Source organism: Geobacillus sp. CAMR5420 (assembly GCF_000691465.1).
Lineage (GTDB): Bacteria > Bacillota > Bacilli > Bacillales > Anoxybacillaceae > Geobacillus > Geobacillus thermoleovorans.
In genome coordinates this window covers 1-57671 of the sequence record NZ_JHUS01000064.1, presented here as the reverse complement: position 1 = coordinate 57671, position 57671 = coordinate 1, and the positions used below count along the sequence as shown (strand labels likewise).

Sequence of the window (57671 nt, the reverse complement as noted above, 5' to 3'; positions counted from 1 at the left end):
AAAAGATTTGGTCGTCGTGGGTGGGGGCGACTCGGCGGTCGAAGAGGGCGTTTATTTGACGCGGTTTGCCAATAAAGTGACGATCGTTCACCGCCGCGACAAGCTGCGGGCGCAAAAAATTTTGCAAGACCGGGCGTTCGCCAATGAAAAAATTGATTTCATCTGGAACCATACGGTGAAACAAATCAACGAAAAGGACGGAAAAGTCGGCAGCGTGACGCTTGTGCATACGCAAACAGGCGAGGAACGCGAATTTCCGTGCGACGGCGTTTTCATTTACATCGGGATGGTGCCGCTCTCGAAGCCGTTTGCCAATCTTGGCATCACGAATGAAAACGGCTATATCGTCACGAACGAAAAGATGGAGACGAAAGTGCCGGGCATTTTCGCCGCCGGTGATGTGCGGGAAAAAACGCTCCGGCAAATCGTGACGGCTACCGGCGACGGCAGCATCGCCGCGCAAAGCGCCCAGCATTACGTTGAGGAACTGAAAGAAAAGCTCAATAAGCAAGGGGTCAGCTGATCCGGTAACCAAATCGCAATCAAATCGTAATGGTTATTTAACCCAGATGTAACACGGGCGCAACACATTTGTCGTATGCTATAAGTAAGTAATTGACCCCCTTTTATATAGATCCTTTTTGGCGCGGGCGTTTGTCCGCGTCTCTTTTTTCTTTGCCTGCGCGCTTGCATCCTGCCGCCCCGCTCGAAACGGCGGGGGATGGCGTCTTTCGGCTGGAAGCGGAATGTTGGGCCCCCGAGGTTTTTGCAGACGGGAAGCGGACGGTTTCCAGCGGTTTGAAGGTGGAGCGGCCTAACTATTTATGGTAAAATAAAGATGATTATGTGCGTGTTTGCGGATGGTTGGGGTGAACGAATTGCAACGGGTGACAAACTGCGTATTATATAAAGACGGCCAAGTGCTGCTTTTGCAAAAGCCGAGGCGCGGCTGGTGGGTCGCTCCGGGCGGGAAAATGGAGCCCGGCGAGACGGTGCGTGAAGCATGCATTCGTGAATACCGGGAAGAGACGGGCATTTATTTGAAAAATCCAGAGCTGAAAGGCGTCTTTACGATCGTGATGAAAAATGGGAATGAAACGGTGTCGGAGTGGATGATGTTTACGTTTTTCGCCGACGACTTCATTGGTGAAAACGTGCCGTCTTCCGAAGAAGGGACGCTTGCTTGGCATCAGGTGGAGACGCTTTCGACGCTGCCGATGGCCCCTGGAGACTATCATATTTTGGATTACGCCTTGAAAGGCAAAGGGGTCATGTACGGGGTGTTTGTCTATACAGAGGAATTCGAGCTGCTTTCATATCGGCTCGATCCGAGCTGATGGAGAGGAGGGGCGGAGATGGGACAAAACGGGGCGCTGCAGCCGATTCAGCTCGTCATCATCACCGGTATGTCCGGCGCGGGAAAGACGGTGGCGATTCAAAGCTTCGAAGACCTCGGCTTTTTTTGTATTGACAACTTGCCGCCGACGCTACTGCCGAAATTTTTGGAGCTCGTCAAAGAATCCGGGAATAAAATGAACAAAGTCGCCCTTGTCATGGATTTGCGCAGCCGCGACTTTTTCGATCATTTGTTCGCCGCGCTCGATGAGCTGGCTGAGCAAGCGTGGGTCATCCCACAGGTGTTGTTCTTGGACGCCCAAGATTCGACGTTGGTGGCCCGCTACAAAGAAACGCGGCGGACGCATCCGCTTGCGCCGAACGAGCCCCCGCTTGAAGGAATCCGTTTGGAGCGGAAGCTGCTCGAAGAACTGAAAGGGCGGGCGCAGATCATTTACGATACGACGGGGCTCAAGCCGCGCGAGCTGCGGGAGAAAATCATCCGCCAGTTCTCATCGCACGCTCAATCCGGGTTTACTATCAACGTCATGTCGTTTGGGTTTAAGTACGGCATTCCAATTGATGCAGATTTGGTGTTTGACGTCCGCTTTTTGCCGAACCCGCATTACATTGAACATATGCGTCCGAAAACCGGGTTGGATGACGACGTATCGTCCTACGTGCTCAAGTGGGGGGAAACGCAAAAGTTTTTGGAAAAGCTCATTGACTTGTTGTCGTTTATGCTGCCGTATTACCAGCGCGAAGGAAAAAGCCAGCTGGTGATCGCCATCGGCTGCACGGGCGGGCAGCACCGTTCGGTGGCGCTCGCAGAATATATCGCCCGCCATTTTTCAGATGATTATAAAACGGTTGTCTCGCACCGGGACATGGAGAGGAGAAAGGACATACACCGATGAGAAACGAACGAGCAGCGAAACTGGTCGTCATCGGCGGCGGCACCGGGCTTCCCGTCCTGCTGAGGGGGCTGAAGCAGCATGAATTGGATTTGACCGCCATTGTCACCGTCGCCGATGATGGAGGGAGTTCCGGGCGGCTGCGCGATGAGCTGCACATTCCGCCGCCCGGGGATGTCCGCAACGTATTGGCCGCGCTGTCTGACGTCGAACCGCTCATTGTCGAGCTGTTCCAGCACCGTTTTCAAAACGGCAACGGCTTATCCGGCCATTCGCTCGGCAATTTGATTTTGGCGGCGCTCACATCGATCACCGGCGACTTTGTGAAAGCGATCCGTGAGATGAGCAAAGTGTTGAACGTGCGCGGCCAGGTGCTGCCGGCGGCGAACAAAAGCGTCGTTTTGCACGCGGAGATGGAAGACGGTTCCATCATCTCTGGCGAGTCAAAAATCCCGAGTGCGGGAAAAAAAATTAAGAGGGTGTTTTTAACGCCGGAAGACATTGAGCCGCTGCCGGAGACGGTTGATGCCATCCGCCGCGCCGATTTGATTGTCATCGGGCCGGGCAGCCTATACACAAGCATCTTGCCGAATTTGCTCGTGCCGAAAATCGGGCAGGAAGTATGCAAGGCGAAGGCGAAAAAAGTATATATATGCAACATTATGACTCAGGCCGGCGAGACGCCGCACTATACGGTGAGCGACCATGTGGAGGCGCTTCATGCTCATCTTGGCGGCCCGTTTTTGGACGCGGTGATCATCAACAGCGGAGCGATCCCGGAAGCGATCCGCCGCCGCTACGAGGCGGAGCGGGCCGAGCCGGTGCGTGACGACAGCAGCGGGCTTTCGTTGCAAGTCATCCGCGACGATATTGTCACGTACGAGGATGGGGTCATTCGCCATAATACGGCGAAAGTCGCCGCCCTTCTTCTCGGGCTTCTCCCTCACCGTTAAAGGCGGGACCCGAGTAGGCCGCAAAGCGCCATTATGGGCGGTGATGCTCCCGATGGCCGCGCCGAAAGTCAGGCACCTCCAACCGGCCGGATGCGGGGAACGAATGGAGGTGGAGCGATCGTGTCTTTTGCATCGGAAACGAAAAAGGAATTGACCCATTTAGAGGTGAAGCCTTGCTGCTTGCGCGCGGAGCTGTCGGCGCTTTTGCGCATGAACGGTTCACTGTCGTTTTCCGGCGGGCGAATGGCCATCGATGTCCAGACGGAAAATGCGGCGATCGCTCGGCGCATTTATACGTTATTGAAAAAGGGCTACGATGTCGCCGTCGAGCTGTTTGTCCGCAAGAAAATGCGCTTGAAAAAAAACAACGTCTACATCGTCCGCGTGACCGACGGTGCGGCTTCTTTGCTTCGTGAACTTCACATTGTCAACGGCGATTTTTCGCTCATCCATGACATTTCCCCGGAGCTCGTCAAGAAAAAATGCTGCAAGCGCTCGTATTTGCGCGGCGCGTTTTTGGCCGGCGGTTCGGTCAACAACCCGGAGACGTCGTCCTACCATTTGGAGATTTTTTCGCTGTATGAGGAGCATAACCGGGCGTTATGCGAATTGATGAACAGCCACTTTTTTTTAAATGCGAAAACGTTGGAACGGAAAAAGGGGTTTATTACGTATTTAAAAGAGGCGGAAAAAATCGCCGAGTTTTTGAACATCATCGGCGCCCATCAAGCGCTGCTCCGCTTTGAGGACATTCGCATCGTCCGCGATATGCGCAACTCGGTCAACCGGCTTGTCAATTGCGAAACCGCCAATTTGAACAAAACGATCGGCGCTGCGCTTCGCCAGGTGGAGAACATCCGCTACATCGACGAGACGATCGGCCTTGATTCACTGCCGGCCAAGCTGCGGGAAATCGCGAAACTTCGCATCGAGCATCAAGACGTGACGCTGAAAGAGCTCGGCGAGATGGTTGCCGGTGGAAAAATCAGCAAATCCGGCATCAACCACCGGCTGCGCAAAATTGATGAGATCGCGGAGCGGCTGCGGGCTGGAAAGCCGGTCGATTTCCATAAATCGCTGTAAAGGGGAGATGGAGAATGGTGGAAAAACAAGTGGAAGTGAAATTAAAAACCGGGCTGCAGGCGCGCCCGGCGGCGTTGTTCGTCCAAGAAGCGAACCGTTTTTCCGCTGATGTGTTTTTGGAAAAAGACGGAAAACGGGTCAACGCGAAAAGCATTATGGGCTTGATGAGCCTCGCCATCGGCCATGGAGCGGTGATCACGCTCATTGCCGACGGTCCGGATGAGCAAGAAGCGATCGAAAAGCTCGCCGCCTATGTGCAAAAGGAAAAGTAAAGCAGCGTGTGGGGCTGGCGGGGAAAGGAATGGAAAAGGCTGCTCCGTTTTTGTCGGAAGCAGCCTTTTTTCGTCAATGTCGGTGCAGGCGCAGCTCTATAGCGGTTCTACCAACGTGTGCATGCCTTATTTTTCATCAGCGCGCGTCAGCACGCGGTCAATGATGCCGTATTCCATCGCTTTTTGCGCGGTCATAAAGTTGTCGCGGTCCGTATCGCGCTCGATCACTTCGATCGGCTGGCCGGTGTTTTCCGATAAAATGCGGTTCAATTTGTCGCGCAAGAACAAAATGCGCTTCGCTGCGATTTCGATTTCCGTCGCTTGCCCTTGGGCGCCGCCGAGCGGTTGGTGGATCATGATTTCACTGTTTGGCAAGGCGAACCGTTTCCCTTTCGCACCGGCGGCAAGCAAAAACGCCCCCATGGAAGCGGCCATGCCGATGCAAATTGTCGATACGTCCGGTTTGATGAACTGCATCGTGTCGTAAATCGCCAGGCCAGCTGTGATCGAGCCGCCCGGGCTGTTGATGTACAAGGAAATATCTTTGTCCGGGTCTTCCGCCGCCAAAAACAACAGCTGCGACACGATCGAGTTGGCCACTTGGTCGTCGATCGGGCTGCCAAGGAACACGATTCGGTCTTTCAATAAGCGCGAATAAATGTCGTACGCCCGCTCCCCGCGGTTCGTCTGTTCGATGACAGTCGGAATCAAATACATCAAAAACGCCTCCTTTTCCATCCTAATGGATCAATATGTACGCCTTAATCATACACGAATGGTCAATGAAGGTCAAACAAAACGACCTTCCCCATTCTTTATAACATATTCGCGGCTGGCGGCAAACATCCCTTTTTTCATCATAACCGCTTTTTCGTTTTTTTAACCTGTTGCCCCGTTGATGGGGGAAGGAACAAAGGTGCAATTTTTCCTGCTTTTGATGGCATTTTTCCTCTTGCATTTTTGCGCGATCCTGCTATAATAGAACATGCGACGGAACGAAATAGAGAAATCATGAACTTCCATGCCCTCGTAGTGTAGTGGATAGCACGAGAGATTCCGGTTCTCTTAGCGTGGGTTCGAATCCTGCCGAGGGCGCTACTTGTATCCGACCTGTTCGGATCGGAATTCCTAAACTCCTTGATACGACCGCGTTTGCGGTCGTTTTTCATTTTTTGGGAATCCCGAAAAAAACGATAGAATCCGAAAAAATTTTGCACGAATTTTGCACGGCTATTTGGTACGATCCAGTTCCGCCATCGCGAGATCGACCTGCCGGGATTCTTTTTGTTCCATTTCATCTAAAACGTGCGAATAAGTCTGCAAAGTGGTTACAATATCTTTATGACCCAGTCGTCGTGAAACGTATTTGATATTCACTCCTTTATACAAGAGCATGGATGCGTGAGTATGCCGGAGCCCGTGACAAGTGATCGTTTTAATCCCGATTTTTTTGCATAATGCTCGCAACGTTTTATTGACCGCGTTATTTGTCACAATTTCCATTTTTGAATTGATAAACACTAAATTTTTCGTGTTTCTCAATCCAGTTTTCATAGCTAATTCGTTTTGATGTTTTCGGAGTTCTTTGAGCATATTCAACGTCTCATCGTCAATTGTAATCGTTCGTTTAGAATCGAACGTCTTCGTATCGCTAAAATCGTTTTTATCCTTGAAGTCCCACGTTTTATTGATAGTGACCGTTTTGTTTTTAAAATCAACGCAATCCCATGTCAGACCCATAATTTCGGAGAATCGTGCGCCGGTGGCAATCGCAAATAAAATGATGTATCGAGAAATATATCTTGGTTTCATGTCTTTCTTGATTTCAGCCACCAATTTCTTAACCTCATCAAAGTTTAGGTATTTTAATTCCTCCGATTTTGTCTCCACTTCCCCTTTGATAATCACTTTATACGTCGGATCCCGAGTAATGATCCCGTCCTCGATCGCGTCCCGGAGACATGACTTGATATAAGTATGCCTTTTCTGAACCGTAGCTGTTGAGTGGTTTTTGCTGATTTCATTAATAAATTTTTGATACATATCGCGCGTTAAGTCTTTCAATTTCACTCCTGCGAAGTGTTCTTCGACCAGCCGGACGGATAATTCAATGTTTCTTTCGTGCGCCAAGCTGTATTTCCCTTTTTTATATCTCACATTTCGCACCCTTCCGACGAAAATCGGGAGGATTTTTTGTTCCGATGTCGAATGAATCCTTGACACACAAGGAATGTAAAGGAGTTTTTCTCTCATGAATGTGAAAGTCAAAGGGGTCTATCGTAATGATTATTTGAATATAATAAGTGTTCTAGTCAAAAAGCTGGACATCCCCCGCTTGATTGACCATCTTGTACCCGTCGATCCACAGTGCCAAACACGAGTCAGCGATGCCGTTCAGGCCATCCTTTACAATCTATTTGACGGCCGGCAAGCCCTGGTTCACTTAGAACGATGGGCTCAGGAGATCGATTTAGAGAAACTCATCCGTCCTGGTCTCCAACCTTCCTGGTTGAACGACGATGCCTTGGCTCGTCATCTCGACCGCTTGTATGAGGCCGATATTCACAAGGTCATCAGCACTGCTTGATTCATATTTATCGCAAAGAAGGCCTTTCCCTCCGAGTCTTTCATGCCGATACGACGGACAAGACGGTTTACGGAGCCTATGAATCGGCCTCGTTGGAGGCTCTGCAGATCACACATGGCTACAACCGCCATCATCGTTGGCAAAAACAGATCGGCTTTGGACTGGTCGGCAACGAGGATGGCATCCCGTTTTACGGCGATGTGCACGACGGCAATCGATCGGATAAGGCGTAGAATCCTGAGGTGCTGTCGCGGATCCACGAACAGTTCAAACAAGCCAAGATCGACGATGAATGGATTTACGTGGCCGATTCCGCCGCGATGACAAAAGACACCTTGGCGCAGACCAAAGCCGCCCGTGCCTTTTTGATCACCAGAGGCCCTTCATCGCTCCGGATCGTGAAACAGGCGCTCGCGGAGGCCGATTCGCCTCACATCCCGTGGAGCAAACCCTTTACCCTAGCGGAGAGAAACGGCGCCACGTATCGGGTATGGGAAACGGCCTCGACCTATGAAGGCCACTCGGTTCGGCTGATCGTCGTCGAATCGAGCGCCCTCGACCAGCGCAAAGGAAAGACGCTCGAAAAAGAGCGGGTCAAAGAAGCGGAGCTTCTTCACGAGGAACAAGTCCGTTGGGAGCGCCACCCCTTCTCCTGCCGCGAAGACGCCGAACAAGCCTTGACGTCCCTCAAGGCGTCCCTTCGCCCTCGGTTTCATCGAGTGGAGGCCGCGGTCGAAGAGATCGTGCGTCCGAAAAAACGGCGCGGACGGCCGAAAAAAGGGGCGGAGCCCGAGACGGAGACGCTGTACACCCTTCGCCTAAACGTCGAATTCGACCAACCGGCATGGGAACAGGCAAGATGGAAAGCGTCCCGGTTTGTCCTCGTCACGACCGTTCCGAAGGAATGGAAGGGCCAACAAATGGATGCCCAAGAGATCTTGAAGCTATATAAAGGGCAGATCTCGGTGGAAATGAACTTCGCTTTTTTGAAAGACCCTTTTTTCACGGATGAGATCTATGTCAAAAAGCCAGAACGGGTCGCCGTATTGGGCTATTTGTTTCTGTTGGCCCTAGCGATTTACCGCGTTTTTCAGCGCCGGGTGCGCCAGTTCATCACACCCGAACACCCGTTAAAGGGCGCGGGAGGCCGCAAGTTGACACGGCCAACGGGACAGGCGATTTTTCAGCTGTTTCAATATGTGAACGTCATCCTGCTGGAGCTGCCGGATGGGCGCATCCAACGCTCACTGGATCGCTCCCTTACCCCTGATCAGCGAAGGATTCTGCAGGGATTGGGCATGGATGAGAGCATCTACGTGTAACGTGATACGGAACGACCAGCGATGGTAAAAAAAGGGATTGCCATCGCTCGTTGTGTTGGTCAAAAAGTTATTCTGAAAAATGAAATAAAAAATCCTTCGTTTTGACCTTGTTAGGGTGCGAAATGTGAGTAAAATGAAGGCATTGGGTTTAATTTCAACGAGGGCGTTATACATGGGAAACGGCTGCGATGGCAGCCGTTTTTCGTGCTTGTCTCGAAATACCCGATCATCTCGATCGAAGACGGGCTCGATGAAAACGACTGGGAAGGGCATAAACTGCTGACCGAGCGGCTCGGCAAAAAAAGTGCAGCTCGTAAGCGACGACTTGTTCGTGACGAACACGAAAAAACTGGCCGAAGGCATTGAAAAAGGCGTCGGCAACTCGATTTTGATCAAAGTGAACCAAATCGGCACGCTGACGGAAACGTTCGATGCCATTGAGATGGCGAAGCGCGCCGGCTACACCGTCGTCTCGCACCGCTCCGGCGAAACGGAAGACAGCACGATCGCCGACATCGCCGTCGCCACCAACGCTGGCCAAATCAAAACGGGCGCACCGTCTCGCACCGACCGCGTCGCGAAATACAACCAATTGCTCCGCATTGAGGATGAACTCGGCCATACGGCGATTTACCAAGGTATCCGCTCGTTTTACAATTTGAAAAAATAACGGAGACAGGCGTCCCTAACGGAGGGGACGCCTGTCGTTTTGATAGAGGGACGAAAAAAAGAATTCACTGGCTCGCGGCGATCCAGACGTCTTGATGCATTCACGAAAGCTGCGCCTCTCCATAAAAATGAGATCGTCAAAGATAAAGTCAAGTGTCATCATTTGTAGAAAATGGTCGGATTTTTGCGAATAATTTTTGTTGTTCTTTTTATTTTTTTTTTAGAATGGAGTTGCAAAAAAGAATTCGAAAGTTGGTGAAAAACAATAGAGCCATCGGATTTGCACGAAGTTACTAAGGAAAAAAATCGTAGTTTTGCAAAATTTTTTATCTACACATCAGTGGTAGAGGAGGGATTTGCTTGAAAGGTAAATTTCAGAAATTTTTGGTGGCCTCATCGTTTGTAGCACTACTATCTGGATTTAATTTGGTAAACTACGCTTTTGCAGACTCAGAGGTTGTAAACAATGAAAGCAGAGAAGTTAAAGAAGTGTTAGAACAAAAAGAAAAACTTAAACAAAGTGTGAATATTGATAAGTATGATTTAGTAAGAAAATCAGAATTGGGAGTTAAAAAGGGTTATGACAAGGATGACCCTAAACCGGACTGGGCGCCTGGTGATTCTTTCGGTTCACCCAAAGGTACGAATAACATATCTTTCGCGGCGTTTGCACCTGGTGATATTATTGTAGTACATGATGGTTCAGTAGTATGGGGGTACTATCGTCATGCCGCTGTATGGGACGGTACTTATTATACTGGTAGTTTAGATTCATATGCATTCATTGAAGCGAATGTAGAAAACCAACCTGGTGATGGACAAAGTAATGTCCACTATTCCACGGCAAGGAAATTTAGAAACTACGACCAAGCGGTCGGTTTATATGTCTATACTTTAGAACAGCAATTTAGAACCCTTGCCCGTAATTACATTAGAAACCAATTAGGAGAACCATATAAATTTGTAGGTTCTTACAAGTCGGATGATAGCACGTGGTATTGTAGTAAATTAGCTTGGAAAGCGTATTATGAGATGGGGAATCGTGACTTGGATTACGATGGCGGGCTATACGTTTATCCGGACGATATTTATCAAGACGGAGATACTAAAATATTTGCAACTGGTTCATGACTCTGCTGATTAATACGCCATACTTGATGGTAAAATAATCTTTAGAAGGTTAGTGAAAAACTAGTTTTTTGCTCAAATCGGGGGTATTTGATTAGAATTTTGCACTAAATAACCGGGTGACCTTCATAGGCGGAGGAGGGGTCTCGAGCCCGGTGCGTGGCACTGTTTCTCTCCGTCAACGTAAAGGGGACGCTCCACGGGATGTTGACCGAATCGGCCTCAGCTCATGCTCGTACGGCGGTTGTTACCGTGTGTGGACCTTCAGAGCTTCTAGCGAGGCCGATTCATACGCGCTGTAAAGGGCCTTGTTCGTCGCATCGGCGTGAAGACTCGGGGAGAAAGGCCTCTTTTGGGGAAATATGAATCAAGCAAGCGCTAATGATGTGGTGAATGCTGTCCTTATACAGGCGGTCGAGACGATGAGCCAACGCATCGTCATTCAACAGGAAAGGATGGAGCCTTAGGATGGATGAGTTTATCCAAGTCAATCGTGTGATCCCATTGTTCCAAGTGAACGAGGTTTTCTCAATTTTTAAGTAGTCCTATTTTGATGAACACTTATTTACGAGGGGCTGTATAATGAAGAAAATCATGATTTTCATTTATTGCATCTGTTTGTTTTTAATGGTGGGGTGTGAGAAATGGGAAGAAATAGTCTCCCGAAACGATACAAAACTGAAGGTTCCCCCAGCCTTTGTTGCACTTACTGATGGAGATAGCAAATTAATTTTTCTTGATAAAAAGCTGAATATAGTCAAAGAAATTGAAAATAAAAATAAATTTCAAAGCTTTTCTATAGAAGGAAATCGAGTTTATGCAATAGATGATGGTACATATACAGGAACTCAACCATCGATGCTTATCATCAATCTTTCGAGTGGTCATGTGGAAAAGAAATTAAAGTTGCCGCATGTTCCGTCGTCTTATGCGGTACTAAACCAAAAAGTTTACATGGCTTCATCTGAAATATTTAGAGAAGGCATGCCTTTTTTTGTTGTGAATATGTCTAGTGGGAAAGTAGAAAACTTGACATTTACCACTGGAATGGTCAGTACAATGAAACATTACAAAAATGAAATTTTCATTACTATAAATTCTGGTGGTAAATCCAGTGAGCATAGCAACGTATATAGGGTACAAATGCATGATGCATCCCTTTCCTTTCATCCTGTCATTAAAGATAATATTGAATTACCACCAAGTGATTTTGTGATCGAAGATAACAAAATGTACTGTGTTTTTACAGGCTTTTCTTACGGGCCAAGGCCGGGATGGGTGAAAAATCCTGAAAGATATACAAATAAGCTTATGGTTGTAGACTTGAATAATGGCAAAATTATTTCTGAGAAACAATTGTCTAAACCTTTTCCTCAAAAAATAATTAATATTGGTAATAAATTATACATTAATAATTATACGGATTTAGATATGCAAGGGGAGTTTTTTACAATAATTGATAAAAATAACTTGAGTGAATCTTTTTTTGCAATAGAAAATCCAGCGTATTTTGACTACAACAAGCGATTTGACGAATTCATAGTTTCGAATCCTCGAAATGGAACTCTGCGATTAGTTAAAAACGGTAAAGTAATCAAAAAAATGAAAGTTGGAGATAATTGTAGTATAGTTAAAGCGGTTCAAAAAAAATAAACTTTACGTAGATGAGCATGGTTTCTCAGCCAAACGTTGCACTTGGCTATTTTCAAACATGTCTTAGTTTCTTCGTCAAGGAGAAATCCATCTTGGTTTGGAAAGTTCAGGAATCCTTAGAAGGTCGGTGAAAAACCATGATTTTTCGCTCCATCGGTATTTTCTGTTGTAAGAGAAGAACGGATTTTCAAAGGTTTCTCAACTTGAGAAAAGTGCGTTTCGGGCTGATTTTTCATGAAGTCGCCGGTCTTTTAGGTGCTGTTCTCTTTCCTCTTCAAATGAGCGGACATTGTCCTGTTTAGGATAAAGCGATGGGCGGAGGTGGTTTGGTCGCTTATAATATTATTTGAATAATCAGGATATTAAAGGGTAGCGTCAAAAAATCTATGAAAAGTCATCACGAGCTGCCTTTTGCTAATAAATAAATCGGGTTTCCATCGACGACAAGAGAGAGCGCCTCTGGAATCGAAGGCAACTTCTTTAGGACGTCATCCATGGCACGAATCGCAGACAGCGTATCTCGATTGGGCGAAACGCGATAAGACCATACGATTTTTTTACGGCATCCAACATAAAGAACAAGTAATGCCAACGTCCTTTGACGCGAATATACGTCTCGTCTCCACAAAAGGAGCCAGACAGTTCGTAAGGAAAATGATCGATGAAAGGCTTGACGATCAGCGTGACACGGTTGGCATAGTTAATGATGGTCTGATGGGAAATCGACACCCCATGCACGTCCTTCATGACGCCCGCTGTTTTTCGAGAAGACATCCCGTAGTTGACGTGATACGTCAAAATCAGCCCAAGGATGTGAGAAGACACCGATAACGGGACAAATCCACCTTTGGCTTTTTCGGAGAGGACGGTACCAATGGACGAAAGTCAAACAGAAATTCTCGGTAAAGGTACCGAACTTTAAAGGCATGGGGTTTCTGTTTAAATCGTTTCCGTTCGTGGGTGTTCATGCGCCGAAGGCTCGTTTGGTAAAACGAACAATCATCGTTTTTGCACTTGTAGATGTGGTAATCTTTACGCTCTTTGATCTTCTCCAGTGTCTTGAAGCAGTGCGGACAACGCATGATGGCTTGAAGTGGCTGAAAGATGAAGTCATCGCCAATGTCTTGCATAAAGATCAAAACGATATTGACCAGTCAATCACTCGTTTTGAACAATACGTCTTACAGCACCCAGATGAGGTATTACGCCGCATCGGGTGTGCTGCGTGAACCAGAGGTTAAAATTTTAATTTGGATGTATATATACCTTTGATTATAAAGAGCCGTTGTTAAAAATTATTTCTAAGCAAGTTCAGTTGGAAGAAGTATAGCGCTACTCGTCATGGATTTTAACAAAGAGATGAGGAAGATTAACAACGAAAAGGGGATGACTCAAAAGCTCCTTTTTGATGAAATTTCACTGAAGTATGTGAAAGAGGCCACCTCTGAAACCCTTGGTTTTACTGGTGATCTCTTTTGCCATGTTGCCCCAGAAAGGAGCATTACCGCTCTTTTGGGTCGGCACCTTTTTGCATGAATTGACGCACTCGAGATAATTTTGCACAAATTTTACACGATATAAAATAACAAGTCACTCAAGCCTTGAAATATCAATACTTGAGATATATGGTTATAATCCTGCCGAGGAAAAACAGCCGCCTAGGCGGCTGTTTTTCTTTTAGATCAGCAGCGGACGCGCCGCTTTCCTCGAGAGGGTTCCCAAATCAAGGGCTCGGGCGGGGCATTGGGTTTTTTCGTCTGAACAGGCGCCGGTTCGGGCGGTCGCCAAGGCCGCTTTCCGCCGTCAAAAATTTCTCCTACCCCCTCCCGCTCCCGTTGTGTACAATAAAAGAAAGGGAGGCGTGACGATGAGGGCGGAGTTATGGCAAGAGCAGCGGCTGCAGTTGTCGCTGACAAAGGAACTGGTGCAGGCGATTGAACTGTTGCAATATTCCGCAGTGGATTTGGAAGCGTTTTTATATGAACAGTCGCTGGAAAACCCGTTTTTGGAAATTCGCCGCACCCGGGTGCGGCAACGGCCAAGCCGGACAGAAAGAGACCAAAAGCAATGGCTCGAGAACATTGGCGCCCGCGCAGAGACACTTGTTGGCCATTTGCTTTCTCAGCTGCCTGCGTTGAAGCTGGCCGATCGGGAAGAGCGCATCGTCCGTTATCTCATTGCCTCGCTCGATGAGGATGGCTATTTGCGCGTGCCGCTTGCCGAGCTGGCGGCGCGGTTTTCCGCATCGGAACAAGAGATGGAACGGGGGCTGCGCCTTGTGCAGTCGCTCGACCCGCCGGGAGTCGGCGCCCGCGATTTGGCGGAATGCCTCTTGCTGCAGCTTGAACGTCTTCCTGAGCGCGACGAGCTGGCGGAAACGATCGTCCGTTATCATTTTGTTCCTTTTGCGGAAAAGTCGTGGAAAACGCTGGCCAAGCAGCTTGGCGTCAGCCTTGGCGAACTGCAGCGCGTCTTCGAGCTCATTCGCACACTCGAGCCGCGGCCGGGCATTCACTATTCGAGCGAAACGCCGCCTTTGGTCGTGCCGGATGTCATCGTCACCCGCGGGGCGGATGGAGACTGGATGGCCGCCTATAATGATGACATCCATCCGGAGCTCGGATGGAATCGGGATTACGAGCGGCGCATCGCCGCATCCGGCGACCGGCATGCCGAACAGTTTATCAAAGAAAAATATCGGCAGTTTACATGGCTCGCGAAAAGTTTGGAGCAACGGAAACAGACGCTGCTCCATTTGACGGCCGTCATCATCGACCGCCAGCGCTCGTGTTTGGAGTTTGGGCTTTCGGCGCTCAAGCCGATGACGATGCGCGAGGTGGCCGAGGAGCTCGGCGTTCATGAATCGACGGTGAGCCGCGCGGTCCGGCATAAATATGTGCAAACGCCGTTTGGCACCGTGGAGCTGCGCCGCTTCTTTTCGAACGCCGCGACGGCCGCAGGAGATGAAGCGGCATCGTCCGCCCGCGTGAAAGCGATCATGGAGGCCCTTATTTCCGAGGAAGATCGGCGGGCGCCGCTGTCTGACCAACAGCTTGCTGATTTGCTTCGCGATCGATACGGCATCGCCATTTCGCGCCGCACGGTCGCCAAATACCGCGAGCAGCTGCGCATCCCGTCTTCGGCAAAGCGGAGGCAATATATCGGCCTGCCGTAACGGGCGGCCAATCGAAACGGCAACTGCTGTAGAAAGAGAGGAAGAAATGAATGCATATCCGATTGTATACGAAAACCAATTGCCCGCTCTGCGACAAAGCGAAAGCCGTTTTGACGGAACTGCTGGCGGACTATTCGTTTACGCTGGAAGAAATTGATATTTACAAAGATGATGAACTGCTGGAAAAATATCAGCTGATGATCCCGGTTGTGGAATTGGATGGCGAAGAAATCGGCTACGGAGCGATTGAAAAAGAAGCGGTGAGAAAACGGTTGCGGCGGGCGCAAAACAGTTGAACGGCTATCGTCCTCCTGCTATAATGAAAATGGCGCGGGAGGAATTTTTTATGGCACTGCGGGACATAATATGTCATACCGGGACATAAAATGTCCCTATATTCAATCGAGGAGAAAGGATCCATGCAGCCGTTATTGGAGGCACAAAAAAAATTATTGCCTGACTTGCTTGACGTTATGCAAAAACGATATCAAATTTTGCACTCTATTTCGCTTATGGCGCCGATCGGGCGGCGGGCGCTGGCGGCGAGCCTCGGCATGAGCGAGCGGGTTCTCCGGTCGGAAACAGAATTTTTGAAAGGACAAAACTTGCTTTCCGCCGATGTGTCGGGCATGCGGTTGACGGAGGAAGGCCAGGCGCTCCTTCATACGCTCAATGATTTGATGCGGGAAGCGCTCGGACTCAAAGAGCTGGAAGCCGCGCTGCAGGAACAGCTCGGCATTCCGCGGGTGATTGTCGTTGCCGGGGATAGCGACCGTTCCCCTTGGGTAAAAAAAGAAATGGGTAGAGCGTGTGTCGCCTGCATGAAGGAGCTGCTTGAGCCCGGGGACATCGTCGCCGTGGCCGGCGGAACGACGATGGCGGCGGTCGCGGAGATGATGACGCCGGATTCGAAGCTTCGCGATGTGTTGTTCGTGCCGGCGCGCGGCGGCCTTGGCGAAGATGTCGAGAATCAGGCGAACACGATTTGTGCGAAAATGGCGGAAAAAGCGATGGGCCGCTATCGGTTGCTGCACGTGCCTGACCAGCTGAGCGATGAAGCGTACGCGTCGCTTGTCGAAGAGCCGGCGGTGAAAGAAGTGCTTGAGCTCATCCAATCATGCCGCATGGTCGTCCATGGCATCGGTGAAGCGGTGACGATGGCCAAGCGGCGGAAGACGCCGCCTGTAGAGATGGAGAACATCATCGCCCGCCATGCGGTCGCCGAGGCGTTCGGCTACTATTTCAACGAGTACGGCGACGTCGTCCATAAAGTGAAAACAGTCGGCATTCAACTTGAACACCTCCCGCATGTCGAGCATGTCATCGCCGTCGCCGGAGGGGCGTCGAAGGCGAAAGCCATTCGCGCGTACATGAAACGGGCGCCGCACTCGCTATTGGTGACGGACGAAGGAGCCGCAAAAGCGTTCGTAGGGGAGTAATCTCCCTTGCTGATACAATCCAATCGCAAGGAGGAAAATAAGATGGCAGTCAAAGTGGGAATCAACGGATTTGGCCGCATCGGACGCAACGTCTTCCGCGCGGCATTGAAAAACCCGGACATTGAAGTGGTGGCGGTGAACGATTTAACCGATGCGAATACGCTTGCTCATTTGTTGAAGTACGACTCCGTCCATGGCCGTCTGGATGCCGAAGTGTCGGTGAACGGCAACAACTTGGTCGTCAACGGCAAAGAAATCATCGTCAAGGCGGAACGCGATCCGGCGAACTTGGCGTGGGGCGAGATCGGCGTTGACATCGTCGTTGAGTCGACCGGCCGCTTCACGAAACGCGAAGACGCCGCCAAACATTTGGAAGCGGGTGCGAAAAAAGTGATCATTTCCGCACCGGCGAAAGACGAGGATATTACGATCGTCATGGGCGTCAACCAAGACAAATACGATCCGAAAGCCCATCATGTCATCTCGAACGCTTCGTGCACGACGAACTGCTTGGCGCCGTTTGCCAAAGTGCTGCATGAAAAATTCGGCATCGTCCGCGGCATGATGACGACCGTTCACTCGTACACAAACGACCAACAAATTTTGGACTTGCCGCATAAAGATTTGCGCCGGGCTCGCGCGGCCGCGGAATCGATCATTCCGACGACGACCGGGGCGGCGAAAGCTGTTGCGCTTGTCTTGCCGGAACTGAAAGGCAAATTGAACGGCATGGCAATGCGTGTGCCGACGCCGAACGTATCCGTTGTTGACTTGGTGGCGGAATTGGAAAAAGAAGTGACGGTCGAAGAAGTGAATGCCGCGTTGAAAGCAGCAGCGGAAGGCGAGCTGAAAGGCATTTTGGCCTACAGCGAAGAACCGCTCGTGTCGCGCGACTACAACGGCAGCACCGCTTCGTCGACGATCGACGCGTTGTCGACAATGGTCATTGAAGGCAAAATGGTGAAAGTCGTTTCGTGGTATGACAACGAAACGGGCTATTCGCACCGCGTCGTCGACTTGGCCGCCTACATCGCCTCGAAAGGGCTGTAAAACCAGCTTGGCGTTGAGTTTTCCATCCGTTCAAGTCTATAATAGGGAAATGGAGGGGAGCGGGGAAATGATCCCCACTCCTTTTCCTTTGTCCAAACTGCAGCCAAAAGGGGGCACGAACGATGAACAAGAAGACGATCCGCGACGTTGAGGTGAGGGGAAAGCGCGTCTTTTGCCGCGTCGATTTCAACGTTCCGATGGAGCAAGGCGCCATCACCGATGACACGCGCATTCGCGCCGCACTCCCGACGATCCGCTATTTGATCGAGCACGGGGCGAAAGTCATTTTGGCGAGCCACCTCGGCCGCCCGAAAGGAAAAGTGGTCGAAGAATTGCGTTTGGATGCCGTTGCGAAGCGGCTCGGCGAGCTGCTTGAACGGCCGGTCGCCAAAACGAATGAAGCGGTCGGCGATGAGGTGAAAGCGGCGGTCGACCGTTTGAACGAAGGCGACGTGCTCTTGCTTGAGAACGTCCGTTTTTACCCTGGCGAAGAGAAAAACGATCCAGAGCTGGCCAAAGCGTTTGCGGAGCTCGCGGATCTGTATGTCAACGATGCGTTCGGCGCCGCCCACCGCGCTCATGCGTCGACGGAAGGCATCGCCCATTACTTGCCTGCGGTGGCCGGGTTTTTGATGGAAAAAGAACTCGAAGTGCTCGGCAAAGCGCTCTCGAATCCGGACCGCCCGTTTACGGCGATCATCGGCGGCGCGAAAGTGAAAGACAAAATCGGCGTCATCGACAATTTGCTTGAAAAAGTTGACAACTTGATCATCGGCGGCGGACTGGCGTATACGTTCGTCAAAGCGCTCGGCCATGACGTCGGCAAGTCGCTGCTTGAGGAGGACAAAATCGAACTCGCCAAATCGTTTATGGAAAAGGCGAAAGAAAAAGGCGTCCGTTTTTATATGCCGGTGGACGTGGTCGTGGCCGACCGGTTTGCGAACGACGCCAACACGAAAGTCGTCGCCATCGACGCCATTCCGAGCGATTGGGAGGCGCTTGACATCGGCCCGAAAACGCGCGAATTGTACCGCGATGTCATTCGTCAATCGAAGCTCGTTGTCTGGAACGGCCCGATGGGCGTCTTTGAAATGGAAGCGTTCGCCCACGGGACAAAAGCGATCGCCGAAGCACTGGCGGAAGCGCTCGACACCTATTCGGTCATCGGCGGCGGGGATTCGGCGGCGGCGGTTGAGAAATTCGGCTTGGCCGACAAAATGGATCATATCTCCACCGGCGGCGGCGCTTCGCTCGAGTTTATGGAAGGAAAACAGCTGCCGGGTGTCGTCGCGCTCGAAGACAAATGACCCACGGCGCCGGATTTGGCGCATGGCGGCTGACGCCGCCCATTGAAAGGAAGGGTGAACGATGAGAAAACGCATCATTGCAGGCAACTGGAAAATGCATAAAACATTGGCGGAAGCTGTTCAATTTGTCGAGGACGTAAAAGGGCACGTGCCGCCGGCCGACGAAGTCGATTCCGTCGTTTGCGCGCCGTTTCTCTTTTTGGATCGGTTGGTGCAAGCGGCAGACGGCACGGATTTAAAAATCGGGGCGCAAACGATGCACTTTGCCGATCAAGGGGCGTACACAGGCGAAGTGAGCCCGGTCATGCTGAAAGACCTCGGCGTCACGTACGTCATCCTCGGCCATTCGGAGCGCCGGCAAATGTTCGCCGAAACAGATGAGACCGTGAACAAAAAAGTGTTGGCCGCCTTCACCCGCGGGCTTATACCGATTATTTGCTGCGGCGAATCGCTTGAGGAGCGGGAAGCGGGGCAGACGAACGCCGTTGTCGCCTCGCAAGTGGAAAAAGCGCTCGCCGGCTTGACGCCGGAACAAGTGAAGCAAGCGGTCATCGCTTACGAGCCGATTTGGGCGATCGGGACGGGCAAATCATCAACACCGGAAGACGCCAACAGCGTCTGCGGCCATATCCGTTCGGTTGTTTCGCGCCTGTTTGGCCCGGAGGCGGCGGAAGCGATCCGCATTCAATACGGCGGCAGCGTCAAACCAGACAACATCCGCGACTTCTTGGCGCAAGAACAGATCGACGGCGCCTTAGTCGGCGGGGCGAGCCTCGAGCCGGCTTCATTCTTGCAATTGGTGGAGGCGGGGCGCCATGAGTAAAAAACCGGTTGCGCTCATCATTTTAGACGGATTTGCGCTGCGCGACGAAACGTACGGCAATGCGGTCGCTCAGGCGAACAAACCGAACTTTGACCGCTATTGGAACGAATACCCGCACACAACGCTCAAGGCGTGCGGCGAGGCGGTCGGGCTTCCGGAAGGGCAGATGGGCAACTCGGAAGTCGGCCATCTCAACATCGGCGCCGGGCGCATTGTGTACCAAAGCTTAACGCGAGTCAACATTGCCATTCGCGAAGGCGAGTTTGACCGAAATGAAACGTTTTTGGCGGCGATGAACCATGTGAAACAACATGGGACAAGCTTGCATTTGTTCGGCTTGCTTTCCGACGGCGGGGTGCACAGCCATATTCACCATTTGTACGCCCTCTTGCGCTTGGCGGCGAAAGAAGGCGTAAAACGCGTGTACATCCACGGCTTTTTGGACGGCCGCGACGTCGGCCCACAAACAGCGCCGCAATACATCAAAGAACTGCAGGAAAAAATCAAGGAATATGGCGTCGGCGAAATCGCGACGTTATCGGGCCGCTACTACTCGATGGACCGCGACAAGCGGTGGGACCGCGTCGAAAAGGCGTATCGGGCGATGGTGTACGGGGAAGGGCCGACGTACCGCGATCCGCTCGAATGCATCGAGGACTCGTACAAACACGGCATTTACGACGAATTCGTCCTGCCGTCGGTCATCGTCCGCGAAGACGGCCGGCCGGTGGCGACGATTCAAGACAATGACGCGATTATCTTCTATAATTTCCGCCCTGACCGGGCGATCCAAATTTCAAACACGTTTACGAACGAAGATTTCCGCGAGTTTGACCGCGGCCCGAAACATCCGAAGCATTTGTTCTTTGTCTGCTTGACCCATTTCAGCGAAACGGTGAAAGGGTACGTGGCGTTCAAGCCGACGAACCTTGACAACACGCTTGGGGAAGTGCTGTCGCAGCACGGACTGCGCCAACTGCGCATCGCCGAGACCGAAAAATATCCGCACGTGACGTTTTTTATGAGCGGCGGCCGCGAAGAGAAATTTCCAGGCGAAGACCGGATTTTGATCAACTCGCCGAAAGTGCCGACGTATGACTTGAAGCCGGAAATGAGCGCCTATGAAGTGACCGATGCGCTGCTCAAGGAAATTGAAGCCGATAAGTACGATGCGATCATTTTGAACTACGCCAACCCGGATATGGTCGGCCATTCGGGCAAGCTCGAACCGACGATCAAGGCGGTGGAGGCAGTGGACGAATGCCTCGGCAAAGTCGTCGATGCCATTTTGGCCAAAGGCGGCATCGCCATCATCACCGCCGACCACGGCAACGCCGATGAAGTATTGACGCCGGACGGCAAGCCGCAAACGGCTCATACGACGAATCCGGTGCCGGTCATCGTGACGAAAAAAGGCATCAAGCTTAGAGACGGCGGCATCTTAGGCGATTTGGCGCCGACGATGCTCGATTTGCTCGGCTTGCCGCAGCCGAAAGAAATGACGGGGAAATCGTTGATTGTCAAATAATGATGATCTTGAGAAAACGATACGAAAAGGAGTGTGTTCCCATGTCTGCCATTATCGATGTCTACGCTCGCGAAGTGCTCGATTCGCGCGGCAACCCGACGGTGGAAGTGGAAGTGTACACAGAAGACGGCGGCTTCGGCCGCGCCTTGGTGCCGAGCGGCGCCTCGACCGGGGAATATGAAGCGGTCGAACTGCGCGACGGCGATAAAAACCGCTACCTCGGCAAAGGGGTGTTAAAAGCGGTCGAAAACGTCAACGAAATCATCGCGCCGGAAATCATCGGCCTGGAGGTCGCCGACCAAGTGGCGATCGACCGGAAGCTGATTGAATTAGACGGCACGGAAAACAAAAGCAAGCTTGGCGCCAACGCCATTTTGGGCGTCTCGCTCGCCGTGGCCCGCGCGGCAGCGGACGAGCTTGGCCTGCCGCTGTACCAATACTTAGGCGGCTTTAACGCCAAAACGCTGCCGGTGCCGATGATGAACATTTTAAACGGCGGCGCGCATGCGGACAACAACGTCGACATTCAAGAATTTATGATCATGCCGGTCGGCGCGGAAAGCTTCCGCGAAGCGCTGCGCATGGGGGCGGAAATTTTCCACAGCTTAAAAGCGGTGCTGAAAGCGAAAGGCTACAACACCGCCGTCGGCGATGAAGGAGGCTTCGCCCCGAACTTGAAATCGAACGAAGAAGCGCTGCAAACGATCATCGAAGCGATCGAAAAAGCCGGCTACAAACCGGGCGAACAAGTGATGCTCGCCATGGACGTTGCCTCGTCCGAGCTGTACAACAAAGAAGACGGCAAATATCATCTTGAAGGCGAAGGCGTTGTGAAAACGTCGGAAGAAATGGTCGCTTGGTATGAAGAGCTTGTATCGAAATATCCGATCATCTCGATCGAAGACGGGCTCGATGAAAACGACTGGGAAGGCCATAAACTGCTGACCGAGCGGCTCGGCAAAAAAGTCCAGCTTGTCGGCGACGACTTGTTTGTCACAAACACGAAAAAACTGGCCGAAGGCATTGAAAAAGGCGTCGGCAACTCGATTTTGATCAAAGTGAACCAAATCGGCACGCTCACCGAAACGTTTGACGCCATCGAAATGGCGAAACGCGCCGGCTACACCGCCGTCGTCTCGCACCGTTCCGGCGAAACGGAAGACAGCACGATCGCGGACATCGCCGTCGCCACCAACGCCGGCCAAATCAAAACGGGCGCGCCGTCGCGCACCGACCGCGTCGCGAAATACAACCAGCTGCTCCGCATTGAAGATGAACTCGGCCACACGGCCATTTACCAAGGCATCCGCTCGTTTTACAATTTGAAAAAATAACGGGAACAGGCGTCCCCAACGGAGGGGGCGCCTGTCGTTTTGACGGAGGCGAAAAGAGAATCGAATGGCTGGCGGTGATCAAGACGTCTTGACGCATTTAGGAAAGCTACGCCTCTTCATCAGATGGGATCGTAAATAGTCGTTTTATGATGACGCGCTTGATACATCTCGGCAATCTTTTCCGCCGATGCCTTCAAGAGGTTCGTGACCACACGGATGTCATGCTCGTTCGCATCCTGAAAGATCACGACGCGATGGCGCTTTTTGGAACGACATTGTTTTGTTCCGAATTGACAAGTAAAATCCGATCCTCATCAGAAACAATTTTTTGCATCAAATTTGGGAGTGTGGTATGCTTGTGCACAGAGAGCGCCTCCTAGGTTTGTTTGCGTCGTTACTTACATTCTACAGGAAAGGTGCTCTTTTTTCTATGCTTTTTATGGATATTATTGGTTAATCAACACGCCTGTAAAATTATGATTTTCATTTATTGCATCTGTTTGTTTTTAATGGTTGGGTGTGAGAAATGGAAAGAAACTGTCTCCCGAAACGATACAAAACTGAAGGTGAACCCGGCCTTTGTTGCACTTGCTGATGGAGATCGCAAATTAATTTTTCTTGACTGTAGATGAGCAATTTTCATTACAATATTTTCCGTTAACAAAGAGACCAACCTACAGTTTATTAGTGAATTTGCTCAACTATATAGATGCAATTTGAAGCTTTACCATTTGCAGCTTTTCCCGAGTATTTGATCGACTGTCGGGCGACCGAACAACGCCGCTTAAGGTGATCGCGCCTAGAATCATCTTTTTCATGGCGCTGACTGTTTCGGCCGCGTCTATCTTTACTTTTGTGCATGGGCGGGGCACCTCTCTTTTGGACGCGGTATGAGAACCTCGCGTGCGGTCGCAAAACGATGGACGCAGACTGGCTGTTGGTTTATAATATTTTTGAATCGTCCAAATATTCAGAGGAGTGGGAAGAGGATGGAACGAACCGTTGTTGAAACACGGTATGGGCGGCTGCGCGGTGTGGTGAATGGAAGCGTTTTCGTTTGGAAAGGAATTCCGTATGCGAAAGCGCCGGTCGGTGAACGCCGTTTTTTGCCGCCGGAGCCGCCTGAGGCATGGGATGGGGTGCGGGAGGCGACTGCCTTCGGTCCTGTCGTGATGCAGCCGTCGGATCCGATTTTCAGCGGATTGCTCGGGCGGATGAGCGAGCCGCCGAGCGAAGACGGGCTGTACCTGAACGTTTGGTCGCCGGCGGCGGATGGGAAGAAGCGGCCGGTGCTCGTCTGGATTCACGGCGGCGCCTTTTTGTTCGGCTCGGGTTCTTCGCCGTGGTATGACGGGACGGCGTTGGCGAAACACGGCGATGTCGTCGTCGTAACGATCAACTACCGAATGAACGTGTTTGGCTTTTTGCATCTCGGTGATTCGTTCGGCGAAGCGTACGCGCAAGCCGGGAATCTCGGCATTTTGGACCAAGTGGCGGCGCTGCGCTGGGTGAAGGAGAACATTGCGGCGTTTGGCGGTGATCCGGACAATGTGACGATTTTCGGTGAATCGGCGGGAGCGGCGAGCGTCGGCGTGCTGTTGTCGCTTCCGGAGGCCAGCGGGCTGTTTCGGCGCGCCATTTTGCAAAGCGGTTCGGGAGCGCTTCTCCTCCGTTCGCCCAAGACCGCCATGGCGATGACCGAGCGCATTCTCGAGCGCGCCGGCATCCGCCCGGGTGACCGCGGCCGGCTCTTGTCGATTCCCGCCGAGGAGCTGCTGCGGGCGGCGCTGTCGCTCGGTCCGGGAATCATGTACGGTCCGGTGGTGGATGGCCGCGTATTGCGGCGCCATCCGATCGAGGCGCTCCACGACGGGGCGGCCAGCGGCATTCCGATTCTCATCGGCGTGACGAAAGACGAGTACAACCTGTTTACCTTGACGGATCCATCGTGGACAAAGCTTGGCGAAAAAGAACTGCTTGACCGGATCAACCGTGAAGTCGGGCCCGTGCCGGAGGCGGCGATTCGCTATTATGCAGAGACGGCGGAGCCGTCGGCGCCCGACTGGCAAACGTGGCTGCGCATCATGACGTACCGTGTTTTTGTCGAGGGGATGCTGCGGACAGCGGACGCCCAAGCGGCCCACGGAGCGGATGTGTACATGTACCGGTTTGATTATGAGACGCCGGTGTTCGGCGGACAGCTGAAAGCATGCCACGCGCTCGAGCTGCCGTTTGTGTTTCACAATCTCCATCAGCCGGGCGTCGCGAATTTCGTCGGCAACCGGCCGGAGCGCGAGGCGATCGCTGACCAAATGCATTACGCCTGGCTGGCGTTTGCCCGCACCGGCAACCCGAACGGCGATCACTTGCCGGAAGCGTGGCCGGCGTATACGAGCGAGCGCAAGGCGGCCTTTGTCTTTTCAGCCGCCAGCCATGTCGAAGATGATCCGTTTGGCCGCGAGCGAGCGGCATGGCAAGGACGCTAGAAGATTTGATTCGTGAGGGAGCACCGCCATCTGTGAAAAAATGGAGCTTCGGCCTCTCTCCGCTAAACCAACAAAGGAACGGCCAACCGCCGTTCCTTTGTTATTCGTTTGCCCCCTGAGAAGGAAGCCCGAACTGTTCCGCCAGCGCTGGGTCGCGGTCGATGGCCTCGATGAGCTTGCGCATGACGTTGACGTCAAACGTAAAGTTCGCCCCAATCGGCGAGGTGACGAAAATTTTCCCTTTCTTCGCCTCCCGCGCCCGTTTGAATTGATAGCCGTCAATCGCGATGACGACTCGTTCGTCCGGTCTTGCCATTGAAGTCCCTCCAGTCGTTGCCGATTTGCTTTCTATTGTAACGTATTTCGGCGGCGGACGACAATGATCATACCGCACCCGATTCATGGAGCGTCAAGCGGATGGAGGATGAAACGCTCCCCCATCTATGCCAAAGGGGAGGAGCAGGGAATTTTTTGGCCCCATCCCTTCGATTTAGCCCTCTATATAAGTTGAAACTTTGTTTTACATCCAGTAGAACGCCCGCTGCATTCTATCAAAATGACTTGTTATGAAGGAAAACAGAATCGAACAATCGGAAAATCTTTATTGCAACTTATATAGAAAAGACAGGAAATGTAGTCTTTCCTTCAACATCGTTCCATTCTTTCGCTGCCTCCAGGCCGATCAGATCAGGTCAGATACGTTGCGATTTTTGCCAGGCATTCGTCAATGATTTCATCGATTTCCTCCATTTGAGCATCTTCTGGCTTGTATTTTTTTAAAATTTTTAGATGACGGGCTTTCCAATCTAATGTTTCACAAAAAAGAGAATCTGTTCCTTTCGTCGTGTTGAGACAGGCCCGCCAGTTGCCGCCAACGGCGATCTATGGTATAGTGAAATTATTGCAACGTCGGTCGTTGGAGGTGTCAGGCATGCATGCCTTGCTTGTGACGCTGCTTGTCATTGTGTCGATCGCGCTGATCGCAGTTGTCTTGCTGCAGTCGGGCCGCAGCGCCGGGCTGTCGGGGGCGATCACCGGCGGCGCCGAGCAATTGTTCGGGAAGCAGAAAGCCCGTGGGCTCGATGCGGTGTTTCAGCGCGTCACGGTCGTGTTGGCCGTCTTGTTTTTCGTATTGACGATCTTGGTTACGTACGTACAGCCATCATAAGTCAAACATGGGGCGGTCCATAGAATGAAGGGCTGCCCTTTCTATTTCACACCAGAGAGGAAGGAGAACCTATGATGAAAATTGTTCCGCCGAAGCCGTTTTTCTTTGAAGCCGGGGAGCGGGCGGTGCTGCTTTTGCATGGGTTTACCGGCAATTCCGCCGACGTTCGGATGCTTGGGCGATTCTTGGAATCGAAAGGGTATACGTGCCACGCTCCGATTTACAAAGGGCATGGCGTGCCGCCGGAAGAGCTCGTCCACACCGGACCGGATGATTGGTGGCAAGACGTCATGAACGGCTATCAGTTTTTGAAAAACAAAGGCTACGAAAAAATTGCCGTGGCTGGATTGTCGCTTGGAGGCGTATTTTCTCTCAAATTAGGCTACACTGTACCTATAGAAGGCATTGTGACGATGTGCGCGCCGATGTACATCAAAAGCGAAGAAACGATGTACGAAGGTGTGCTCGAGTATGCGCGCGAGTATAAAAAGCGGGAAGGGAAATCAGAGGAACAAATCGAACAGGAAATGGAACGGTTCAAACAAACGCCGATGAAGACGTTGAAAGCCTTGCAAGAACTCATTGCCGATGTGCGCGCCCACCTTGATTTGGTTTATGCGCCGACGTTCGTCGTCCAAGCGCGCCATGATGAGATGATCAATCCAGACAGCGCGAACATCATTTATAACGAAATTGAATCGCCGGTCAAACAAATCAAATGGTATGAGCAATCAGGCCATGTGATTACGCTTGATCAAGAAAAAGATCAGCTGCATGAAGATATTTATGCATTTCTTGAATCGTTAGATTGGTAATGGAGAAAGGAGGGGATGGCCAATGGATCATGTGTTGGCCGAACGAATTTTAACGTTTATGCGCGATGAGGCGTACAAACCGCTGACCGTTGAGGAACTGGAGGAAGCGTTTGGGATTGCGGATGCTGAGGAGTTTAAAACGTTTGTCAAAACGCTTGTCGCCATGGAAGAGGAAGGTCTTGTCGTCCGGACGCGCAGCAACCGCTACGGCGTGCCCGAGCGGATGAATCTCGTGCGCGGCAAGGTGATTGGCCACCCGAAAGGATTCGCGTTTGTCACACCGGAGGAGCCGGGACTGGATGATATTTTTATCCCGCCGTCCGAACTGAAAAACGCCATGCATGGCGACACGGTGCTTGTGCGCGTCCAAGCCGATTCATCCGGGGCGCGCCGCGAAGGAACGATCGTCCGCATTTTGGAGCGCGGGGTGAAAGAAGTCGTCGGCACGTACACGGAAAGCAAATATTTCGGCTTTGTCATCCCCGATGACAAACGGATCGTCAACGACATTTTCATTCCGAAAAACGCGGCGAACGGCGCGGTCGAAGGGCATAAAGTCGTCGCCCGGCTCACCTCGTACCCGGAAGGACGAATGAGCGCTGAAGGGGAAGTCGTCCAAATTCTCGGCCATAAAAACGACCCGGGCGTCGACATTTTGGCGATCATCTATAAATACGGCCTTCCGCTTCAATTTCCAGAAGACGTGATCGAGCACGCCAACCGGGTGCCGGATGTCATTACGGAGAAAGACTTGGAAGGGCGCCGCGATTTGCGCGGCGAGATGATCGTCACGATCGACGGGGAAGATGCGAAGGATTTGGACGATGCCGTCACCGTGACAAAGCTTGAAAACGGCAACTATAAGCTCGGCGTTCATATCGCCGATGTCAGCTACTATGTTGAGGAAGGCTCGCCTATTGACCGCGAGGCGTATGAACGCGGCACGAGCGTTTATTTGGTTGACCGCGTCATCCCGATGATCCCGCATCGGCTGTCGAACGGCATTTGCTCGCTCAACCCGAAAGTCGATCGGCTGACGCTCTCGTGCGAAATGGAAATCACCCCGCAAGGAGAAGTCGTCCGCCATGAAATTTTCCCAAGCGTCATCCGCACGGCGGAACGGATGACGTATTCCGATGTCAATAAAATTCTCGTTGACAAAGACGAAGCCTTGCGGGAAAAATATGCGCCGCTTGTGCCGATGTTTGAGCTGATGGCTGAGCTTGCCGACATTTTGCGGGCAAAGCGGATAAAGCGCGGGGCGATTGATTTCGATTTTAAGGAGGCGAAGGTGCTTGTCGATGAAAACGGCAAGCCGTACGATGTCGTCTTGCGCGAGCGGTCGGTCGCTGAGCGGTTGATTGAAGAGTTTATGCTGGCGGCGAACGAAACGGTGGCTGAGCATTTCCATTGGTTGAACGTGCCATTTATTTACCGTGTTCACGAGGATCCGAAGCCGGAAAAACTGCAGCGCTTTTTAGAGTTCATCACGAACTTCGGCTATGTCGTGAAAGGAACGGGCAACCAAATCCATCCGCGCGCCCTCCAGCAAATTCTCGAAGCGGTGCGCGGCGAGCCGGAAGAAATGGTGATCTCGACCGTCATGCTTCGGTCGATGAAACAGGCGCGCTATGACGCCGAGAGCCTCGGCCATTACGGCCTGTCGACCGAGTTTTACACCCATTTTACGTCACCGATCCGCCGCTACCCGGATTTGATCGTCCATCGGTTGATCTGGACGTATCTCATTAACGGCCAGATGGATCTTGACACCCAGCAAAAATGGGCGGAAAAGCTGCCTGAAATTGCGGAACACGCTTCCGATATGGAGCGGCGCGCCGTTGAGGCGGAGCGGGAGACGGACGATCTGAAGAAAACCGAGTTTATGGAAGACAAAATCGGGATGGAGTTTGACGGCATTATCAGCTCGGTGACGAACTTCGGCTTGTTCGTTGAGCTGCCGAACACGATCGAAGGCTTGGTGCACGTCAGCTACTTAACGGACGACTATTACCGCTACGACGAACGCCACTACGCGTTGATCGGCGAACGGACCGGGAAAATGTACCGCATCGGCGATGAAATCACCGTCCGCGTCATCAACGTGAACAAAGACGAACGGATCGTCGATTTTGAAGTCGTCGGCATGAAGGGACGCCGTCCGCCGAAAGCGAAAGCCGCTCCGGTCGTCATTGAAGGGAAAAAGCAAAAGAAAGGAAAAGCGAAGGCGGAGCCGAAAGCGCAAAGCGGCTCAAACCGCAGCGCGAAGGCGAAAAAGAAGAAAAAGAAAAAACGGTGAGGAAAAGCCGAACGGGCGGCTTTTCCTTCTTTTTCGTTTTTGGTAAAATAAGAAACGCTACAATGAGGAGGGGGAAAACGGATGCCGAAAGGCGAAGGAAAAGTGATCGCCCAAAACAAAAAAGCGCACCACGACTATTTCATCGAAGAAACGTATGAAGCCGGCCTTGTGCTGCAAGGGACGGAAATCAAATCGATCCGCAACGGCCGGGTGAACTTGAAAGATTCGTTCGCCAAAGTGGAAAAAGGGGAAGTGTTTCTTCATAACATGCATATCAGCCCGTATGAACAAGGCAACCGCTACAACCATGATCCGCTGCGGACGAGAAAGCTCCTTTTGCACCGCCGCGAAATCAACAAGCTGATCGGCTATACGAAAGAGCAAGGGTATACGCTCGTGCCGCTGAAATTGTATATTAAAAATGGCTTTGCCAAAGTGGAGCTTGGAGTGGCCAAAGGGAAGAAAAAATACGACAAACGGGAAGACATGAAGCGGAAAGAAGCGCAGCGCGAAATCGAGCGGGCGTTCCGCGAGCGGCAAAAACTATAGAGGGTTGGTGATTCAAAGAAAAAACGGGAGATCCCAATTCTTTTTCTATTTAGAGAAACTTTGTCAGATCGACATGCCTTTCTCGTCCAGCGCCGCCGATCTGGGCGCAAAACCCGTTTTTCACCAGCCTTATAGGGAGTCGGTGGTGTATGGGAAAAACAGTTCTCAATCGAATCTTCTCCAGTGGAGAAGCATTGAAACATCGGCTCTTCTTTCCTGGCGAACTCCATCGCTTTGGCAAAAATGACCGTTTTTCACCGGGGTTGAAAACATTCCCATTGAAAATGCGCATCGCCATGGTATAATAAATAATGCAACAGCCAGTTATCCATCGCTTACGCTATTCCGATCTTTCTTCGCCACCGCGGGGACGATCCGGATTCGACAGGGGTAGGTCGAGCTTAAGCGGCGAGCCGAGGGGGACGTCCTCGTAAAAACGTCACCTAAAGATAACTGGCAAACAAAACTACGCTTTAGCTGCCTAATTGCTGCAGCTAGCTCCTCCCGCCATCGCCCGCGTGGCGTTCGAGGGGCTCATATGAAGCGGGCTACGCCCAAATCCGCCGCCTGAGGATGAGGGAAGAGACGAACCAGGCTAGCCGCCGGGAGGCCTGTCGGTAGGCGGAACGGACGGCGAAGCGAAATATACCGACTACGCTCGTAGATGCTTAAGTGGCGATGCCTCTGGACGTGGGTTCGACTCCCACCGTCTCCATTTCCAACATGTTGCTGTTTCGGATTAAAAATGGTGAACCTCTTGATACGACCGTGTTTGCGGTCGTTTTTCATTTTTGGGGAATCCTAAAGAAATCGATAGAATCCGAAAAAATTTTGCACGGATTTTGCACCGCGTTTTTACCTTGCATTGTATACCGAGTTCGACAGTGACTAAGTAAACAAAATGCCTCTCATCCCTTGATGCCAAAGGGACAAGAGGCATTTGGGCATCCTTCCAGCGTGTATCTAGGCGCGAGGATGGATGCCTAGAATCTTCGGAGGCGGCCTCAGCTCTAGCGCCGCCAAGAGTTGCACTTGTCTATTCTAACCAAGGAATCGAGTCCATGTCGCCTTTTTTTGTTTGGATGTAAATTTATGTTAGTGAATTTGCTCATCTACAGATGATTAAAGGATTCGTTGTTTTTGAAGATGTAACATATTTTGAAACAGATTGCGTTAAAGACTTTGATGCTGATGAAATATTGGAAGTAGTGCTTATTTCCGCCACTCAATCGCTTGAAAAAGTTAAAATAGTAACCGACGGGGTGAACATCATCATGATTGAGGCGGGGAATGTAGAGTGGCACTCACTTTGAGCGCAATGCTTAAGGGTAATTCTTACAATGCGCGCATACCGTTGGCCCGATATTTTTATACAGTTTTGAGAAACAGAAAGAGATTTGTCGGCTGCCCAAAAACGCGGCGATGCATAGCCCCATCACCGAAGTGGTTGTCAGCGGTACAAATACGGGGTGCCGTAGTATTCCGTCCGGTTGAGCTCCGGGTATTCCAAAGTGAAATGAATGAAAATCGGGCACCAATCACAAAACGGGTACGTGTGAAAAAAAGCGCGGTCGCCATAGCGAATGGCTTCGAGCGCCAACGGCAATTCTTTCTTGAATACGTTCGCCCGGCGCGCATTTTCTTGCCGGCCCATTTGCCGGTTGCCAATGAATACATAGAGAAACAATACTAGCTGTTGCCCGGCTTGTTTCCATTCACCGAGCACTTCATCGCGTTGAGAAGTGAGCTGATCAGTGACAAATGCGCGGGAGACGGTGAGGAATAAGGCGCCAGTCGTGTCCGAGTGGGTTAAGGTGTACAGACGGCCGTTCACTGGTGACAGCTGGGTGATTCCAGCGGTCTGGGTGACGTGCAGTCGCTCGGGAGAAAGGTGTTTCATGGCGGTCCCTCCTTCTTTCATCTTGTTCTGCAGCGATGATGGGCCCATAATATGAATATGCGCCTCGTTTGTTCATGATGAATGGATTCGTGATCGGGAAAAAGAGATAAAAAAGAAGGCCGAACGAGCGAATCTTTCGCTTCGTTCGGCCGAGCGATCGGCGCCTGTTAGTCGGTTGCGGCGGATGGCTCTTTGTCTGCCGCTGCTTCACGATGAGCGGCAGGAGTGTCGGCTTCGGCCCATTGCGGGCGCCAGGCGATGCAAAGCGCCCCGCCGATGATGCCGAGAATCGTGCCGACTAAGAAGCCGCCCAAGGCGCCCATGATCGACAGAATGGCACTGAACATACCGATGATGCCGAGCAAGGTGGATAGCCGCGGCATGGCGTAGGAAAGAATCCCCATCAACATGACCATGCCGCCAAGGAAAAAGCCGACGAACACCATGCTTCCGGGAACGAGAGAAATTTCGTATAGCTGCATCGGAACCCATAAAATCACAAGGCTTGATAACAAGAGAAACGTTGCCCCCCAAAACGGGCGGCGTTTCCGCCAGCGACCGAACGCCTGCCAGCTAGAACGAATGATGCCCAATGTTTCTCATCCTTACTGAAATTAGTTGAGTTTTTCAAAGTACACTTTCATGCCCGGCAGCGACACTTTTTGCTGGAATAAGTAGACGGTTTTGATATCGCCGTTTTCGATCGTAATGCTGTCGGCTCCTTGTGTGAATTCTTTGGCCGCTTTCTCGACTGGGTTGCTCGTATCGCCGACATAGCTTTCTTTCATCGTCAAGCTGCCGAAGGAGATGTTGCCGTTGATTTGCGTCGCTTTTTGCACGAGGCCGTCAATGGAGACAGGCTCGCTCGCGACAATGACGACGCGAATGCCCAAGGCCGGGAAGTCTTTCGAAATCCGAAGACCTTGAATCGTCGCTTTATCCATTTCATTGACGAAGACCGGCGTCTGCGGCGCATTGCCTGCTTCCGCCACGCCGCCGTACATTTTAAACCCGCTGCCGTTTAGCTTGTCAAACTGAACAGTGAATTCGCCGACCCCGCTGATTGGTACGGCATAGGCGACGCCTGTCAGCCCGAAGGCGGACAACATAAGAGTGAGGGCAAAAAATCCTCCGAGCAAGGCGAGAAGCAACGGTTTTTTCGCCGTGTGCCCTCCTACAATCAGTGATTGGCTGGCCATATTCATGAACATTCTCCTCCCCTTCACATAAATTGAAAGCGCTTTAAATATAGATTTAATTAAATATTAAAATAATTCAAATAAAATAAAATCCCTACATTTGTAGGGTTTTTTCCCGTCTTCGTCGCAGAGGGGAGAAGGAATCAACGCACGCGTTGCGAAAATACAATAGTGAGGGAACACGGTCGACCAAAAAAGGGGGGCGTTGCCTTGTCAACAGAATTGCACAATCATTTGTTTCGACTGCTGAGAGAGGCTTCGGATATTTTGCGGCAGTATGAAAGGGAAGTGAACCGGGAATGGAAGCGGATCGGCGAAGCGCTTGGCAAGCGGAATGCGCGGGTTCAAGAGGTGTTTTCCACGCTGTGCGCATTCGTTCAGGCAAGATTGCTCCCGTACGGGGGCGAACACCCAGCGAATAGGCATCTCGAACGCATTGCGGCGTTTCATCCGGAGATGGTCATATTTTCCCTAAATTTAATGGAAAATACGGTTCATCAAGTGTTGAAGGCGCATGCGTCAGCGGCTGCTACGCTGCACCCAGCCGTGCGGTATTTGTTTTTCAAATGGAATGAATGGTTGTTGTATGAAATGAATGAGCAATCATTCAAAATCGGCCGCGATTCCTCGTGGAAAAAAGAATCCTTGTGGAAAGACGCCGTCATTTTGTTCAACGAATGGATTTTGCGGGCGCAGACGTTTGAGGAATCGGCGGCGCATATTTGTTTTGGTTTTTCCTATTTTCTTCCTTTCAGCCGCTGCGCTCTGTTTCAATTTGTCAATCAGGAGAGCACAGCCATCGGTCTGCACGGGCATGGCGTGGACAATGGGCAAATTCAGCGCTTGCGCGTGGAATTGGACAGCATTCCGATGTTGAAAGAAAGTGTGGGGAAATTGAAAGCGGAAGTGCATGAATTTCGACATTTTCGTCCGATTTATGTGCCGAGGGCGAGCGAACAGTTTCCGCGCCTGTATGTGGATTTGTTCGGTTTGGCCTCACTGGTGATCGTTCCGGTGTATGTGCCGACGGAAGGGCGGATGATTGGAGGCGTCGTTCTCGACCGCGGACCGGGCCGCTTCTTTGCCGTTGACCGCCGCCTGTTTCCCGCGCTGATGAAATTTGGCCAAAGCGCGGGGGAGTTGCTGTTGAAATGGATCAAGGCGCCAAAAAAAGAATGGGAAGGGATGGCGGAATCCTTGTCGCCAAGAGAAATCGAGATTTTGAAGCTGCTCGCCGACGGAGCCTCGACATTGGAAGCAGCCTGTCAGCTTTATTTGAGCGAATTTACGGTGCGCGACTACATTTCCAGCGCCTTAAGGAAACTCAACGCGAAAAATCGGACGGAAGCGGTGGCAAAAGCGCTGCGTCTTGGGTTGATCGGATGATGAGGCGGACCGGTCTGTCCGGCCGTTTCATTTCACACCATTTTCGCCGATTGCTCACCGTTTGGACACAGTTTTGTTCTATACTGCCTACTGAAAAACATGAAAACATGGCAGGGGGGAAAACTGTGGAACAAACGGTGAAGGCGGCGGACAAACAGCGGCCGATGTATGCGGCGGTCTGGAGGTGGCATTTCTATGCCGGGATCATCTTTGCGCCGTTTCTGATCATTTTGGCGTTGAGCGGGGCCGTCTATTTGTTTAAGCCGCAGATCGAATCGGCTCTGTACGGCCATTTGTACGAGGTGGACAAGGTAGGGGAAAAAAGGCTGTCTCTCGTTGAGCTGACGGAACGGGTCAAGGAGAAATATCCGCATGATTCCGTTGTCTCTGTGACGCTTGAGAAAGAAGCGAATCGGACCGTGAAAATCGGGATGATGGACAAAGGAGAAATGGTGTTTGCTTTTGTCAATCCGTATACCGGGGAGATTCAAGGGGCATTGCGCGCGGATGAGAATTGGACGGAAATCGCGAAAAAAATCCACAGCGAGCTATTGATTGGCGGAACGGCAGCCAACCGTTTTGTAGAGCTGGCGGCTTGTTGGGGCTTTATTTTGTTGGCCACGGGCCTCTATCTTTGGTGGCCGCGGCAATCATTCTCTGTTCTCGGGACGTTTTGGCCGCGCTGGCGGGCGAAAAAACGGTTGGCTTGGCGCGATTGGCATGCAGTGACAGGCATATGGTTGAGCATCGGCATTTTGCTGCTCATTGTGACAGGGATGCCGTGGACAGGGGTCATGGGGGAGGTCATCAACCGCGTGGCGACGGCGACAAACACCGGGTATCCGCCGTTTGCGTTCAGCTTCGGACCGAAGCCGGAATCGAAAGTGGTCACCAAAGACGTGGCGCAAGACGTGCCATGGGCGGCCGAGCAACTGCCGGTGCCTTCTGTTCATACACACAACACGACTTCGTTGTCGCTCGATGACGTGTATGCGATCGCGGAGGCGAAAAAGGTGAAAAAGCCGTTCACCATTTCGCTGCCGCAAGGGCCGAAAGGGGTGTTTACCGTTGCGACATCGAAGACGAAGCCGTGGGATAACGCCACCTTGCATATTGACCAATATTCGGGACGGGTGCTGAGCGATGTCCGCTTTTCCGACTACGGCGCATTGGCCAAAGCGATTACGATTGGCATCGCGTTCCATGAAGGGCGGTTGTTTGGGCTGGCCAATCAGCTCGTCAATCTCGTTTTTTGCCTCGGGCTTGTGTTTTTGTGCGTCAGCGGCTTTGTCATGTGGCGCAAGCGCAAGCCGAAAGACGGTTTCGGCGCTCCGGCGCGGGTGAAAGACCCTCAAGCGGCGAAAACGGTGTGGGGCGGCATGATCGCTGCAGGAATTGTGATGCCGTTATTTGCTTTGTCGCTCGCCGCAATTTGGCTGTTTGATCGTTTTGTTGTGCAAAAGATTCCGAGCATTCGTCGCTTTCTAGCGGCGTAAACATCTTTGGAAGCGGCTTGAATGTCCTTGAGCATCAGGCCGCTTTCTTTTCTCGACGTTGGGTTTTTTTGTCATGTTCTGCATGGGGCGGCATATGGATAAAAAGGGAATCTTCTTCAGCGCATCAAAAGGGAGGAAATGAGAATGAACCAGCCCTACGCGTCCCATGCTTCGTCACCGCAGCTCATTGCCCTGGTTGACCCGTATGTGTACCACGCTTTCCAAGCTTTGAACGGCAAAGAAGTGGTGGTGGAAACCGTCCGCGGTTCGATCCAAGGAACTGTGAGGGATGTGAAGCCGGACCATATCGTCATCTCGGCGCATCAGGCGGTTTATTACATCCGCTTGGCGCAAGTGGTGTCTGTTCGCCTCAGCAATTAATGGAGAGGAGGAAAAGAGTCGTGGTATTTCAGCGGATCGACCGGCTGGCGATTGAATTGCCGAAGCCCAAATACGCGGACCCCAATGCGGCTGCCGCTGTTCAGGAGCTGCTTGGCGGCCGTTTCGGAGAAATGTCGACGTTAAACAATTATTTGTTTCAGTCATTCAATTTTCGGCAAAAACAGAAGCTGCGCCCGTTTTACGAGTTGGTGGCGAGCATCACCGCCGAAGAGTTTGGCCATGTGGAGCTCGTGTCCAATGCGATCAACCTTTGCTTGACCGGCTCCACCCATCCAGGTGATCCGGATACAGCGCCGATGAAGGATGCGAAAGACAAGCGCAATACGTATCATTTTATCGCGACGGCGCAGACGGCGTTTCCCGGCGATTCGATGGGGAAGGCGTGGACGGGGGAGTACGTGTTCAACAGCGGCAACTTGATTTTGGATTTGCTTCACAACTTTTTCCTTGAATGCGGAGCGCGCACGCATAAAATGCGCGTCTATGAAATGACGGACCACCCTACCGCCCGCGAGATGATCGGCTACTTGCTTGTGCGCGGGGGCGTTCATATTTTGGCGTACGCCAAAGCGATCGAAGTGGCTACGGGGGTCGATGTGACGAAACTGCTGCCGATCCCGAAGTTGGATAACCGTGTGTTCGACGAGGCGAGAAAGTATGAGGATCAAGGCGTCCACCGCCGGCTTTATACGTTCAGCGATCGCTATTACAAAGAAATCGTCCGCATTTGGCAAGGAACCCATCCAAGCGATGGACAGCCGCTCGAGGTGGTCGAAGGAGCGCCCCAAGGGGGGGCGATCCCCGATTTGGACGAAGTGCCGGAAGAATTCGCCCCCGGGATTTCGGCCGAAGATTTTTTCGAAATCGCCAAGCGGCTGCAGCGGTCGGCAGGGTTGTGATGAGGCGCCCAACGGCGCCTCATTTTTTGAAAAGCAGGTCATTGAACAAAAAGGACGGCGCAACGAGGGCATGACGTTTCCCTTGAGCGTCCACGATTGGAGGAATCGCTATCTTTCTTCATGTTGTTCACCGGCGGCGCGGGCGGCAACGGTTTGGAGCACGTCGAGGAATGTTCGGGCGCTTTTCGGCAAATACCGTTGTCGGTCGAGGATGGCGGCGGCTTCCGCTGTCATCGAAGAGTCGATGATCTCCAGCACCTTGATGCCAGGGAGGCGAAACAAGGCTACGGTGGATTGCGGCACAATGGTGGCCCCGAGGCCTTGGGCGACAAGGGAGAGCAATATGGTCGCGTCCGGGCATTCGCATAGAACGTTCGGTTCAAAGCCATGGCGGCGGCATTCCTCGATGACCCGCTCGTACTGTCCGGCGCCATGCACTCGGTGGAGAAGGAGAAGCGGCCAATCCGCAAAATCGCGCATGCATAACGCGGTTTGGCCGGTTTTCCATTGCGCCGGCAACACGCCGACATAACGTTCGCCGGGCAGACGGATGACGTCGTAATCAGCCGAGTCGATCGGCAGGCGGACGATGCCGATGTCAATGTGCCGCTCGTAAAGCAGCTGGCAAATGGAAAATGTATCTCCTTCACGGAGATGAAAGGTCACGTTCGGGGCTTGTTCATGGAAGTGACGGATGGCTTGGGCCAAATAGTAAAAGCACGATTTAACGCAGCCGATCGACAGCGTTCCCGCCGTTCCCTCTTCGATTTCTTTTACTTCCGCTACGGCGTCATCCAGCTGGGCGAGCAGCCGTTTCGCCTTTTCGTAAAACGCTTTGCCCGGTGCGGTGAGCTCCATTTTTTTCGCCTTCCGGTCAAATAAAGGAACGCCGAGCTCTTCTTCGAGCTGCTTCAGCTGCTGGCTGAGCGGCGGCTGGGCGATATGAAGCTTTTGCGCCGCTTTGGTGATTTGCCCCTCTTCGGCAATCGTGACGAAGTATTTCAGCTGCTTCACATCGATCATGGCCGTGACTCCTCTCTTGCTTCCATATCTTTTTCGTATAGGATGGTTGATCATTTTTGTATTTTTCATATATGAAATCATATGTTATATTAATTTTGAACATTCTGAATGATAGCGCTTCCTTATCTATTATACGTGAAAACGGGGGGAATGAAAATGCCGGCCAAAACAGGTCAGGAGTATATGGAGCGGCTCAAGCGGGCGAAAAGCAGCGTGTACATCCACGGGGAAAAAGTTGAGGATGTCACTGTTCATCCGGCGTTCCGCAACGTCGTCCGTTCGATGGCGGCGCTTTACGACCGGCAATATGAAAAGCCGGAGAAAATGTTGTACCGGTCGCCGACAACCGGGCAGTTCGTCGGCATGACGTTCATTCAGCCGACAACCATTGACGAGCTCATCGCCCGCCGCGAGGCGACGCAAGAATGGGCGCGTATGTCGGCGGGGATGATGGGCCGTTCTCCCGATTATTTAAACGCGGAAGTCATGGCCATGGGCGTCGCCAATGATCTATTTGCCGAAGATGATCCGATGTTTGCCGAAAACGCGAAAAACTACTATGAGTACGCGCGTGAAAACGACATCAGCTTGACGCACACGCTCATCCATCCGCAAATGAATCGCGCCAAGGCGCTTCATGAACAAAACGATGCCGATGTGCCGCTCCATTTGGTGGAACGGCGAAAAGACGGGATCATCGTCAGCGGCATCCGTCTGTTGGCGACGCAAGGCGGGATTACGGACGAAATTTTAGTGTTTCCATCAACCGTGAAAAAATCGACAGCTGGTGAAGACCCGTACGCGCTCGCCTTTGCCATTCCGAACAATACGCCGGGCGTCAAGTTCATTTGCCGCGAGGCGTTTGACTACGGGCGGAGTGCGTGGGACCATCCGCTGGCGTCCCGCTTTGAAGAGGGCGATGCCATCGTTTCGTTTGAAAACGTGTTTGTGCCGTGGGAGCGCGTGTTTGTTTGCGGCAATTCATCGATTTGCAACCGGACGTTCCGTGAGACGAACGCGGTCATTCATATGTCCCATCAAGTGGTGGCGAAAAACATCGTCAAAACGGAGTTTTTGCTCGGTGTCACGCTTTGTCTGATCGAAGCAATCGGCATCGGCGAATTCCAGCATGTGAAAGATAAAGGGGCGGAAATCATGCTCGTCCTCGAGACGATGAAGAGCCACCTGTACCGGGCTGAGCACAATGCGAAGCGAGACCGCTGGGGAACGATGACGCCGGATTTTGCCGCGCTCGATGCCGCGCGCAACTGGTATCCGCGCATTTATCCACGGCTTTCGGAGATCATCCGCATTTTAGGAGCATCGGGGTTGATGGCGATTCCGACTGAAGCCGATTTCCATCATGAAGAAATTGGAGATATCGTCCGCCGCGCGATGCAAGGGGCGACGGTGGACGGCTATGAACGCGTCCAGCTGTTCCGTCTCGCCTGGGATCTCACGATGAGCGCGTTCGGAGCCCGACAGACGCATTACGAATATTACTTTTTCGGAGATCCCGTTCGGATGGGGATGGCGTATTTTGACGGCTACGAAAAAGAGCCGTATAAACAGTTTGTACGCGAATTTCTGCGCGGCGCCAAAAGCGTGTTCATTCCTTCCGACAGCCAGCGGTGACAGTGCAAATTGAGTTGGATTTTTCGAAAGGGGAGAAGGATGATGACATTTTCCATTATTCGCTGCGCCCGCGCGGTGCTGCATGTGACCGATTTGGCCGCCGCCCGCGATTTTTACGAACGGGTGCTTGGGTTTGTCGTGACGGAAGCGGATGAGAGCCATCTGTATTTGCGGGGGCTGGAAGAATATCATCATCATAGTCTTCTATTGAAAAAGGGGCCCCGCCCTGCGGTCGAGGCGCTTGGCTACAAAGTCGGTTCCGAGCAGGAATTGGAAGCGCTTTATGAATGGTTTGCGGCGCAAACGCTGCAGCCGAAATGGCTGGAAGCGGGAAGCCAAAACGCCATCGGTCGGGCATTTCGCGTTCAAGATCCGTCCGGGCTGCCGCTTGAGTTTTTTGCCCAGATGGAGAAAACAGAGCGGCTTTTGCAGCGGTATGACTTGCACCGCGGCGCCCGCGTGCAGCGCATCGATCATTTCAACTGCGCGGTTAGAGATGTAAAGAACGCGTACGACTTTTATGTCCATGGTTTGGGCTTTGCCTGCTCGGAGTATACGGAAACAGAGGATGGGAAACTTTGGGCTGCATGGCTGCACCGGAAGCAAAACGTCCACGATTTGGCGCTGATGAACGGAAAAGGGCCGCGCCTTCACCATATCGGGTTTTGGCTGCCGGACCCGCTCAGCCTGATCCATGCGTGCGATGTGCTGGCGGCGGCCGGATATGCGCCGAACATTGAACGCGGGCCGGGCCGCCACGGATTGTCGAACGCCTTCTTTGTCTATTTGCGCGACCCGGATGGCCACCGAATTGAGCTGTATAACGGCGATTATTTGACGAGCGACCCCGATTTTCCGCCGATCCGCTGGGATTTGGACGATCCGCGCCGTCAAACGTTCTGGGGGCATGCGGCGCCGGACAGCTGGTTTGAAGAGGCGTCCATCGTCCTTGACGTTCACAGCGGCCAGCCGATCGAGCCGAACGAACCGACATTGGCGAAGCGGAAACCGACCTTCCTGATTTAGAAAAAGACCGCCGCCTTTCTGCTCGCGGTTTTTTGGGATCAAGATTATATATGATTTTATCGTTGATTTCATATATGATAATGTGTACAATATAAATAAGATTCAGAAAAATAAAGTCAATAGGGGGCAAAGGGATGGCATACCACGAGGCGAAAGAACGGCTGCGCGGCTCGATCGCGCCGGTCGTCACGCCGTTTGATGAGGAAGGAAACGTTGATTTTGCGGCGCTCGCCGCGCTCATCGATTGGCATATTGAAAGCGGCACGCATGGCATTTCCGTCACGGGAACGTCGGGAGAGCCGAGCTCGCTGACGCTTGAAGAGCGAAAACAGGTGATGGAAACGGCGAAAAAAGCGGTGGCGGGTCGGGTGCCGTTCGTGCCGGGGACGGGCTCGACCAACCATGCGGAAACGATCGAGCTGACCAAATTTGCGCAAGAGATTGGGGCCGATGCCGCGATGGTCATCGTCCCGTATTACAACCGTCCGTCCCAGCAGGCGCTGTATAAACATTTTAAGGCGGTGGCCGAGGCGGTCGACATTCCGATCATCGTCTACAACATTCCGGGGCGGACGGCGGTCAATTTGGAAGTCAAAACGTTGGCGCGGCTGGCCGAAGATTGTCCGAACATTATCGGCGTGAAAGAGTCGAACAAAGACTTCGAGCATGTCAACCGGGTGTTGTGGCATTGCGGGCGCGATTTCCTTCTCTTTTCCGGCATCGAGCTTTTGTGCTATCCGATGCTGGCGATCGGCGGCGCCGGATCGATCAGCGCGACGGCGAACGTCGTGCCGCATAAAGTGGCCGAGCTGCACGACGCTTGGTTTGAAGGCGACATCAAGCGGGCGCAAGATCTTCATTTTGAACTGATGGAGCTCAATGATGTGCTGTTCATTGAAACGAATCCAGGTCCGGTGAAAGCGGCGCTCGGGATGATGGGGAAAATCACCCCGAAGCTCCGGCTGCCGCTCGATTTGCCAAGCGAAGAGCATCAGCAGCAAATCCGCCGCACGCTCGTCAAATACGGCTTGCTGGCTGAAGAGACGCAGGACGAAGAAATGCAAAAAGCGACATAAAACAAGCGCGTGCAACCGGTCACGAGTGTTGATGATTCGTTGCTTCCCGAAAACAGAGCGCCATGCAGCTGCACGCTCCGTCGGCAAGCGAACCGCTTGCCGACGGCGGCAGAAAAGCCGGGAACAGTGCTTTCTCAACTGATTTTGATTGGTTCATCAACACGCCTGGCAACAGGCATATTAGATGCAACGAAATCGTTTAACATATCCTTGACGGAAAAGTGGCTCATCCATTTTTGACTGTCGAAGGCAAGCCGCAGGCTTGCCTCCGTCACGCCAAAGCGCGATCAAATGCTCGGTAAGAGCTGCAAATGGTAAAGCTTCAAATGGCATCGATACAGATGAGGAGGATACATGATGGCGAATGTGCGCTTGCGCCTGGCCGGCATGGTGCGGGCGATTGAGGCGAAGGCGGATCCTTGGAGCGGAACGGTGTCGTTTGGCGGTCGGACGCACCGCATCGATGAATGGGAATGGGCTGCGCCTGTTGACGGGGCGATGTACGGGGTGGCGCTGAATGATGAAAAGGAGTGGGAAGCGTTGTCAACCGAAATGAACGCCCCGCCGTATGAAAAGCCGCCGGAAGGCCCGGTGCTGTATATGAAGCCGGCAAACACCATCAACGCCCATCGGCGTCCGGTGCTTCTGCCTCGTTGGGTAAAGCATCTTCAGGCTGCTCCGGCGCTCGGGCTGGTGATCGGGCGGACGGCGGCGCGCGTGCGGCGCGAGCAGGCGCTCGATTTTGTATTCGGCTATACGATCGTGAATGATCTGTCGATTCCACACGAGCAGCGGCACCGCCCGGCGGTGAAGGAGCAGGCGCGCGACGGGTTCGCCCCAGTCGGCCCGTGGATCGTGCCGAAAGAGGAAGCGTCGCCGCTGTCATCCTTGACCGCACGCGTATACGTCAACGGGCGCCTCGTCCAGCGTGCAGACCCGAGCCGCTTTCGCCTTCCAGTCGAACAATGGCTTGCTGAGGTGACCGAATTTATGACCCTTTACCCAGGCGATGTGCTGTTTTTCAGCTGGCCGGCCGATGCGCCGCTTGTTACAGCAGGAGATGTGGTGCGCATCGAAATCGAAAGGATCGGTGTGTTGGAAAATGAAATCGCCCTGGAACAAGGAGGCGATGAATGATGAGGCGGGCGCGTGTGGCCTGGAACGGAATCGTGACCGAAGCCGAGCCGCTCGACGATGGCCGCCTCCGCCTGCCGGACGGAACGATCGTCGGGGAGCTTGAAGTGATGTGGCTTCCCCCGGTGGAGCCGGGAGTGATCGTGGCGCTTGGATTGAATTATGCCGAGCATGCCGGCGAATTGTCTTTTGTTGCGCCGAAAGAGCCGCTTTTATTTTTCAAAGGGAAAAATACGCTCATCGGCCATCGCGGCCGAACCGTTCGCCCGGAGGGGGTCAACATGATGCATTATGAATGCGAGCTCGCGGTCGTCATCGGCCGCCCGGCCAGCCGGGTGAAAGCGGAACGGGCGTACGATTACATTTTCGGTTACACGATTGCCAACGATTACGCTGTTCGCGACTACTTGGAAAATTACTACCGGCCGAATTTCCGCGTCAAAAACCGCGACCGGACGACGCCGCTAGGCCCGTGGATCGTCAGCCATGAGGAAGTCGGCGATCCGATGGCGCTTCGTTTGCGGACGTATGTCAATGGGGCGGTTGTGCAGGAAGGATATACGGGCGATATGATTTTTTCGATCCCGTATTTGCTTGAGTACATCACCGAATTCATGACGCTCGCGCCTGGCGACGTGATTTTGACCGGCACGCCGAAAGGGGCGGTGAACGTCCAGCCCGGCGATGAAGTCGTGGCCGAAATCGAACGCATCGGCCGGCTGATCAATTACATCGTCTAGCCAAAGGAGGAGGAATGATGCCGCACTTTATTTTGGAATACACGGCCAATATCGGCGAAGAGGCCGATATTCGCGGCTTGCTTGAAAAAATTCACCGCGTGCTGATCAAGCGGAGCGATTGGTTTCCCGTCGGCGGCATCCGCTCGCGCGCCATTCGGCTTGACGAGTATTATGTGGCTGATGGGGCCGAAGACGATGCGTTTGTGCACGGGACGCTGAAAATCGGCGCCGGGCGTCCGGAACAGGTGAAAAAAGAAGTCGGCGACGAGCTGTTTGCCGTGATGAAAGACCATTTCGCCCCGCTGTTCGCCAAACGCTATTTGGCGCTGTCGCTTGAGCTGTATGAATTCAGCGAGGCGGGGACGTATAAACACAACAACATTCATGCGCGTTATCGGACATAGCGGGAGGGGAAACGAATGGCAGTGCAACCAAAAGTGCTTCATTATATCAATGGGCAGTTTGTGGAAGGGGCAGCCGGTGCGTATTTCGACAACATCAATCCGTTTACGAACGGGACGATCAACCAGATAGCCGAGGGGCGGAAAGAAGACATCGACGCAGCGGTCCGGGCGGCGAAGGAGGCGTTTGATCACGGGCCGTGGCGGACAATGCCGGTCGAACGGCGCCTTCGTTACCTTTTCCGCATTGCTGACTTGATTGAGCAGTATGCGGACGACATCGCCTATTTAGAGGCGCTTGACACCGGCATTCCGATCAGCCAGGCGAAAAAGCAAGCCGCCCGCGCGGCGGAAAACTTCCGCTTTTACGCGGAAATGGTGAAGACGCGCCTTGTCGGCGAGGCGTACCATGTGAATGGTCAGTTTTTAAACTATACCGTTTATAAACCAGTCGGCGTCGCCGGGCTCATTACGCCGTGGAATACGCCGTTTATGCTGGAAACGTGGAAGGTGGCTCCCGCGCTGGCGACCGGCAACACCGTTGTCTTGAAGCCGGCCGAATGGTCGCCGTTGACGGCGAATAAACTGGCGGAAATCATCGATGAAGCCGGGCTGCCTCGCGGGGTGTTCAACGTCGTGCACGGGTTTGGCGAAACGGCGGGCGCCGCATTGGTTGCCCACCCGGATGTGCGCCTCATCTCGTTTACCGGCGAGACGACGACCGGCATGGAAATTATCCGCAACAGCGCCGCAACGTTGAAAAAAACATCGATGGAGCTCGGCGGCAAGTCGCCGCTCATTGTGTTCGCCGATGCGGATCTCGAACGGGCGCTCGATGCGGCGGTTTGGGGCGTGTTTTCGCTCAATGGCGAACGGTGCACGGCCAACTCGCGGCTGCTGCTCGAGCAGTCGATTTACGACGAATTTGTCGCTCGGCTCAAAGAGCGCGTCGACCGCATCGTCATCGGCGATCCCATGGCTCCAGCGACCGAGCTTGGCCCGCTCATTCACCGTGCTCACTGGGAGCGGGTGAACCGCTATATTGACATCGCCAAGCAAGAAGGGGCGGACGTCTATGCCCCCAGCGTTCCAACAGGGTTGGAAAAAGGCAATTTTGTGCCGCCAACGTTGCTGCTTGGTTGCCATAACGGCATGAGGGTGGCGCAGGAAGAGATTTTCGGACCGGTCATGGCGGTCATGTCCTTTGCGGATGAAGAAGAGGCGATCCGGCTGGCGAACGATGTGAAATACGGGCTGGCGGCATACGTCTGGACGAACGATATGAAGCGCGGCCACCGCGTCGCCCAAGCGATCGAAAGCGGGATGGCGTGGGTCAACTCGCCGAACGTCCGCGATTTGCGCATCCCGTTTGGCGGGACGAAATACAGCGGCATCGGCCGCGAAGGTGGGCATTACAGCTTTGATTTCTATACGGAAGTGCAAGTCGTCCACGTCGCGGTCGGCGACCCGCCGATCCCTTCGTTCGGCAAGGCGAAGCCGCCTTCCGCTTTGTCTGCAGAACAGAAATAACAGCTGGTCAACATATATTATGTGATATATGATAGATGTATGGAAACGAAAGCGAAAAACAAAACCCAATTGGCTTACGAGTATATTCTTTCCCGCATTGAAAACGGCGTCTATGGCCCGGGATACCGCGTCGTCATCGACCAAATCGCCCGCGAGCTTGGACTCAGCAGCATCCCGGTGCGCGAGGCGATCCGCCAGCTCGAGGCGGAAGGGCTTGTCGAATTTAAGCCGTATACAGGCGCCGTTGTGAGCAACATCAACGAGAAAGAATATATCGAGACGCTGTCGGTGTTGGCTGTGCTGGAAGGCTATGCGACCGCGCTCGGCTCCCCCCATTTGACAAAGGAGGCGATCGATCGGCTTGAGCAAGTAAACGAGCGGATGGAGCGGGCGCTTGAAGAGCTGGAGCTGGAACGGTTCAGCGAGCTGAACTATGAATTTCACTCTCTGATTTACGCCCATTGCGGCAACGCCTATCTTGAAGAGCAAATCAAGCAAATTTGGCAGCGGATGAAGCGCATCCGCGCCTACGGCTTCACCTTTGTGCCGCAGCGGGCGAAAGCATCGATCGAAGAACATCGAGAGATCATCCGTCTGTTGCGTGAACAGGCGCCGCCGCATGAAATCGAACAATACGTTCGTCAACACAAAATCAACACCGCCGAAGCGTTTAAGCGGCGGCGCTGATCTTCTTCCGCCGGGTGGAGGCCTGGCGGGAGAACGATGATTTGAAAGCGTTGTCAATATAAAAGGGGGCAAAAAAGATGAAAAAAGGAATGTCTCTATTGATGGCGGCATTGTTGCTCATTTTCCTTGCCGCCTGTGGGAAGACGGCGACATCGGGAGGAGAGGATGAAATCAAAATTGGCGCCATTTTTTCGGCTTCCGGCGGGGCGGCCCCGCTTGGCAAACCGGAGATGGAGACGGTCAAAATGCTCGTTGAGCAATGGAACAAGCAAGGCGGCATTGATGGAAAGAAAATTAAGCTGATTGCCTATGATGACAAGTCCAACCAAAACGAGGCCGTATTATCCACGAAAAAACTCATCGAACAAGACAAAGTGACGGCCATCATCGGCGGCACGATCAGCGGCAACTCCTTAGCCATGATTCCACTCATTGAAAAAGCAGGCATTCCGTACATTTCCCTCGCCGCAAGCAAACAAATCGTCAACCCAAGCGATGGATCCTCGCGTCATTGGACATTTAAAACCGCTCAAGGGGACAATATCGTCATTCAGAAGCTGCTTGGTTTTTTAAAGGAAAAAGGATGGACGAACGTCGCTTGGCTGAACGTCGCCAATGCATACGGAACAAGCGGGCATGAAGAGTTTGTGCATTATGCCCCGGAATATGGGGTGAAAGCCGTCATCGAAGAGGAATTTGAGGCGACGGTCGATGACGCGAAAGCGATGTTGACAAAGGTGAAAAAAGCGAATCCGCAAGCCATTATCGTATGGGGAACGGCGCAGGAATCGGCGGTCGTCACGAAAAACATCCGCCAGTTGGGCATTGAGGCGCCGATTGTGGAAAGCCACGGCATCGGCACGAAAAGCTTTATCGACTTGGCCGGGGAGGCGGCCAACGGCGTATGGTTCCCTGCCGGGCGCATTTTAGTGGCCGATCAGCTTCCGGACAGCGACCCGCAAAAAGAAACGCTGCTAAAATACAAAGAACAGTTTGAGAAAGCGTACGGCTATGCCCCGACAACGTTTGGCGGACATGCGTGGGATGCGTTCCATTTATTGGTCAATGCGATCAAGGAGGGCGGCGCGGATCAAGAGAAAATACGGTCGGTTCTGGAGAATACAAGAAAATTTATCGGCATTTCGGGCGTCTTCCATATGTCGAAAGACGACCATACAGGGCTTGACGCCGACAGTTTGGTGATGGTGCAAATTCAAGACGGCAAGTTTGTCCTTGCCGAGCAGTAAACAGGGAATGAGGTCGCTAATTCCCTTTTGTTCCACCTAACCGTTGAAGGAGGGACGGGGCATGGAAGCGTGGAGCCAGTTTGTGCAGCTGTTGTTTTCCGGGCTGACGGTCGGCAGCATTTACGCGTTGGTGGCGATCGGGTTTGTCATTACGTACAGCGTGACCGGCATTTTAAATTTGGCTCAAGGCGATTTCGCTATGTTGGGGGCGTTGTTTTGCATTACGTTGGTCAATAACGGAGTGCCGTTTGCCGCGGCCATCGGTTTGAGCATGCTTGCGGTGATGGTCGTCGGTGGGCTGTTTGAGCGGCTGGCGATTCAGCCGGCGCGCCGTTCGCCTGTCGCGGTGCTCATTATCATTACGATCGGGGCGTCGTTTGTATTCCGCGGGATCGCCTTGCTTGTTTGGGGGACGGATCCGTACGCGCTGCGCCTCTTTACGGGCCATGGGGCGCTTGAGGTGTTTGGAGCGGTCATCCAATGGCAAAGCGTCTGGGCGATCGTCATTTCGCTCGCAAGTTTTGCCGCCTTGCATCTGTTTTTTCACCGAACGTACATCGGCAAGGCGGTGGCGGCCTGTGTCATCAATCCGTTTGCCGCTCGGTTGATGGGGATTGACATCCGCAAAATGTCGCTTGGCGCGATTGCCGTCAGCGCCGGTCTTGGAGCGCTGGCGGGAATCGTCATCGCCCCGATTTCGGGCGCGTCTTATGATATGGGAATGATGATCGGGCTGAAGGCGTTTATTGCCGCTGTTGTCGGGGGATTGACGAACGCCCCGGCGGCGATCGCCGGTGCGTTTCTCGTCGGGCTGCTTGAATCATTTGCGGAAGGATACTTGTCCTCGGGGTACAAAGAAGCGATCAGCTTCGGGCTGCTATTGCTTGTTCTGTTTTTCATGCCAAACGGGTTGTTTGCCAAGATGACAGGAAAACGAGTGTAAGGGGGGCGGATGGATGGAGCACGGTCAACGAATGACGGATGGACGGAAACGATGGCTCTTGCTTGTTGGCGCAGCCGTCTGGCTCGGTCTCCCTTGGCTCGTCTTCGGCAATAACTACGTGCTAAGCACTCTGATTCTCATCGGGCTGTACGCGCTCGTGAGCACAGGGATGACGCTGTTGATGGGGTATGCGGGCCAAATTTCGCTCGGCCAGGCGGCGTTTTACGGCATCGGGGCTTATGCGTCCGCCTATTTGACCGCGCATGCGGGATGGCCGTCCTGGCTGGCGCTGGCTGCCGGCGCGGTTTTGGCTGCATTGGTGGCGCTTGTGGTCGGCATCCCAGTTTTTCGGCTGCGTGAGCATTATTTGGCGTTGGCGACGTTAGGCTTTGGCGTCATTATGTTTACATTTTTCAAGGAATGGAAAGAGATCACGGGAGGGCTGAATGGTTTTTTTGGCATTCCGCCGATCCGTATAGCCGGGGTTCCGTTGCAAAGCGATCTCCAGTTTTACTACCTCGTTTCGTTGTTTGTTCTGGCCGGGTTATGGTTTGCCCATAATATTGTCCGCTCCCGGGTCGGAAGGGCGCTGCGGGCGATTCATGGAAGTGAAGTGGCCGCAAGTTCGCTTGGGGTGAACATTATGAAATACAAGCTGCAAATGTTTATGCTCAGCGCGGTTTACGCATCGGTGGCCGGGAGCTTATACGCCCATTATGTCACGTTTATCAATCCGGACTTATTCGGCATCGTCCCGTCGATTTCCTTTTTGATTATGGTGGTGATCGGTGGATCGGCCCATGTGTGGGGCGGGCTCGTCGGCGCGGCCGTCTATGTTTGTTTAGGAGAATGGCTCAAAGCCGTTGTCCCGCTGTTGCTTCCGAATGCCGGCGGAGAGTTTGAAATTGTCTTTTTTGGCTTGTTGTTGGTGGTCATGTTGATTTATATGCCGAACGGGTTGACGGGTGTGATGCAAAAGAGGATGCGGCGCTTTTTTGAAATGGGCGGACGTCAAGAGAAGCAGATAGCCACAGTTGAGAGGCATAAGGCGCGTTCGATCGGAGGGGAGCGGGGATGAGCGCAGTGTTGCTCGAAGTGGAGCAATTGTCCAAGTCATTTGGCGGCGTTCAGGCGGTGCAGAACGTGTCCTTTCACGTAAAAAAAGAAGAAATCGTCGCGGTGATCGGGCCGAACGGGGCAGGCAAAACGACCTTGTTCAATATGATCAGCGGCATTATTCCGCCGACGAGTGGTCTCGTTCGTTTTCAAGGAGCCGTGGTCAGCGGCAAACAACCGCACGAGTTGGCGATGCTGGGAATGACAAGGACGTTTCAAAACTTGCAGCTGTTTTCTGATATGACGGTGTTGGAAAATGTGATGGTCGGATTTCATTCACGGTTGAAGAGCGGAATCCTCAGCGCCGGCTTTCGGCTGCCGCGTACGGTGAAAGAAGAAAGGCAAGCGCAGAAACAGGCGTTTTCCTGCCTCGAGCAGGTCGGTTTGGCCCATCTCGCCTGTGAGCGGGCAGGCACGCTGCCATATGGGATGCAGCGGCTCGTGGAAATCGCTCGGGCGGCTGTGTCTCGTCCTTCGCTCATTTTGCTTGACGAGCCGATGGCCGGGCTGAACCCGCAAGAATCAAAGCAGCTCGTTGATGTGTTGCTGGCGATGAGGGAACAAGGCTTTACCTTTTTGTTCGTGGAACATGATATGGAAACGGTGATGGCGATCGCCGACCGGATCGTCGTCCTCGATTATGGGAAAAAAATCGCCGAAGGGGCGCCGGAAGAGATTGCGCGGCATCCTGATGTCATCAAGGCGTATTTGGGAGAGGAGGCGGTCTGATGCTCGTGCTTCGCAACGTTCATGTCTACCACGGCCATTTGCACGTGTTAAAAGGGGTCAGTTTGCAAGTGGACGAAGGAAAAATCGTCACTGTTGTCGGCGCCAACGGGGCGGGCAAAAGCACGCTGCTCGGCACGATTGCCGGCGTCTACGCTCCAACCGAAGGGGAGATTCTTTTTGAACATAAACCGCTTCCATACGGAAAGGTGGAGCAAATTGTTGAAAAAGGCATTTGCCTTGTGCCGGAGAGGCGGCAAATTTTTGACAGCCTGTCCGTGAGGGAGAACTTGCTGCTGGGGGCGTACCGCCGCCACCGCCGCGACGGACAGGAAGTGAAGCGCGACTATGAGCGGGTGCTTGAACTGTTCCCGAAACTGCAAACGATGCTCGACCGTCCGGGAGGACTATTAAGCGGCGGCGAACAGCAAATGCTGGCGATCGCCCGCGGGCTGATGGCGAGACCGAAGCTGCTCTTGCTTGACGAACCATCGTTAGGGCTGGCGCCGCTTGTGGTCAAGGAAGTGATGGGGATGCTGACACAGCTCTGCGATCAATTTCAGACGGCCATGATTCTTGTCGAGCAAAACGTGCGTGCCGCCCTGCAGACAGCGGATGAGGCGTATGTGTTGGAACGGGGAAGCATCGTGGTGCACGGGAAGGCCGCCGAGCTGCTTGCCGATGAGCGGGTGGCAGAGGCGTACCTTGGAGCGGCGGGCCGCCGATGACAGCCGTATATCGTCGTTGTTTCTTTCCCCTATTTCTGCTATGATGGGGGTAGATTTGACCCTCATTTCGGCATGAATGGGGCCTAGCCATAGAGGCAAGATGTCGGACGAAGCGCCCGTCGTGTGGAAACATCAAGAAGGAAAGCCGCCCAACCGCCAGCTGAAGGCGTAGGGCTGCTGGATGACGAAAAGGGAAGGATGGGAGAAACGTATGGATGATCGTACATTTCGCAGAGCCATGGGAAAATTTGCGACCGGCGTGACGGTCGTGACGACCGACTTTCAAGGGGAAGCGAAAGGAATGACGGCGAACGCGTTTATGTCCGTTTCGCTCGACCCGAAACTTGTCGTCGTCTCCATTGGCCATAAAGCGCGAATGCATGACATTGTCAAGCAAACGGGGAAATTTGCCGTCAACATTTTGCGGCGCGATCAAGAGGAGTTGTCGCGCTTGTTTGCCGGCCAGTTGAAAGAAGAGCGCCCCGTTTCGTTTGATTGGGTGAACGGCCATCCGATTTTGCCGGAGGCGTTGGCGAATATTTTATGCAACGTCCACAGCACGTACGTGGCCGGCGATCATACGCTTTACTTTGGGGAAGTGACCGATATTTTGATGAAAGACGAACCGGGCGACCCGCTCTTGTTTTTTGAAGGGAAGTACCGGAGCATTGGACAATAAGCGCCCTTGGATGGATCGGGGCCGCTATGTCGATGCGGGTACGACGCAACAGGCAGTTCAGCCCGTCATCTTGCGTCCCGGCCGTTTCCATGGCGCTATTAGAAAAGGTGTCCCGCTGTTTGGGACACCTTCGTTGTTATTTTTTCAATACATCGTGATCAACATACCGTTCGCCGTTCAGTTCGCTGATGACGTTGATGGCGACTTTCGCCCCGTCGCCCGCTGTGATGATCGTATGAACGCTGACGCCGGCCACCGTCCCTGCCGCCCAAATGCCGTCGATGTTCGTTTTGCCATTGGCGTCGACGTCAATCACCGTTTTAATGCGCGGCTCCGTGCCCGGTTTGGTGCGCAGGCCGATTTTTTTCGCCAGATCCGTGGCGACGCCGGTGGCGAAAATGACGTGTTTCGCCTCAAAGGAGCCGTTTTCCGTTTCGAGGCGGAAGCCGCCGTCCGTTTTTTGCACGTCTGTCACTTGCGTTTCCACCAATTCCGCGCCGAATTTCGCGGCTTGCCGTTTTCCTGTTTCGACCAATTCCGGGCCGCTGATTTCCGGAACACCGTAATGGTTTTCCACCCAAGCGCGCTTGGTCATGCCTTTGTCGCTGTCAAACAACACTGTTTTCTTTCCCGCTTTGGCGGCGAAGATCGCAGCGCTCGCTCCCGCCGGTCCAGCGCCGATGATGGCGATGTCGTACATCGTGACCGCCTCCTTGTTTTGAATATTGGCACTATCATTCATTACTTTATCACAAATGGAAAAAGGGTCCAAATGATCTGCTTTTTATTTATAATTGCTATCATTTTATATTTACTTTAAATAATTATGGGCGTATAATAGATACCAAACACGCAGCAAAGGGGAGGAAACGCGTGAATAAACCGGCCGTTTGTGAACAGTGCGGCCAGCCGTTGCGGCGGCTGAAACACTCACTGCTTTGCCAATGCGGGACGAAAATTGTGGTTCAAAAATCATATCGCTAAAAACGATTTCCTGTTTCTGTCGTATTCAACCGGCGAATGGCGCCGGTTTTTTTCTGTCCTCATTTGGGGTGGCGGCGAATATATAAAAGTAAAACCGCATTTTTCACAAGGGTTGGTGCCGCTGATGCACGACAAACGAGATTTGGGCGCCCGCTTGGCCGCTTTTTACCGAGGGATGGCGGAGTGGGTGGGACAAAAGAAGAAGTATTTTCCTCTTCCATCCCATGAAGAGAGCCGAGATCAGTTGCTTGCTTACTTATATATGAGGGAGCATATGCCGTCGGATTTGCATGAAGCGATGGAAGACGCCGGATGGCGGCTCGAGGGGCAAGAGGCTCATCTCATCGACGCGATCGAACAAGTTTTGGCCTATTTGCGCACGCGGGTTGATGGCGGATGGGAGCTTCGAAAGATGACAAGAAAGGAAGCGAAACAGTTGCTTCATAAACGGGCGGAGGCAGTGTTCGGAAGCCCAAGTTCTGTTCGGCCGACACGCATTATGGTGACGATGGACGAGGCATGGGTGGATGAGCCGGGGCTGATCGAGCGGCTGCTTCTTTATGGCATGGACATTGCCCGCATCAACTGCGCCTACGGTTCTCCAGAAACGTGGGAGGCGCTCGTGGCCATCATTCGTCAAGCCGAGAAGCAGTTGGAGCAACAGCTGCAGGGGAGGCGATGCCGCATTTACATGGATCTGCCGGGGCCAAAAATCCGGGTCGACCGCTTGGCGGTCAACGCGGGGCCGATGAAGCTCTCTGTGAAGAAAAATCTATATGGAGAGCCAATGGAGCCGCTCTTCGGCCTCATTTCCTTCTCTTCTTCCCCGCCGCCGTCTCCGCTCCCCCGCGATGTTTCATTCTTGTGGCAGTTGACGGCTGAGGACGGAGCGACCGTCGAAGAAGGGGATAAACTGCTGTTTACCGATGTGCGCGGAAAAAAACGAAAACTTCGGGTCACGGAACAAATCGCGCCGTCTTGTTTTAAAGTTCTTCTTTCGCGGACGGCCTATGTGCAAAAAGGGATGAAACTGCGGCGCGGGTCGGCTTCCTTCACTCTATGTTCTGTTTTGTTCATTCCAATGAAAGCGTTTGTCACGGTCGGTACACCGCTGTATATTTATTTCGATGACGCTGCGTTTGCACAGGCGCAGAATGGATGCGGTGTGAAAATGACGACGACGTTGGCGAAAGCGTGGCGCAATGTGCGGGCGGGAGACCGCCTTTATTTGAACGACGGCCAAATTGCAGCGCGGGTCGTGAAAGTGCACGAGCGGCATGTAGAGGCCAAAGTCGTTGCCGATGGCGGAAAGCGAAAAGCGATTAAGCAAGGAACGGGCATCCATCTTCCCGATTCGTTTCTCCATTTGACGGTTCCGCCGCTCACCGACCGCGACCTTGAATGGATTCCGTTCATCGCGAGATGGGCGGATATCGTCGGGCTGTCGTTTGTTCAGGCCCCTCATGACCTGCGAAAGCTTTATCATTTGCTTGCCGAACAAGGGGCTGGTTCTCTCCCGGTGATCGCGAAAATCGAAACGCGGGCGGCGCTTCATAACTTCGTTCGCATCTTGCTTGAGGGATTGAAGTTTCCGGCGTTTGGTGTGATGATTGCGCGCGGCGATTTGGCCCTGGAGATTGGATTTGAACATCTTGCGGCCGCACAGAACGACGTTTTGGCGCTATGCCGGGCGGCTCACATCCCGGTCATTTGGGCGACGCAAGTGCTTGAACAAATGGCGAAAAAGGGAATTCCGTCGCGCGCGGAAATCTCGGATGTTTTTGTTGGAAAACAGGCGCAATGCATCATGTTGAACAAAGGAAGGCATATTGCGGAGGCGGTGCGCTTATTGTCGTCGTTGTTGGAAAAGGAGGAGAGGCAGAGTGGATCGCTGGCGATGCCGAAAACGGACGGCGAACAGATGAACCTGCTTAACTTGTGGGAGGATGAAGGGTGAGCGTTGGCCACTGCTTCCGCCGTCTGTTTGAGAAATGAGCCGCGCCAAAAAAGGAGTCCTGCTGTGTTAGGGGGCTCCATATTTTTTGTCTAAATGTAAACCTATATAAAAATAAAGTTGACAAATAAAAAACACATCAGGCACAATAGAAACAAATATTTGGAGAGGAGGGAAGATGTGCGAATCCATTCCTTTGTTTGGGCGGCATTTTTTGCCGCGTTGACGGCTGTTGGTGGGTGGATCAAAATTCCGGTGCCGTATGTGCCGTTTACGCTGCAAATCGCGGCGGTGTACTTGGCCGGCTGTCTGCTTGGCCCAAAAATCGGAGCGCTTAGCCAACTTCTATATGTCTTGATTGGGCTGGCGGGCGCGCCCGTGTTTGCGGAAGGAGGCGGGCTCGGTTATATTTGGAAGCCGACGTTTGGCTATTTGCTCGGTTTCATCGCCGGGGCGTATACGTGCGGCTTGCTTGTCCGCCGCTTTCAATGGACAAGAGCGAGAGACATATTGATGGCGAATGCAGCGGCATTGTTGGTCGTGTATGTGTTTGGCTGCGCGTGGCTGTACATAGCGATGAAATGGATCGCGGGGGCTCCGCTTTCCATCGGCCAAACGCTATGGTTCGGCTTTCTTCTCCCGGTGCCGGGAGATCTCGTGCTTTGCGCCGTTTGTTCGGTCATCGCGGCGCGCGTATGGCCGCGCGTCCGACCGATCATGATGACTCGAGGGATGGGGGGATAAGAGAATGGGGCAAGCCATTTTCATGACGGGAACAGGAACAGAAATCGGCAAAACGGTCGTCACTTCCATCGTGGCGTTGGCGCTGGAGCGGCTTGGGATGAGCGTAAGCGTGTTGAAACCGGTTCAGACTGGACTGGCCGAAGACGGGGTGTCGTTTGCCGAACAATATTGGTACGAACGAGTGGCGAAGCTTTCCGCATCAGAAGGCATGTACTATATGGAACCGGCGATGTCGCCGCATTTAGCGGCGAAGTTGACCGGCACGTCCATCGAACCAGAGAGGGTGGCCGAACGGTTGGGATGGCTTACGCAGCGCTATGATGTGGTGCTCGTCGAAGGAGCGGGAGGGTTGGCCGTTCCGTGGTGTGAGCGCGACGGACGATTCTATATGACGAGTGATTTCCTTCGTGATTATCAGCTGCCGGCGATTCTCGTGTCGCTCTCAAGCCTTGGTGCGATTCATCACGCGGTGACGACGGCGGCGTATGCCGACGCGCAAGGCATTCGTCTGCTTGGCCTGATGTTTAATCAGTTTCAGGAACAAGAGATCATCCACCAAAACAATGTCGAAACGATCGCCGCCTTGCTTCGGCTGCCGGTGCTGGCGGTCGTGCCGCTCCTTCCTGCAGTCTCAAGGAGGGAACTGGAAACCCTAGCTCAGCATTGGATCGAACAAGGAAAGGCGAAACAACTGCTGGAGGTGCTTGGCGTTGGCGTATAGCTACGAGCAATTGGAACAGTGGGACAAGCAGTACGTCTGGCATCCATTTACGCAAATGAAGCAGTATGCCAAAGAACGCCCCTTGATCATTGAACGCGGGCAAGGAAGCTATTTGTACGATGTCGACGGCAACCGGTACTTGGACGGCTATGCGTCGCTATGGGTCAATGTCCACGGCCATAACGATCCGGAGCTGAATGCGGCGCTTCGCGAGCAATTGGAGAAAATTGCCCATTCGACATTGCTTGGTTCGGCGAATGTGCCGTCGATTTTGTTGGCCAAACGGTTGCTTGAATATTGGCCGCACATGTCAAAAGTGTTTTATTCCGATACCGGGGCGGCGGCGGTGGAAATCGCGCTCAAGATCGCCTATCAGTATTGGAAAAACATCGACCCGGTCCAATATGCGAAGAAGAACAAGTTTGTCTCGTTGAAGGAAGCGTACCACGGCGATACGGTCGGGGCGGTGAGCGTTGGCGGCATGGAAACGTTCCACCGCATTTTTGCGCCGCTTTTGTTTGAGCGGATCGAAGTGCCGTCGCCGTACGTGTACCGTATGGACGAATACGGAAGCGAGCAGGAGATCGTCGGCTATTGTTTGCGTGAGCTGGAACGGGTGCTTGAGGAGCAGCACGATCAAATCGCCGCGGTTGTCATCGAGCCGCTTGTGCAAGGAGCGGCGGGGATCATCGTCCATCCGCGCGGGTTTTTAAAAGGAGTGGAAAGGCTTTGCCGCCGGTATGGGGTGCTCTTCATTTGCGACGAGGTCGCCGTCGGCTTTGGCCGCACCGGCACGATGTTCGCTTGTGAGCAGGAAGAGGTGAAGCCTGATCTTGTCTGCCTTGGGAAAGGGATTACTGGAGGATATTTGCCGCTCGCGGCCACACTGGTCACGGAAGAGATTTATGCGGCATTTCTCGGCGATGTGGACGAAGACAAAACGTTTTACCACGGCCATACGTATACGGGGAATCAGCTCACTTGTTCCGTTGCGCTGAAAAACATTGAGCTCATCGAAAAACGCAGCTTGATTGACAGCGTAAAGCGGAAGGCGCGCCGGCTGGCCGAATGGCTTGAGCGGTTGTATGAAATTCCAATTGTTGGCGACATCCGGCAAAAAGGCTTGATGTGCGGCATTGAAATCGTGAAAGACCGAAGAACGAAAGAAGTGTTTCCGCGCGCGGCCATGGTGGAGCACCGGATCATCCTTGAGGCGCGCCGGAGGGGGCTTGTCATCCGTCCGCTCGGCCCGGTGTTGACGTTCATACCAGTTCTTTCGATGAGCGAAGACGAAATGGCTGAGGCGGTGCGCATTTTGTTCGATTCGCTTGCCTGTTTGTACGAACAGGCGCGCGCAGAGTTTCTATAAGCGGGGGCGGCGGACAGTAACGGGTTCGGTTCAGAAG

52 protein-coding genes, 1 tRNA gene, 1 other RNA gene and 5 pseudogenes (1 of these 59 running past the window's edge) are annotated in these 57671 nt (G+C 52.9%); 49 read left to right on the top strand and 10 right to left on the bottom strand.

The annotated features are described in order from the left end of the window. The 6 genes from trxB to DI44_RS01695 form a co-directional block, all read left to right on the top strand. On the top strand, nt 1–523 hold the 3' portion of the coding sequence (gene trxB / locus DI44_RS01670; RefSeq protein ID WP_011232538.1) for a thioredoxin-disulfide reductase. 434 nt of this gene lie to the left of the window's left edge; 523 of the gene's 957 nt are visible here — the last part of the coding sequence; its start codon lies off the left edge, out of view; its stop codon occupies nt 521–523. Nucleotides 524–860: 337 nt separating this feature from the next. Then, nucleotides 861–1337, top strand: a complete 477-nt coding sequence (locus tag DI44_RS01675) for an 8-oxo-dGTP diphosphatase (RefSeq protein WP_014196721.1) — start codon at nt 861–863, stop codon at nt 1335–1337. An 18-nt stretch (nt 1338–1355) separates the two neighbouring features. Next, nucleotides 1356–2252 carry an RNase adapter RapZ gene (gene rapZ / locus DI44_RS01680; protein ID WP_011232536.1) on the top strand — a complete coding sequence of 299 codons (897 nt, stop codon included), beginning with the start codon at nt 1356–1358 and terminating at the stop codon, nt 2250–2252. Beyond that, nucleotides 2249–3202 (top strand): uridine diphosphate-N-acetylglucosamine-binding protein YvcK, encoded by a 954-nt coding sequence (locus DI44_RS01685; protein WP_011232535.1) that lies wholly within the window; start codon nt 2249–2251, stop codon nt 3200–3202. Before rapZ ends, DI44_RS01685 begins: the two co-directional genes overlap by 4 nt. Before the next feature lie 120 nt (nt 3203–3322). Further along, on the top strand, nt 3323–4285 hold the full coding sequence (gene whiA / locus DI44_RS01690; RefSeq protein WP_011232534.1) for a DNA-binding protein WhiA: 963 nt from the start codon (nt 3323–3325) through the stop codon (nt 4283–4285). Between the two features lie 14 nt (nt 4286–4299). Continuing rightward, nucleotides 4300–4557 (top strand): HPr family phosphocarrier protein, encoded by a 258-nt coding sequence (locus DI44_RS01695; RefSeq protein ID WP_011232533.1) that lies wholly within the window; start codon nt 4300–4302, stop codon nt 4555–4557. Nucleotides 4558–4683: 126 nt separating this feature from the next. Here the strand turns inward: DI44_RS01695 and clpP are convergent, their stop codons facing one another. Then, a complete protein-coding gene (gene clpP, locus DI44_RS01700; RefSeq protein WP_011232532.1) occupies nt 4684–5274 on the bottom strand; it encodes an ATP-dependent Clp endopeptidase proteolytic subunit ClpP in 591 nt (196 codons plus the stop codon). 306 nt (nt 5275–5580) lie between these two features. Here clpP and DI44_RS01705 point away from each other — a divergent pair. Further along, nucleotides 5581–5652, top strand: a tRNA-Arg gene (locus DI44_RS01705). Nucleotides 5653–5787: 135 nt separating this feature from the next. Here DI44_RS01705 and DI44_RS01710 read toward each other — a convergent pair. Then, a pseudogene (locus DI44_RS01710) lies at nt 5788–6708 on the bottom strand (tyrosine-type recombinase/integrase); the annotation flags it as partial. 100 nt (nt 6709–6808) lie between these two features. Here DI44_RS01710 and DI44_RS19520 point away from each other — a divergent pair. The 4 genes and pseudogenes from DI44_RS19520 to DI44_RS01720 all read left to right on the top strand — a co-directional run bounded on the left by DI44_RS19520 (nt 6809) and on the right by DI44_RS01720 (nt 11916). Continuing rightward, nucleotides 6809–8466: pseudogene (locus DI44_RS19520) on the top strand (IS1634 family transposase). A gap of 207 nt (nt 8467–8673) precedes the next feature. Then, nucleotides 8674–9136, top strand: a pseudogene (eno, locus tag DI44_RS0117350) (phosphopyruvate hydratase); the annotation flags it as partial. 359 nt (nt 9137–9495) lie between these two features. Continuing rightward, nucleotides 9496–10266 carry a YiiX/YebB-like N1pC/P60 family cysteine hydrolase gene (locus DI44_RS01715; protein ID WP_033026240.1) on the top strand — a complete coding sequence of 257 codons (771 nt, stop codon included), beginning with the start codon at nt 9496–9498 and terminating at the stop codon, nt 10264–10266. A gap of 579 nt (nt 10267–10845) precedes the next feature. Next, nucleotides 10846–11916 (top strand): hypothetical protein, encoded by a 1071-nt coding sequence (locus tag DI44_RS01720; protein ID WP_033026238.1) that lies wholly within the window; start codon nt 10846–10848, stop codon nt 11914–11916. Between the two features lie 409 nt (nt 11917–12325). On the opposite strand, the pseudogene DI44_RS0117345 reads toward DI44_RS01720, so the two are convergent. After that, nucleotides 12326–13007: pseudogene (locus tag DI44_RS0117345) on the bottom strand (DDE-type integrase/transposase/recombinase); the annotation flags it as partial. On the opposite strand from DI44_RS0117345, the gene DI44_RS19515 reads away from it, so the two are divergent. The 9 genes from DI44_RS19515 to eno (DI44_RS01765) all read left to right on the top strand — a co-directional run bounded on the left by DI44_RS19515 (nt 12900) and on the right by eno (DI44_RS01765) (nt 22572). Continuing rightward, complete coding sequence (locus DI44_RS19515; protein ID WP_223813765.1) at nt 12900–13145, top strand: hypothetical protein; 246 nt, start codon at nt 12900–12902, stop codon at nt 13143–13145. The pseudogene DI44_RS0117345 and the gene DI44_RS19515 overlap by 108 nt on opposite strands. A 638-nt stretch (nt 13146–13783) precedes the next feature. Beyond that, nucleotides 13784–15091 carry an RNA polymerase factor sigma-54 gene (gene rpoN, locus DI44_RS01730; protein WP_033026234.1) on the top strand — a complete coding sequence of 436 codons (1308 nt, stop codon included), beginning with the start codon at nt 13784–13786 and terminating at the stop codon, nt 15089–15091. A gap of 50 nt (nt 15092–15141) precedes the next feature. After that, complete coding sequence (locus tag DI44_RS01735; RefSeq protein WP_011232530.1) at nt 15142–15387, top strand: glutaredoxin family protein; 246 nt, start codon at nt 15142–15144, stop codon at nt 15385–15387. 123 nt (nt 15388–15510) lie between these two features. After that, nucleotides 15511–16530: a sugar-binding transcriptional regulator gene (locus DI44_RS01740; RefSeq protein ID WP_011232529.1), complete on the top strand. Its 1020-nt coding sequence runs from the start codon at nt 15511–15513 to the stop codon at nt 16528–16530. A gap of 42 nt (nt 16531–16572) precedes the next feature. Further along, the gene (gene gap, locus DI44_RS01745) at nt 16573–17580 is read left to right on the top strand and encodes a type I glyceraldehyde-3-phosphate dehydrogenase (RefSeq protein ID WP_011232528.1); all 1008 of its coding nucleotides are present in this window, start codon (nt 16573–16575) and stop codon (nt 17578–17580) included. A gap of 122 nt (nt 17581–17702) precedes the next feature. After that, complete coding sequence (locus DI44_RS01750) at nt 17703–18887, top strand: phosphoglycerate kinase (protein WP_033026232.1); 1185 nt, start codon at nt 17703–17705, stop codon at nt 18885–18887. Nucleotides 18888–18948: 61 nt separating this feature from the next. Further along, on the top strand, nt 18949–19710 hold the full coding sequence (gene tpiA / locus DI44_RS01755) for a triose-phosphate isomerase (protein ID WP_033026230.1): 762 nt from the start codon (nt 18949–18951) through the stop codon (nt 19708–19710). Continuing rightward, nucleotides 19703–21238: a 2,3-bisphosphoglycerate-independent phosphoglycerate mutase gene (gene gpmI / locus DI44_RS01760; protein WP_013524585.1), complete on the top strand. Its 1536-nt coding sequence runs from the start codon at nt 19703–19705 to the stop codon at nt 21236–21238. The genes tpiA and gpmI overlap by 8 nt, the downstream gene beginning before the upstream one ends. 41 nt (nt 21239–21279) lie before the next feature. Then, a complete protein-coding gene (gene eno, locus DI44_RS01765; RefSeq protein WP_011232524.1) occupies nt 21280–22572 on the top strand; it encodes a phosphopyruvate hydratase in 1293 nt (430 codons plus the stop codon). A gap of 152 nt (nt 22573–22724) precedes the next feature. Here the strand turns inward: eno (DI44_RS01765) and DI44_RS18865 are convergent. After that, a pseudogene (locus tag DI44_RS18865) lies at nt 22725–22880 on the bottom strand (IS4 family transposase); the annotation flags it as partial. 681 nt (nt 22881–23561) lie between these two features. Between DI44_RS18865 and DI44_RS01770 the strand changes: the two are divergent. Further along, nucleotides 23562–25058 carry a carboxylesterase/lipase family protein gene (locus DI44_RS01770; RefSeq protein ID WP_033026229.1) on the top strand — a complete coding sequence of 499 codons (1497 nt, stop codon included), beginning with the start codon at nt 23562–23564 and terminating at the stop codon, nt 25056–25058. 100 nt (nt 25059–25158) lie between these two features. Here the strand turns inward: DI44_RS01770 and DI44_RS01775 are convergent, their stop codons facing one another. Then, nucleotides 25159–25374 (bottom strand): hypothetical protein, encoded by a 216-nt coding sequence (locus tag DI44_RS01775; RefSeq protein ID WP_013144264.1) that lies wholly within the window; start codon nt 25372–25374, stop codon nt 25159–25161. 615 nt (nt 25375–25989) lie between these two features. Here DI44_RS01775 and secG point away from each other — a divergent pair. The 6 genes from secG (at nt 25990) to ssrA (ending at nt 30607) form a co-directional block, all read left to right on the top strand. Next, nucleotides 25990–26226, top strand: coding sequence for a preprotein translocase subunit SecG (secG, locus tag DI44_RS01780; protein ID WP_013144265.1), 237 nt, complete (start codon nt 25990–25992; stop codon nt 26224–26226). 74 nt (nt 26227–26300) lie between these two features. Then, nucleotides 26301–27041: a carboxylesterase gene (estA, locus tag DI44_RS01785; RefSeq protein WP_033004594.1), complete on the top strand. Its 741-nt coding sequence runs from the start codon at nt 26301–26303 to the stop codon at nt 27039–27041. A 22-nt stretch (nt 27042–27063) separates the two neighbouring features. Further along, nucleotides 27064–29340 carry a ribonuclease R gene (gene rnr, locus DI44_RS01790; RefSeq protein WP_033026225.1) on the top strand — a complete coding sequence of 759 codons (2277 nt, stop codon included), beginning with the start codon at nt 27064–27066 and terminating at the stop codon, nt 29338–29340. A gap of 81 nt (nt 29341–29421) precedes the next feature. Continuing rightward, a complete protein-coding gene (gene smpB, locus DI44_RS01795; protein WP_013144268.1) occupies nt 29422–29889 on the top strand; it encodes an SsrA-binding protein SmpB in 468 nt (155 codons plus the stop codon). 149 nt (nt 29890–30038) lie between these two features. Further along, on the top strand, nt 30039–30194 hold the full coding sequence (locus DI44_RS19250; protein ID WP_014196709.1) for a hypothetical protein: 156 nt from the start codon (nt 30039–30041) through the stop codon (nt 30192–30194). A gap of 61 nt (nt 30195–30255) precedes the next feature. After that, nucleotides 30256–30607: a transfer-messenger RNA gene (gene ssrA, locus DI44_RS18375) on the top strand. A gap of 732 nt (nt 30608–31339) precedes the next feature. Here the strand turns inward: ssrA and DI44_RS01805 are convergent. The 3 genes from DI44_RS01805 to DI44_RS01815 all read right to left on the bottom strand — a co-directional run bounded on the left by DI44_RS01805 (nt 31340) and on the right by DI44_RS01815 (nt 32994). Further along, complete coding sequence (locus DI44_RS01805) at nt 31340–31789, bottom strand: staygreen family protein (protein WP_033026222.1); 450 nt, start codon at nt 31787–31789, stop codon at nt 31340–31342. A gap of 167 nt (nt 31790–31956) precedes the next feature. After that, complete coding sequence (locus tag DI44_RS01810) at nt 31957–32382, bottom strand: DUF6114 domain-containing protein (protein ID WP_033026220.1); 426 nt, start codon at nt 32380–32382, stop codon at nt 31957–31959. Nucleotides 32383–32403: 21 nt separating this feature from the next. Further along, entirely contained in the window at nt 32404–32994 is a 591-nt protein-coding gene (locus DI44_RS01815; protein ID WP_015375775.1) for a DUF6230 family protein, read from the bottom strand. A gap of 204 nt (nt 32995–33198) precedes the next feature. On the opposite strand from DI44_RS01815, the gene DI44_RS01820 reads away from it, so the two are divergent. The 4 genes from DI44_RS01820 (at nt 33199) to DI44_RS01835 (ending at nt 37171) form a co-directional block, all read left to right on the top strand. Beyond that, a complete protein-coding gene (locus DI44_RS01820; RefSeq protein ID WP_033026218.1) occupies nt 33199–34374 on the top strand; it encodes a response regulator transcription factor in 1176 nt (391 codons plus the stop codon). Nucleotides 34375–34499: 125 nt separating this feature from the next. Further along, nucleotides 34500–35870 carry a PepSY domain-containing protein gene (locus DI44_RS01825; protein ID WP_014196699.1) on the top strand — a complete coding sequence of 457 codons (1371 nt, stop codon included), beginning with the start codon at nt 34500–34502 and terminating at the stop codon, nt 35868–35870. 144 nt (nt 35871–36014) lie between these two features. Then, nucleotides 36015–36251, top strand: coding sequence for a YuzF family protein (locus tag DI44_RS01830; RefSeq protein ID WP_013144273.1), 237 nt, complete (start codon nt 36015–36017; stop codon nt 36249–36251). Nucleotides 36252–36271: 20 nt separating this feature from the next. Further along, complete coding sequence (locus DI44_RS01835; protein WP_014196698.1) at nt 36272–37171, top strand: manganese catalase family protein; 900 nt, start codon at nt 36272–36274, stop codon at nt 37169–37171. A gap of 108 nt (nt 37172–37279) precedes the next feature. Here DI44_RS01835 and DI44_RS01840 read toward each other — a convergent pair whose 3' ends face one another. Continuing rightward, nucleotides 37280–38194 carry a LysR family transcriptional regulator gene (locus DI44_RS01840; RefSeq protein ID WP_014196697.1) on the bottom strand — a complete coding sequence of 305 codons (915 nt, stop codon included), beginning with the start codon at nt 38192–38194 and terminating at the stop codon, nt 37280–37282. Nucleotides 38195–38350: 156 nt separating this feature from the next. Here DI44_RS01840 and hpaB point away from each other — a divergent pair, with 156 nt between their 5' ends. From hpaB to DI44_RS01910, 14 genes are all read left to right on the top strand, one after another. Next, complete coding sequence (gene hpaB, locus DI44_RS01845; protein ID WP_021321751.1) at nt 38351–39829, top strand: 4-hydroxyphenylacetate 3-monooxygenase, oxygenase component; 1479 nt, start codon at nt 38351–38353, stop codon at nt 39827–39829. Between the two features lie 42 nt (nt 39830–39871). Further along, nucleotides 39872–40855 carry a 3,4-dihydroxyphenylacetate 2,3-dioxygenase gene (hpaD, locus tag DI44_RS01850; RefSeq protein ID WP_021321752.1) on the top strand — a complete coding sequence of 328 codons (984 nt, stop codon included), beginning with the start codon at nt 39872–39874 and terminating at the stop codon, nt 40853–40855. A gap of 134 nt (nt 40856–40989) precedes the next feature. Further along, nucleotides 40990–41931: a 2,4-dihydroxyhept-2-ene-1,7-dioic acid aldolase gene (gene hpaI / locus DI44_RS01855; protein ID WP_011232502.1), complete on the top strand. Its 942-nt coding sequence runs from the start codon at nt 40990–40992 to the stop codon at nt 41929–41931. A 357-nt stretch (nt 41932–42288) separates the two neighbouring features. Beyond that, a complete protein-coding gene (locus DI44_RS01860) occupies nt 42289–43068 on the top strand; it encodes a fumarylacetoacetate hydrolase family protein (RefSeq protein ID WP_021321753.1) in 780 nt (259 codons plus the stop codon). Beyond that, nucleotides 43065–43805 carry a fumarylacetoacetate hydrolase family protein gene (locus tag DI44_RS01865; RefSeq protein WP_011232500.1) on the top strand — a complete coding sequence of 247 codons (741 nt, stop codon included), beginning with the start codon at nt 43065–43067 and terminating at the stop codon, nt 43803–43805. The genes DI44_RS01860 and DI44_RS01865 overlap by 4 nt, the downstream gene beginning before the upstream one ends. A gap of 17 nt (nt 43806–43822) precedes the next feature. Further along, nucleotides 43823–44209, top strand: a complete 387-nt coding sequence (locus DI44_RS01870) for a 5-carboxymethyl-2-hydroxymuconate Delta-isomerase (RefSeq protein WP_021321754.1) — start codon at nt 43823–43825, stop codon at nt 44207–44209. 15 nt (nt 44210–44224) lie between these two features. Continuing rightward, complete coding sequence (hpaE, locus tag DI44_RS01875) at nt 44225–45736, top strand: 5-carboxymethyl-2-hydroxymuconate semialdehyde dehydrogenase (RefSeq protein ID WP_011232498.1); 1512 nt, start codon at nt 44225–44227, stop codon at nt 45734–45736. 39 nt (nt 45737–45775) lie between these two features. Then, nucleotides 45776–46423 (top strand): GntR family transcriptional regulator, encoded by a 648-nt coding sequence (locus tag DI44_RS01880; RefSeq protein ID WP_021321755.1) that lies wholly within the window; start codon nt 45776–45778, stop codon nt 46421–46423. Between the two features lie 77 nt (nt 46424–46500). Continuing rightward, entirely contained in the window at nt 46501–47670 is a 1170-nt protein-coding gene (locus DI44_RS01885; protein ID WP_013144282.1) for an ABC transporter substrate-binding protein, read from the top strand. A gap of 61 nt (nt 47671–47731) precedes the next feature. After that, nucleotides 47732–48613: a branched-chain amino acid ABC transporter permease gene (locus DI44_RS01890; protein WP_021321756.1), complete on the top strand. Its 882-nt coding sequence runs from the start codon at nt 47732–47734 to the stop codon at nt 48611–48613. A 13-nt stretch (nt 48614–48626) separates the two neighbouring features. Continuing rightward, nucleotides 48627–49691 (top strand): branched-chain amino acid ABC transporter permease, encoded by a 1065-nt coding sequence (locus DI44_RS01895; RefSeq protein WP_021321757.1) that lies wholly within the window; start codon nt 48627–48629, stop codon nt 49689–49691. Further along, nucleotides 49688–50458, top strand: a complete 771-nt coding sequence (locus DI44_RS01900; RefSeq protein WP_033026217.1) for an ABC transporter ATP-binding protein — start codon at nt 49688–49690, stop codon at nt 50456–50458. Before DI44_RS01895 ends, DI44_RS01900 begins: the two co-directional genes overlap by 4 nt. Then, nucleotides 50458–51183 carry an ABC transporter ATP-binding protein gene (locus DI44_RS01905; RefSeq protein ID WP_033026216.1) on the top strand — a complete coding sequence of 242 codons (726 nt, stop codon included), beginning with the start codon at nt 50458–50460 and terminating at the stop codon, nt 51181–51183. The genes DI44_RS01900 and DI44_RS01905 overlap by 1 nt, the downstream gene beginning before the upstream one ends. A 211-nt stretch (nt 51184–51394) precedes the next feature. Continuing rightward, nucleotides 51395–51862: a flavin reductase family protein gene (locus DI44_RS01910; protein WP_033026215.1), complete on the top strand. Its 468-nt coding sequence runs from the start codon at nt 51395–51397 to the stop codon at nt 51860–51862. 136 nt (nt 51863–51998) lie between these two features. On the opposite strand, the gene DI44_RS01915 is transcribed toward DI44_RS01910, so the two are convergent. After that, nucleotides 51999–52562 (bottom strand): FAD-dependent oxidoreductase, encoded by a 564-nt coding sequence (locus DI44_RS01915; RefSeq protein ID WP_033026214.1) that lies wholly within the window; start codon nt 52560–52562, stop codon nt 51999–52001. A 408-nt stretch (nt 52563–52970) separates the two neighbouring features. On the opposite strand from DI44_RS01915, the gene DI44_RS01920 reads away from it, so the two are divergent. The 4 genes from DI44_RS01920 (at nt 52971) to bioA (ending at nt 57634) form a co-directional block, all read left to right on the top strand. Beyond that, nucleotides 52971–54803, top strand: coding sequence for a pyruvate kinase (locus DI44_RS01920; RefSeq protein WP_241766398.1), 1833 nt, complete (start codon nt 52971–52973; stop codon nt 54801–54803). A gap of 177 nt (nt 54804–54980) precedes the next feature. Then, nucleotides 54981–55544, top strand: a complete 564-nt coding sequence (locus tag DI44_RS01925; protein ID WP_011232488.1) for a biotin transporter BioY — start codon at nt 54981–54983, stop codon at nt 55542–55544. Nucleotides 55545–55548: 4 nt separating this feature from the next. After that, a complete protein-coding gene (gene bioD / locus DI44_RS01930) occupies nt 55549–56265 on the top strand; it encodes a dethiobiotin synthase (protein WP_033026211.1) in 717 nt (238 codons plus the stop codon). Beyond that, nucleotides 56255–57634 (top strand): adenosylmethionine--8-amino-7-oxononanoate transaminase, encoded by a 1380-nt coding sequence (gene bioA / locus DI44_RS01935; RefSeq protein ID WP_015375755.1) that lies wholly within the window; start codon nt 56255–56257, stop codon nt 57632–57634. Before bioD ends, bioA begins: the two co-directional genes overlap by 11 nt. Nucleotides 57635–57671 lie beyond the last annotated feature (37 nt).

What these genes read in the sequence shown, in the direction of transcription:
- DI44_RS01675 (WP_014196721.1), top strand. Translation starts at nt 861, where the DNA reads ATGGTTGGGGTGAACGAATTGCAACGGGTGACAAACTGCGTATTATAT.
- rapZ (WP_011232536.1), top strand. Translation starts at nt 1,356, where the DNA reads ATGGGACAAAACGGGGCGCTGCAGCCGATTCAGCTCGTCATCATCACC.
- DI44_RS01685 (WP_011232535.1), top strand. Translation starts at nt 2,249, where the DNA reads ATGAGAAACGAACGAGCAGCGAAACTGGTCGTCATCGGCGGCGGCACC.
- DI44_RS01695 (WP_011232533.1), top strand. Translation starts at nt 4,300, where the DNA reads ATGGTGGAAAAACAAGTGGAAGTGAAATTAAAAACCGGGCTGCAGGCG.
- clpP (WP_011232532.1), bottom strand. Translation starts at nt 5,274, where the DNA reads ATGTATTTGATTCCGACTGTCATCGAACAGACGAACCGCGGGGAGCGG.
- DI44_RS01720 (WP_033026238.1), top strand. Translation starts at nt 10,846, where the DNA reads ATGAAGAAAATCATGATTTTCATTTATTGCATCTGTTTGTTTTTAATG.
- rpoN (WP_033026234.1), top strand. Translation starts at nt 13,784, where the DNA reads ATGAGGGCGGAGTTATGGCAAGAGCAGCGGCTGCAGTTGTCGCTGACA.
- DI44_RS01735 (WP_011232530.1), top strand. Translation starts at nt 15,142, where the DNA reads ATGCATATCCGATTGTATACGAAAACCAATTGCCCGCTCTGCGACAAA.
- DI44_RS01740 (WP_011232529.1), top strand. Translation starts at nt 15,511, where the DNA reads ATGCAGCCGTTATTGGAGGCACAAAAAAAATTATTGCCTGACTTGCTT.
- gap (WP_011232528.1), top strand. Translation starts at nt 16,573, where the DNA reads ATGGCAGTCAAAGTGGGAATCAACGGATTTGGCCGCATCGGACGCAAC.
- DI44_RS01750 (WP_033026232.1), top strand. Translation starts at nt 17,703, where the DNA reads ATGAACAAGAAGACGATCCGCGACGTTGAGGTGAGGGGAAAGCGCGTC.
- tpiA (WP_033026230.1), top strand. Translation starts at nt 18,949, where the DNA reads ATGAGAAAACGCATCATTGCAGGCAACTGGAAAATGCATAAAACATTG.
- gpmI (WP_013524585.1), top strand. Translation starts at nt 19,703, where the DNA reads ATGAGTAAAAAACCGGTTGCGCTCATCATTTTAGACGGATTTGCGCTG.
- eno (WP_011232524.1), top strand. Translation starts at nt 21,280, where the DNA reads ATGTCTGCCATTATCGATGTCTACGCTCGCGAAGTGCTCGATTCGCGC.
- DI44_RS01770 (WP_033026229.1), top strand. Translation starts at nt 23,562, where the DNA reads ATGGAACGAACCGTTGTTGAAACACGGTATGGGCGGCTGCGCGGTGTG.
- DI44_RS01775 (WP_013144264.1), bottom strand. Translation starts at nt 25,374, where the DNA reads ATGGCAAGACCGGACGAACGAGTCGTCATCGCGATTGACGGCTATCAA.
- secG (WP_013144265.1), top strand. Translation starts at nt 25,990, where the DNA reads ATGCATGCCTTGCTTGTGACGCTGCTTGTCATTGTGTCGATCGCGCTG.
- estA (WP_033004594.1), top strand. Translation starts at nt 26,301, where the DNA reads ATGAAAATTGTTCCGCCGAAGCCGTTTTTCTTTGAAGCCGGGGAGCGG.
- rnr (WP_033026225.1), top strand. Translation starts at nt 27,064, where the DNA reads ATGGATCATGTGTTGGCCGAACGAATTTTAACGTTTATGCGCGATGAG.
- smpB (WP_013144268.1), top strand. Translation starts at nt 29,422, where the DNA reads ATGCCGAAAGGCGAAGGAAAAGTGATCGCCCAAAACAAAAAAGCGCAC.
- DI44_RS19250 (WP_014196709.1), top strand. Translation starts at nt 30,039, where the DNA reads ATGGGAAAAACAGTTCTCAATCGAATCTTCTCCAGTGGAGAAGCATTG.
- DI44_RS01805 (WP_033026222.1), bottom strand. Translation starts at nt 31,789, where the DNA reads ATGAAACACCTTTCTCCCGAGCGACTGCACGTCACCCAGACCGCTGGA.
- DI44_RS01815 (WP_015375775.1), bottom strand. Translation starts at nt 32,994, where the DNA reads ATGAATATGGCCAGCCAATCACTGATTGTAGGAGGGCACACGGCGAAA.
- DI44_RS01830 (WP_013144273.1), top strand. Translation starts at nt 36,015, where the DNA reads ATGAACCAGCCCTACGCGTCCCATGCTTCGTCACCGCAGCTCATTGCC.
- DI44_RS01840 (WP_014196697.1), bottom strand. Translation starts at nt 38,194, where the DNA reads ATGATCGATGTGAAGCAGCTGAAATACTTCGTCACGATTGCCGAAGAG.
- hpaB (WP_021321751.1), top strand. Translation starts at nt 38,351, where the DNA reads ATGCCGGCCAAAACAGGTCAGGAGTATATGGAGCGGCTCAAGCGGGCG.
- hpaD (WP_021321752.1), top strand. Translation starts at nt 39,872, where the DNA reads ATGACATTTTCCATTATTCGCTGCGCCCGCGCGGTGCTGCATGTGACC.
- hpaI (WP_011232502.1), top strand. Translation starts at nt 40,990, where the DNA reads ATGGCATACCACGAGGCGAAAGAACGGCTGCGCGGCTCGATCGCGCCG.
- DI44_RS01860 (WP_021321753.1), top strand. Translation starts at nt 42,289, where the DNA reads ATGGCGAATGTGCGCTTGCGCCTGGCCGGCATGGTGCGGGCGATTGAG.
- DI44_RS01865 (WP_011232500.1), top strand. Translation starts at nt 43,065, where the DNA reads ATGATGAGGCGGGCGCGTGTGGCCTGGAACGGAATCGTGACCGAAGCC.
- DI44_RS01870 (WP_021321754.1), top strand. Translation starts at nt 43,823, where the DNA reads ATGCCGCACTTTATTTTGGAATACACGGCCAATATCGGCGAAGAGGCC.
- hpaE (WP_011232498.1), top strand. Translation starts at nt 44,225, where the DNA reads ATGGCAGTGCAACCAAAAGTGCTTCATTATATCAATGGGCAGTTTGTG.
- DI44_RS01880 (WP_021321755.1), top strand. Translation starts at nt 45,776, where the DNA reads ATGGAAACGAAAGCGAAAAACAAAACCCAATTGGCTTACGAGTATATT.
- DI44_RS01885 (WP_013144282.1), top strand. Translation starts at nt 46,501, where the DNA reads ATGAAAAAAGGAATGTCTCTATTGATGGCGGCATTGTTGCTCATTTTC.
- DI44_RS01890 (WP_021321756.1), top strand. Translation starts at nt 47,732, where the DNA reads ATGGAAGCGTGGAGCCAGTTTGTGCAGCTGTTGTTTTCCGGGCTGACG.
- DI44_RS01895 (WP_021321757.1), top strand. Translation starts at nt 48,627, where the DNA reads ATGGAGCACGGTCAACGAATGACGGATGGACGGAAACGATGGCTCTTG.
- DI44_RS01900 (WP_033026217.1), top strand. Translation starts at nt 49,688, where the DNA reads ATGAGCGCAGTGTTGCTCGAAGTGGAGCAATTGTCCAAGTCATTTGGC.
- DI44_RS01905 (WP_033026216.1), top strand. Translation starts at nt 50,458, where the DNA reads ATGCTCGTGCTTCGCAACGTTCATGTCTACCACGGCCATTTGCACGTG.
- DI44_RS01910 (WP_033026215.1), top strand. Translation starts at nt 51,395, where the DNA reads ATGGATGATCGTACATTTCGCAGAGCCATGGGAAAATTTGCGACCGGC.
- DI44_RS01915 (WP_033026214.1), bottom strand. Translation starts at nt 52,562, where the DNA reads ATGTACGACATCGCCATCATCGGCGCTGGACCGGCGGGAGCGAGCGCT.
- DI44_RS01920 (WP_241766398.1), top strand. Translation starts at nt 52,971, where the DNA reads ATGCACGACAAACGAGATTTGGGCGCCCGCTTGGCCGCTTTTTACCGA.
- bioD (WP_033026211.1), top strand. Translation starts at nt 55,549, where the DNA reads ATGGGGCAAGCCATTTTCATGACGGGAACAGGAACAGAAATCGGCAAA.